General features: G+C 71.1%; 48 protein-coding genes and 3 pseudogenes (2 of these 51 cut by a window edge). 14 read left to right on the top strand and 37 right to left on the bottom strand.

The window, feature by feature from the left end; all coding sequences use genetic code 11:
* On the bottom strand, nucleotides 1–239 hold the 5' portion of the coding sequence (locus ACFYWX_RS19595) for a cold-shock protein (protein WP_389425300.1). The gene continues 151 nt to the left of window position 1, outside the view; only the first 239 of its 390 coding nucleotides appear in the window; its start codon is at nucleotides 237–239; the stop codon falls past the left edge of the window.
* 113 nt (nucleotides 240–352) lie between these two features.
* Here ACFYWX_RS19595 and ACFYWX_RS19590 point away from each other — a divergent pair, with 113 nt between their 5' ends.
* Nucleotides 353–532 carry a hypothetical protein gene (locus ACFYWX_RS19590; protein WP_389425299.1) on the top strand — a complete coding sequence of 60 codons (180 nt, stop codon included), beginning with the start codon at nucleotides 353–355 and terminating at the stop codon, nucleotides 530–532.
* Nucleotides 533–556: 24 nt separating this feature from the next.
* Here the strand turns inward: ACFYWX_RS19590 and ACFYWX_RS19585 are convergent, their stop codons facing one another.
* Nucleotides 557–1,411 carry a LysR family transcriptional regulator gene (locus ACFYWX_RS19585; protein ID WP_389425440.1) on the bottom strand — a complete coding sequence of 285 codons (855 nt, stop codon included), beginning with the start codon at nucleotides 1,409–1,411 and terminating at the stop codon, nucleotides 557–559.
* A gap of 80 nt (nucleotides 1,412–1,491) precedes the next feature.
* Here ACFYWX_RS19585 and ACFYWX_RS19580 point away from each other — a divergent pair, with 80 nt between their 5' ends.
* On the top strand, nucleotides 1,492–2,406 hold the full coding sequence (locus ACFYWX_RS19580) for a DMT family transporter (RefSeq protein ID WP_389425298.1): 915 nt from the start codon (nucleotides 1,492–1,494) through the stop codon (nucleotides 2,404–2,406).
* A gap of 46 nt (nucleotides 2,407–2,452) precedes the next feature.
* On the opposite strand, the gene ACFYWX_RS19575 is transcribed toward ACFYWX_RS19580, so the two are convergent.
* Nucleotides 2,453–2,845, bottom strand: a complete 393-nt coding sequence (locus ACFYWX_RS19575; protein WP_389425297.1) for a DUF5997 family protein — start codon at nucleotides 2,843–2,845, stop codon at nucleotides 2,453–2,455.
* A gap of 58 nt (nucleotides 2,846–2,903) precedes the next feature.
* On the opposite strand from ACFYWX_RS19575, the gene ACFYWX_RS19570 reads away from it, so the two are divergent.
* Nucleotides 2,904–3,686 carry a LysR substrate-binding domain-containing protein gene (locus tag ACFYWX_RS19570; protein WP_389425296.1) on the top strand — a complete coding sequence of 261 codons (783 nt, stop codon included), beginning with the start codon at nucleotides 2,904–2,906 and terminating at the stop codon, nucleotides 3,684–3,686.
* A gap of 26 nt (nucleotides 3,687–3,712) precedes the next feature.
* Here ACFYWX_RS19570 and ACFYWX_RS19565 read toward each other — a convergent pair.
* From ACFYWX_RS19565 to ACFYWX_RS19555, 3 genes and pseudogenes are all read right to left on the bottom strand, one after another.
* A pseudogene (locus tag ACFYWX_RS19565) lies at nucleotides 3,713–4,990 on the bottom strand (beta-L-arabinofuranosidase domain-containing protein); the annotation flags it as partial.
* Between the two features lie 181 nt (nucleotides 4,991–5,171).
* Complete coding sequence (locus ACFYWX_RS19560) at nucleotides 5,172–5,873, bottom strand: HAD family hydrolase (RefSeq protein WP_389425295.1); 702 nt, start codon at nucleotides 5,871–5,873, stop codon at nucleotides 5,172–5,174.
* A 20-nt stretch (nucleotides 5,874–5,893) separates the two neighbouring features.
* The gene (locus tag ACFYWX_RS19555; RefSeq protein WP_389425294.1) at nucleotides 5,894–6,370 is read right to left on the bottom strand and encodes an Lrp/AsnC family transcriptional regulator; all 477 of its coding nucleotides are present in this window, start codon (nucleotides 6,368–6,370) and stop codon (nucleotides 5,894–5,896) included.
* Between the two features lie 270 nt (nucleotides 6,371–6,640).
* Here ACFYWX_RS19555 and ACFYWX_RS19550 point away from each other — a divergent pair, with 270 nt between their 5' ends.
* Entirely contained in the window at nucleotides 6,641–8,134 is a 1,494-nt protein-coding gene (locus ACFYWX_RS19550; protein ID WP_389425293.1) for an FUSC family protein, read from the top strand.
* A 746-nt stretch (nucleotides 8,135–8,880) separates the two neighbouring features.
* Nucleotides 8,881–9,915: a lactonase family protein gene (locus tag ACFYWX_RS19545; protein WP_389425292.1), complete on the top strand. Its 1,035-nt coding sequence runs from the start codon at nucleotides 8,881–8,883 to the stop codon at nucleotides 9,913–9,915.
* 90 nt (nucleotides 9,916–10,005) lie between these two features.
* Here ACFYWX_RS19545 and ACFYWX_RS19540 read toward each other — a convergent pair whose 3' ends face one another.
* Together ACFYWX_RS19540 and ACFYWX_RS19535 are read right to left on the bottom strand one after the other, a co-directional pair.
* Entirely contained in the window at nucleotides 10,006–10,926 is a 921-nt protein-coding gene (locus ACFYWX_RS19540; RefSeq protein WP_389425291.1) for a sirohydrochlorin chelatase, read from the bottom strand.
* A gap of 160 nt (nucleotides 10,927–11,086) precedes the next feature.
* Nucleotides 11,087–12,100, bottom strand: coding sequence for an N-acetylglucosamine kinase (locus ACFYWX_RS19535; protein ID WP_389425290.1), 1,014 nt, complete (start codon nucleotides 12,098–12,100; stop codon nucleotides 11,087–11,089).
* 274 nt (nucleotides 12,101–12,374) lie between these two features.
* On the opposite strand from ACFYWX_RS19535, the gene ACFYWX_RS19530 reads away from it, so the two are divergent.
* Nucleotides 12,375–13,052 carry a uracil-DNA glycosylase gene (locus ACFYWX_RS19530; RefSeq protein ID WP_389425289.1) on the top strand — a complete coding sequence of 226 codons (678 nt, stop codon included), beginning with the start codon at nucleotides 12,375–12,377 and terminating at the stop codon, nucleotides 13,050–13,052.
* 243 nt (nucleotides 13,053–13,295) lie between these two features.
* On the opposite strand, the pseudogene ACFYWX_RS19525 reads toward ACFYWX_RS19530, so the two are convergent.
* Nucleotides 13,296–13,504 (bottom strand): annotated as a pseudogene (locus ACFYWX_RS19525) (IS3 family transposase); the annotation flags it as partial.
* 148 nt (nucleotides 13,505–13,652) lie between these two features.
* Nucleotides 13,653–14,549 carry a transposase gene (locus tag ACFYWX_RS19520; RefSeq protein ID WP_389425439.1) on the bottom strand — a complete coding sequence of 299 codons (897 nt, stop codon included), beginning with the start codon at nucleotides 14,547–14,549 and terminating at the stop codon, nucleotides 13,653–13,655.
* Between the two features lie 158 nt (nucleotides 14,550–14,707).
* Between ACFYWX_RS19520 and ACFYWX_RS19515 the strand changes: the two genes are divergently transcribed.
* Nucleotides 14,708–15,397 (top strand): phosphatase PAP2 family protein, encoded by a 690-nt coding sequence (locus ACFYWX_RS19515; protein WP_389425438.1) that lies wholly within the window; start codon nucleotides 14,708–14,710, stop codon nucleotides 15,395–15,397.
* Between the two features lie 17 nt (nucleotides 15,398–15,414).
* Here ACFYWX_RS19515 and ACFYWX_RS19510 read toward each other — a convergent pair whose 3' ends face one another.
* The 21 genes from ACFYWX_RS19510 to ACFYWX_RS19410 form a co-directional block, all read right to left on the bottom strand.
* On the bottom strand, nucleotides 15,415–16,749 hold the full coding sequence (locus ACFYWX_RS19510; RefSeq protein ID WP_389425288.1) for a glutamate-1-semialdehyde 2,1-aminomutase: 1,335 nt from the start codon (nucleotides 16,747–16,749) through the stop codon (nucleotides 15,415–15,417).
* Nucleotides 16,750–16,756: 7 nt separating this feature from the next.
* The gene (gene rfbC, locus ACFYWX_RS19505; protein WP_389425287.1) at nucleotides 16,757–17,308 is read right to left on the bottom strand and encodes a dTDP-4-dehydrorhamnose 3,5-epimerase; all 552 of its coding nucleotides are present in this window, start codon (nucleotides 17,306–17,308) and stop codon (nucleotides 16,757–16,759) included.
* Nucleotides 17,305–18,528, bottom strand: a complete 1,224-nt coding sequence (locus tag ACFYWX_RS19500) for a polysaccharide pyruvyl transferase family protein (RefSeq protein ID WP_389425286.1) — start codon at nucleotides 18,526–18,528, stop codon at nucleotides 17,305–17,307. The genes rfbC and ACFYWX_RS19500 overlap by 4 nt, the downstream gene beginning before the upstream one ends.
* A complete protein-coding gene (locus tag ACFYWX_RS19495; protein ID WP_389425285.1) occupies nucleotides 18,525–19,481 on the bottom strand; it encodes a glycosyltransferase family 2 protein in 957 nt (318 codons plus the stop codon). Before ACFYWX_RS19495 ends, ACFYWX_RS19500 begins: the two co-directional genes overlap by 4 nt.
* A complete protein-coding gene (locus ACFYWX_RS19490; RefSeq protein ID WP_389425437.1) occupies nucleotides 19,478–20,788 on the bottom strand; it encodes a hypothetical protein in 1,311 nt (436 codons plus the stop codon). The genes ACFYWX_RS19495 and ACFYWX_RS19490 overlap by 4 nt, the downstream gene beginning before the upstream one ends.
* A gap of 5 nt (nucleotides 20,789–20,793) precedes the next feature.
* Entirely contained in the window at nucleotides 20,794–22,077 is a 1,284-nt protein-coding gene (locus ACFYWX_RS19485; protein ID WP_389425284.1) for a DUF4910 domain-containing protein, read from the bottom strand.
* Nucleotides 22,065–23,090: an NAD-dependent epimerase/dehydratase family protein gene (locus ACFYWX_RS19480; protein WP_389425283.1), complete on the bottom strand. Its 1,026-nt coding sequence runs from the start codon at nucleotides 23,088–23,090 to the stop codon at nucleotides 22,065–22,067. Before ACFYWX_RS19480 ends, ACFYWX_RS19485 begins: the two co-directional genes overlap by 13 nt.
* Nucleotides 23,091–23,093: 3 nt before the next feature.
* A complete protein-coding gene (locus ACFYWX_RS19475) occupies nucleotides 23,094–23,741 on the bottom strand; it encodes a PIG-L deacetylase family protein (protein ID WP_389425282.1) in 648 nt (215 codons plus the stop codon).
* Entirely contained in the window at nucleotides 23,738–24,565 is an 828-nt protein-coding gene (locus ACFYWX_RS19470; protein ID WP_389425281.1) for a glucose-1-phosphate cytidylyltransferase, read from the bottom strand. Before ACFYWX_RS19470 ends, ACFYWX_RS19475 begins: the two co-directional genes overlap by 4 nt.
* Complete coding sequence (locus ACFYWX_RS19465) at nucleotides 24,562–25,797, bottom strand: class I SAM-dependent methyltransferase (RefSeq protein ID WP_389425280.1); 1,236 nt, start codon at nucleotides 25,795–25,797, stop codon at nucleotides 24,562–24,564. Before ACFYWX_RS19465 ends, ACFYWX_RS19470 begins: the two co-directional genes overlap by 4 nt.
* The gene (locus ACFYWX_RS19460) at nucleotides 25,794–27,068 is read right to left on the bottom strand and encodes a glycosyltransferase (protein WP_389425279.1); all 1,275 of its coding nucleotides are present in this window, start codon (nucleotides 27,066–27,068) and stop codon (nucleotides 25,794–25,796) included. The genes ACFYWX_RS19465 and ACFYWX_RS19460 overlap by 4 nt, the downstream gene beginning before the upstream one ends.
* Before the next feature lie 2 nt (nucleotides 27,069–27,070).
* Nucleotides 27,071–28,312: an O-antigen ligase domain-containing protein gene (locus tag ACFYWX_RS19455; protein ID WP_389425278.1), complete on the bottom strand. Its 1,242-nt coding sequence runs from the start codon at nucleotides 28,310–28,312 to the stop codon at nucleotides 27,071–27,073.
* Nucleotide 28,313: 1 nt separating this feature from the next.
* Nucleotides 28,314–29,807: a right-handed parallel beta-helix repeat-containing protein gene (locus ACFYWX_RS19450; RefSeq protein WP_389425277.1), complete on the bottom strand. Its 1,494-nt coding sequence runs from the start codon at nucleotides 29,805–29,807 to the stop codon at nucleotides 28,314–28,316.
* A gap of 298 nt (nucleotides 29,808–30,105) precedes the next feature.
* Nucleotides 30,106–32,082, bottom strand: coding sequence for an alginate lyase family protein (locus ACFYWX_RS19445; RefSeq protein ID WP_389425276.1), 1,977 nt, complete (start codon nucleotides 32,080–32,082; stop codon nucleotides 30,106–30,108).
* A complete protein-coding gene (locus ACFYWX_RS19440) occupies nucleotides 32,079–34,274 on the bottom strand; it encodes a bi-domain-containing oxidoreductase (protein WP_389425275.1) in 2,196 nt (731 codons plus the stop codon). Before ACFYWX_RS19440 ends, ACFYWX_RS19445 begins: the two co-directional genes overlap by 4 nt.
* Before the next feature lie 25 nt (nucleotides 34,275–34,299).
* Entirely contained in the window at nucleotides 34,300–36,225 is a 1,926-nt protein-coding gene (asnB, locus tag ACFYWX_RS19435) for an asparagine synthase (glutamine-hydrolyzing) (protein ID WP_389425274.1), read from the bottom strand.
* 3 nt (nucleotides 36,226–36,228) lie between these two features.
* Nucleotides 36,229–37,749 carry a Wzz/FepE/Etk N-terminal domain-containing protein gene (locus ACFYWX_RS19430; protein ID WP_389425273.1) on the bottom strand — a complete coding sequence of 507 codons (1,521 nt, stop codon included), beginning with the start codon at nucleotides 37,747–37,749 and terminating at the stop codon, nucleotides 36,229–36,231.
* Complete coding sequence (locus ACFYWX_RS19425) at nucleotides 37,746–39,113, bottom strand: Wzz/FepE/Etk N-terminal domain-containing protein (RefSeq protein ID WP_389425272.1); 1,368 nt, start codon at nucleotides 39,111–39,113, stop codon at nucleotides 37,746–37,748. The genes ACFYWX_RS19430 and ACFYWX_RS19425 overlap by 4 nt, the downstream gene beginning before the upstream one ends.
* Nucleotides 39,110–40,375, bottom strand: coding sequence for a glycosyltransferase family 4 protein (locus ACFYWX_RS19420; RefSeq protein WP_389425271.1), 1,266 nt, complete (start codon nucleotides 40,373–40,375; stop codon nucleotides 39,110–39,112). The genes ACFYWX_RS19425 and ACFYWX_RS19420 overlap by 4 nt, the downstream gene beginning before the upstream one ends.
* The gene (locus tag ACFYWX_RS19415) at nucleotides 40,365–41,681 is read right to left on the bottom strand and encodes a nucleotide sugar dehydrogenase (RefSeq protein ID WP_389425270.1); all 1,317 of its coding nucleotides are present in this window, start codon (nucleotides 41,679–41,681) and stop codon (nucleotides 40,365–40,367) included. The genes ACFYWX_RS19420 and ACFYWX_RS19415 overlap by 11 nt, the downstream gene beginning before the upstream one ends.
* Nucleotides 41,682–41,763: 82 nt before the next feature.
* The gene (locus tag ACFYWX_RS19410; protein WP_389425269.1) at nucleotides 41,764–43,242 is read right to left on the bottom strand and encodes a sugar transferase; all 1,479 of its coding nucleotides are present in this window, start codon (nucleotides 43,240–43,242) and stop codon (nucleotides 41,764–41,766) included.
* 615 nt (nucleotides 43,243–43,857) lie between these two features.
* Between ACFYWX_RS19410 and ACFYWX_RS19405 the strand changes: the two genes are divergently transcribed.
* Nucleotides 43,858–44,136, top strand: a complete 279-nt coding sequence (locus ACFYWX_RS19405; RefSeq protein WP_389425268.1) for a hypothetical protein — start codon at nucleotides 43,858–43,860, stop codon at nucleotides 44,134–44,136.
* A 283-nt stretch (nucleotides 44,137–44,419) separates the two neighbouring features.
* Here the strand turns inward: ACFYWX_RS19405 and ACFYWX_RS19400 are convergent, their stop codons facing one another.
* A complete protein-coding gene (locus ACFYWX_RS19400) occupies nucleotides 44,420–45,196 on the bottom strand; it encodes an alpha/beta fold hydrolase (protein WP_389425267.1) in 777 nt (258 codons plus the stop codon).
* A gap of 55 nt (nucleotides 45,197–45,251) precedes the next feature.
* On the opposite strand from ACFYWX_RS19400, the gene ACFYWX_RS19395 reads away from it, so the two are divergent.
* A complete protein-coding gene (locus ACFYWX_RS19395; RefSeq protein ID WP_389425266.1) occupies nucleotides 45,252–46,151 on the top strand; it encodes a LysR family transcriptional regulator in 900 nt (299 codons plus the stop codon).
* A gap of 9 nt (nucleotides 46,152–46,160) precedes the next feature.
* On the opposite strand, the gene ACFYWX_RS19390 is transcribed toward ACFYWX_RS19395, so the two are convergent.
* Nucleotides 46,161–46,769, bottom strand: a complete 609-nt coding sequence (locus ACFYWX_RS19390) for an NAD(P)-dependent oxidoreductase (protein ID WP_389425265.1) — start codon at nucleotides 46,767–46,769, stop codon at nucleotides 46,161–46,163.
* Nucleotides 46,770–47,628: 859 nt separating this feature from the next.
* On the opposite strand from ACFYWX_RS19390, the gene ACFYWX_RS19385 reads away from it, so the two are divergent.
* The 3 genes from ACFYWX_RS19385 (at nucleotide 47,629) to ACFYWX_RS19375 (ending at nucleotide 50,225) form a co-directional block, all read left to right on the top strand.
* Entirely contained in the window at nucleotides 47,629–48,735 is a 1,107-nt protein-coding gene (locus ACFYWX_RS19385; protein ID WP_389425264.1) for an FAD-dependent monooxygenase, read from the top strand.
* Between the two features lie 158 nt (nucleotides 48,736–48,893).
* On the top strand, nucleotides 48,894–49,532 hold the full coding sequence (locus tag ACFYWX_RS19380; protein WP_389425263.1) for a DedA family protein: 639 nt from the start codon (nucleotides 48,894–48,896) through the stop codon (nucleotides 49,530–49,532).
* A gap of 186 nt (nucleotides 49,533–49,718) precedes the next feature.
* Nucleotides 49,719–50,225, top strand: coding sequence for a transposase (locus tag ACFYWX_RS19375; RefSeq protein WP_389425436.1), 507 nt, complete (start codon nucleotides 49,719–49,721; stop codon nucleotides 50,223–50,225).
* A 286-nt stretch (nucleotides 50,226–50,511) separates the two neighbouring features.
* Here ACFYWX_RS19375 and ACFYWX_RS19370 read toward each other — a convergent pair.
* Nucleotides 50,512–50,739, bottom strand: a pseudogene (locus ACFYWX_RS19370) (uracil-DNA glycosylase); the annotation flags it as partial.
* 81 nt (nucleotides 50,740–50,820) lie between these two features.
* Nucleotides 50,821–51,906 (bottom strand): WD40/YVTN/BNR-like repeat-containing protein, encoded by a 1,086-nt coding sequence (locus ACFYWX_RS19365; protein ID WP_389425262.1) that lies wholly within the window; start codon nucleotides 51,904–51,906, stop codon nucleotides 50,821–50,823.
* 272 nt (nucleotides 51,907–52,178) lie between these two features.
* Between ACFYWX_RS19365 and ACFYWX_RS19360 the strand changes: the two genes are divergently transcribed.
* A complete protein-coding gene (locus ACFYWX_RS19360; protein WP_389425261.1) occupies nucleotides 52,179–52,763 on the top strand; it encodes a hypothetical protein in 585 nt (194 codons plus the stop codon).
* A gap of 250 nt (nucleotides 52,764–53,013) precedes the next feature.
* Here ACFYWX_RS19360 and ACFYWX_RS19355 read toward each other — a convergent pair whose 3' ends face one another.
* Both ACFYWX_RS19355 and ACFYWX_RS19350 read right to left on the bottom strand, forming a co-directional pair.
* Complete coding sequence (locus ACFYWX_RS19355) at nucleotides 53,014–55,053, bottom strand: HEAT repeat domain-containing protein (RefSeq protein WP_389425260.1); 2,040 nt, start codon at nucleotides 55,051–55,053, stop codon at nucleotides 53,014–53,016.
* Between the two features lie 102 nt (nucleotides 55,054–55,155).
* Nucleotides 55,156–56,811, bottom strand: a complete 1,656-nt coding sequence (locus tag ACFYWX_RS19350) for an acyl-CoA dehydrogenase family protein (protein ID WP_389425259.1) — start codon at nucleotides 56,809–56,811, stop codon at nucleotides 55,156–55,158.
* Nucleotides 56,812–56,884: 73 nt separating this feature from the next.
* Here ACFYWX_RS19350 and ACFYWX_RS19345 point away from each other — a divergent pair, with 73 nt between their 5' ends.
* Nucleotides 56,885–57,312: the 5' portion of a PaaX family transcriptional regulator C-terminal domain-containing protein gene (locus ACFYWX_RS19345; protein WP_389425435.1), read on the top strand. It continues 316 nt past the right edge of the window; the window shows 428 of its 744 coding nt (coding positions 1–428); it begins with the start codon at nucleotides 56,885–56,887; its stop codon lies off the right edge, out of view.

Genomic DNA, 57,312 nt, shown 5'->3' with positions numbered 1-57,312 from the left:
GAGTCGTCGTCCGGAGCCAGCGGCTTGCCGTCCTCACCCCGCGCGAGCCGCACGGCGGACGCCTTCGGCCCGCGCTCACCCTCCTCGATCTCGAACTCCACCACCACACCGCGGTGCACCGACGACTCGGGCATCAGCATGTCGTTCACATGCAGGAACACGTCCTCGCCACCGTCGTCGGGCGCGATGAACCCGTATCCCCGCTGACTGTCGAAACGCACCACACGACCAGCAACCATGACAACCCCCAACAGACCGGGCCCTTTGCCCGGGGAACCATGGCCTGATCGTAGTGGTCGCCGGGGGCGGCACTTTTCCGCGGGGTGCGGCGTTCAGTGGTCGGGAGGCTGAGATGACACGAGAAGAGACGACGCCCACCGACGCGGCCGAGGCCCTGCGTCACGCGCGGTTCGGCGCGCTGCCGGAGCGGATCCGCCCGGAGGACACGGTCGAGGAGAAGCCGGCCACGCTGCCCGATCCCGCGAATGACGCCTACAACCCCGACGAGTGGCTCATCCGGTACTGCCTGTGAGACGGGCCCGCGGCACGGCGGGCGTCAGGTGCTGTACAGCTCCGTGAGCAGTTCCCGCACGGCCTGGGTGGCGGGGTGGGGATCGTCCCGCCACCAGGCGAGGCACACGGGGATCGGCTCGGCGTCACGCACCGGCCGGTAGACGACGCCGGGCCGCCGGTACTGGTTGGCTGTCGACTCGGCGGTCACGCCGATGGACCGGCCGGTGGAGATCACGGCGAGCCAGTCGTCGACGTCGTGGGTCTCCTCGACGGCCGGACGGGTCTCGGGCGGCCACAGCTCGGGGGTCGTGGTGCCGGTACGGCGGTCGACGAGGAGCGTGCGAGCGCTCAGGTCGGCGAGCCGGACGGAGCGGCGCCGGGCCAGCGGATCGTCGGCGGCCAGGGCGCACAGGCGTCGCTCCAGGCCCACGATGGCGGAGTCGAACCGCCGGTCGTCGTGCAGCGGCCTGCGCACCACCGCGATGTCGCAGACGCCCTCCGCCAGCCCCGCGGTGGCGGAGTTGACCCGCACCAACTGGACGTCCGTTGCCGGGTTCCGCTCGGCCCACCGGCGCTGGAAGGACAGGGTGTGGCGGCCCAGCGCCGACCAGGCGTAGCCGACCCGCAGCCGGGTGAGCCCCGAGGTCACCTCCTGGACCAGCGTGTCCACCTCGCCGAGCACCCGCCGGGCGTGCGCCGCCACCCGCAGCCCGGTCGCCGTCGGGGTCACCTCGCGGGAGGTGCGCCGCAGCAGCCGTACGCCGAGGGCGCGTTCGAGGGATGCCAGGGTGCGGGAGACCGCGGCCTGGGAGACGTCGAGGGCGATGGCCGCGTCGGTGAAGGTGCCCTCGTCGAGGATCGCGACGAGACAGCGCAGCTGCCGCAGTTCCACACCCATGGCTTCATCCATGACCTCAGCGTATAGATCCCCTGGCAGATGCATTTTGTGCAAGTGCTTCCCGGGTGCACGATCCCCCCATGTGTGCAGCGCCCAGCCCCGCAGAGGCGTCCCTCGAACCCGCTCTTCCGGCGTTTCCGGCACCGTCCGCCCCCGAGTCCGGTGCGCTGCGCCCCTCCGGTGTCGCCACCATGGTCGGCAGCGGTCTGGCCAACCAGACCGGGGCCGCGATCGGTTCCCTCGCCTTCCCCGTCCTCGGCCCCGCCGGTGTCGTCGCGGTGCGCCAGTACGTCGCCGCGCTCGTCCTGCTCGCCGTCGACCGCCCCCGGCTGCGGTCGTTCACCCGGCGGCAGTGGGTGCCCGTCCTGCTGCTGGCGCTGGTCTTCGGGACGATGAACCTCTCCCTGTACAGCGCCATCGACCGCATCGGCCTCGGTCTCGCGGTGACCCTGGAGTTCCTGGGCCCGCTGAGCATCGCCCTGGCCGCCGCGCGCCGCAGCGTCGACGCGGTGTGCGCGGTGATCGCCGCGGCGGGCGCCGTCACGCTGATGCGCCCGCAGCCCTCCACCGACTACGTGGGGATGGGCCTCGGCCTCCTGGCCGCCGCCTGCTGGGCGTCGTACATCCTGCTCAACCGCACTGTGGGCCGCCGCGTCCCCGGCGCGCAGGGCTCGGCGGCGGCCGCCGCGATCTCCGCGCTGCTGTTCCTGCCGGTCGGGGTCGTCCTCGCACTGCGCCATCCGCCCACCGCGCAGGCCCTGGGCTACGCCGTGGCGGCCGGTGTCCTGTCCTCCGCCGTGCCGTACCTGGCGGATCTGTTCACGCTGCGCCGCGTGCCGGCCGCGGCCTTCGGGCTGTTCATGAGCGTCAACCCCGTCCTCGCCGCGGTGGTCGGGTGGGTCGTGCTGGGGCAGAACCTGGGCCTCGTCGAGTGGGCCGCCGTCGCCGCGGTCGTGTCGGCCAACGCGCTGTGCATCCTGGCGCCGCGCAGGTAGCCGCGCCGAGCGTCACGGCTCCGCGCGGGTGGCTGAGCCGGGCGTCTCAGGAATCCTGCTGGGCGCGCTCGGCGTCCCGCTGCTTGAGGCGGGCCGTCTCCTTGCGGACGTCGGCCTGGGTGGCGCGCTCCTTCTCCAGCCACTCGGGCTTCTCGTCCTTGAGCGCGTCGATCTGCTCGGTGGTGAGCGCCTCGGTGACCCCGCCCCGGGCGAGGCCGGCGATGGAGACGCCCAGCTTCGCGGCGACCACCGGGCGAGGGTGCGGGCCGGTGCGTCGCAGCTCCTGCAGCCACTCGGGCGGGGTGGCCTGGAGCTCGTTCAGCTCGGCGCGCGAGACGACACCCTCCTGGAACTCGGTGGGGGTGGCGGGGAGGTACACACCCAGCTTCTTCGCCGCGGTCGCGGGCTTCATGGTCTGGGCGGTCTGGTGCGACTTCATGCTGTCCAGACTATCGGCCGCGAACGAGACCCCCGACCACAGCCGGTAACCTGGCGGGGTGACCGGCTCGCCAGACTCCCCCTCCTTCCGGCTCGCTTACGTCCCCGGAGTGACGCCCGCCAAGTGGGCGCGGACCTGGAACGAGCGCCTGCCCGACGTCCCCCTGACCCTCCTCCAGGTGACGGCCGCCGAGGCATTCGAGGTGTTGCGCGACGGCACCGCCGACGCGGGCTTCGTACGGCTCCCCGTCGACCGTACGGTGTTCAGCGCGATCCCCCTCTACACCGAGACGACGGTGGTCGTGGTGCCGAAGGACCACGTCGTGACCGCGGCGGAGGAGGTGTCCCTCGACGATCTCGCCGACGACATCGTCCTCCACCCCCTCGACGACGTCCTCGGCTGGGAACAACCGCCCGGACAGCCCGCCTTCGAACGCCCCGCCACCACCGCGGACGCCGTCGAACTCGTGGCGGCCGGCGTGGGCGTCCTGATCGTCCCCCAGTCGCTGGCCCGCCTCCACCACCGCAGGGATCTCACCTACCGGCCGGTCGTGGACGCCCCTGAGTCGAGCGTCGCCCTGTCCTGGCCCGAGGATGCGACCACCGACCTCGTCGAGGACTTCATCGGCATCGTCCGCGGCCGCACGGTCAACAGCACGCGCGGCCGCACGCAGCCGCAGACGGAGCAGAAGCGAGAAGGCCGCAAGCCCGCGTCAGGCAAGTCGACGGGCGGCGGCGCTCAACCGAAGGCGAAGTCGGCCGGCGGCACCGCGCGGAGCCGCTCCGCCGCCCCGAAGGGCGGCGGACGGCGCGGCACCGGAAAGCCGCGCCGCCGGTCGTAGCCCGAACCACTCGCACCCGGCCGACGTCAGCGCACGTACGTCGCGCTCCGCGCCGTGCCCACCACCTTCTCCCCGTCGGCCTGCCCCAGCAGCCCCACGGACACCCACGCGTCCACCGTCGCCCGCACCCGTGCCACCAGCGCACCCTTGCCGCTGAACGGCGCCCCGGCCCACACCTCGTCGAGCAGGGTCGTGCCGTCGGCCTTCGCCGGGTTGGCGACACCGGAGTCGGTGTTCCCGAAGACCACGCGGGGCTCGGCCCGCCGCACGTAGGCGTGGGTGGGGTCTTCCGTCCCCTCGAAGAAGGGGGCGAACTCGGTGCCGTCGAGCGTGTAGTGCAGGGGCTTTCCGGTGACGGGGGTGAGGGAGGGCAGCAGGTCGCCGGAGAGCGCCGCGTTGCGGTACAGGCCGAACGGCAGGTGGTCCGTCGCGGCGTTGCGGCCGACGAGGTTGACCGGACCGTAGAACAGGGTCTGCAGTGACGGGTCGTCGAGGGCCTTCTCGACGCGCAGCCGGAACGGCACGGCGACGCGGACGGTGTCGCCGTGACGCCAGGTCCGGGACACGGTGAAGTAGCTGCCGGGCTTCGGAGTACCGCCGACCGCGCGCCCATTGACGGTCACCCGGAACCCGGCGGTCGCCCAGGACGGCACCCGCAGCCGCAGCGCGAAGGCGCCGGTGCGACCGCGCACGGTGAGCTTCGTGCCCTGCTCGCGCGGATAGTCGGTGGTCTGGGTGACGGTGACGCCCTTCTCGGCCCAGGTCAGTGTGGACGGGCTGTACAGGTTGACGTAGAGGGCGCTGCCGTCGGCGGCCTTGAAGTACACCGAGTCCTGGTACTTGGTGGCGCTCTCCATGCCGGTGCCCTCGCCACAGGTGGTGCCCCGCTTGGGCGTGTAGTCGCGCACATGGCCGGGGGTGAGGCCGATGAAGTACGTGACGAGCGGCTTCTCCGCGTCCGCCTTGTCCTGCTGGGAGCCGAGCACCTGGTTGTACAGGGCCCGCTCGTAGTAGTCCATGTACGTCGGGTTCTGATCGTGGAAGAACAGCATCCGGCTCAGCTTCAGCAGGTTGTACGCGCAGCACGTCTCGGCCGTGGTCGTGCTGATCGCCCCCGCGATGACGTCCCGCGCCTTCCAGAACTCCGCGGTGCTGGTGCCGCCGATGCCGTACATGCGGTGCGGTACGACCATGCCCCAGAAGTTCTTCGCGGCGGTCAGGTAGCGCTCCTGACCCGTCGCGTCGTACAGCCGCACGAGCCCGGTGAAGATCGGGATGTGCTGGTTGGCGTGCAGCCCGTCGAGCTTCTGGAGAGGGGCGGGGCCATGTTGCTCCTCCACGGTCCACGTCGCTGGAATTGTTCGAAATAACGGACGGTGTGCGGTTGATCGACCAGACGCTATGCGTGAGGTGAGGGAGCGTCAACGGTGCGGGCGAGATCAGTCGCGGCGGGGCACGCGGACCGCGCACGGCCCGGATGCCGCTTCACCCGATCGGTGTCCGCCTCGACCGCGCGAGCCACTCATACGCCGCCCGCGCCGTGAACTCCCCCTGCCCACCCCGCACCAGCAGACCCGCAGAGCCGAACTCCGGCGCGTCCGCCTGCGATGCGACATAGGGCACCGCGATGCACCGCATCCCCGCCGCCCGAGCCGCGGCCGCTCCCGGAGCCGCGTCCTCGACGACCACGCAGTCGGCCGGGGACGCGCCGAGACGGCGTGCCGCCTCCAGGAAGACGTCGGGGGCGGGCTTGCCGCGGGGGACCTCTTCGGCCGAGACGGTGGTCCGCAGGTGGGCGTCGAGGCCTGTGCCGGCCAGGACCGCTTCGATGGCCTCCGGTGCCGAGCCCGAGGCCACGGCCATGGAGACGCCCTCGCCCGCCAGCAGTTCCACGAATGTGCGCATCTGGGGGTAGGCGGGGGTGGAGGCGCGGGCGAGTTCGAGGTAGCGGCGGTTGGTGTCGGCGAGCAGTTCGTCCGCGGGCGCCTGGATCCCGTACCGCTCCTTCCAGATGTCGACCGACTCCTGTGTGCTGATGCCGACGTAGCCCTCGTGGTCCGCCCAGGTGAACTCCGGAACGCCGTGCTCGGCCAGAGTGTGGCGACTCGCCTCGTAGTAGTTCGGCTCGCTGTCCACGAGCGTTCCGTCGAGATCGAATATGACCGAAGTGCTGCCGAAGTTGCTCATGTGATCCAGCATGCCAAGCGTCACCGGGCGGCTGTGCGGCCGATCGACTCCACCAGCGGCAGCAGCCGGTACGGGACGCGTTCGCGCAGGGCGACCTCGGTCCGTGTGCGCACGACGCCAGGCAGGCTGATGAGCTTCTGGATGACGTCTTCGAGGTGGAGGTTGTCGCGCGCCACGACCCGGGTGAGCAGATCCCCGCCGCCCGTGATCGAGAAGGCCTCGACGATCTCCGGTACGGCGGCCAGCGCGTCACCCACGTCGTCGAGGTGGCCCTGGGTGACCTCGATGTGCACGAACGCGAGCACCGGGTGGTCCAGCGCGGCGGGGGAGAGCGTCGGGCCCGTGCCGGTGATCACGCCGTCGCGCTCCAGGCGGTCGAGGCGGGCCTGGAGGGTGCCCCGGGCGACGCCGAGGATGCGGGCGTACTCGCGCACACTCGTGCGCGATTGTTCGAGCAGTAGTCGCAGGATGCGCGTGTCGAGCTCGTCCACGGCCATGGTGCCCGGTCTCCTTGTCCGTCCTTGATCGGCGTCGACTGTACCAATGGCCCGGCTGCAAGAGGCGAGGGTGGACCACCTCTCATGGTCCGTTGGCCCTGAGTGGCCTGACCTCACCCCTCTATCGGTGAGCCAATGGCACAGTCATCAAGCCGACACTTGAGCCAGTGGTGGTACAGGTGCTCTCATGGGTGTGTCGATGGCGCTGCGGATCTCCGCGGCGCCTTTTTCGTGCCGGTGAACCAGCCGGTGAACCAAGGGCGGGAAGCAGTGCTGAAGAGGGTGTTCATGGCTCCGGACCCGGGGCGGACGCGACTGCGTTTCGCCGCGCGGGCCGTCCTCGGCATCGGGGCGGCGGTCGTCGTCTGCGGTCTCGCCGGACACTCCCTCGCCGGTGCCGTCACCGGCGGGCTCGCCGCGCTCCTCGCCCTGTTCACCGTCACCGACGCCACGGTCTGCGGCCAGGCCGTCACCACCGCCCTGCTGCCCGCCGTCGGCCTGCCCGTGCTTGTCGCCGCGGCGGAGCTGCACGACCACCCCGTGGCACGTGACCTCGCCTTCCTGGCCGTCATCGGCGCGGGCGTGTACGCGCGTCGCTGGGGACCGCGCGGGCACAGCCTCGGCGTGTTCGCGTTCATGACCTTCTTCGTGGCCCAGTTCCTCCACGCCACCACGGACCAGCTGCCCGAGCTGTACGCCGCCGTCCTGCTGTCGGTCCTGACGGCGTCGGCAGTCCGCTTCGGGCTGTGGTGCTACGAGCGGCGCCTGCCCCCGGCCGCCGTACCCGCCCCGCCGGGCGGCACGGGGTTGGCCCGCGTGACCACGCGCCAGGCGATCCAGGCGACCGCCGGTGCGGGCTTCGCGCTCGTCGTGGGCCAGTTGGTGTCAGGGCAGCGCTGGTACTGGGCCGTCGGCGCCACCTGGTGGATCTTCGTGAACACCACCTCGCGGGGCGAGACCCTGGTCCGCGGCTTCCGCCGGGTCCTCGGCACCGTGATCGGCATCGGCCTCGGCCTGCTCGTCGCCGTCCCGGTGAACGGAGCCGCCGCCCCCACGGCTGTGCTCGTCGCCGTGTGCGTCTTCGGCATCTTCTACACGGCCGCCGTCTCCTACACCTGGATGATGCTCTGCGTGACCCTGCTCGCCGAGCTCCTGTACGGACTCCTCGGTGTCCTCGACCCGGGTCTGCTCGCCCTGCGTCTGGCGGAGACCGGCGTCGGCGCGATCGGCGCGGTCCTGGCCGTCCTCTTCGTCCTGCCCGTCACCACCCACGCCATCACCGACGCCTGGATCCGGCGCGCCCTGCGCCGCGTCCACGCCTGCACCGCCGAGGCCGCGGCCCGGCTAGCGGGCGACCCCGGCGCCGATCCGGCCCGCCGCGTGGCCGAGCTGGAGCAGCTGCTCGGCCGGGTACGGCTCTCCGTCGCCCCGCTCGTGCACCCGCTCAACCCGATGCTCGGGCGCAAGCGCCGTGCCCGCCAGGTCCTCGCCCTGCTCGACGACTGCGCCTGGGAGATCCGAGGCCTCGTCGCCGTCGCCGCCGACCCCGAGGCATCCCACGACGCCCGCCTCGCCGCCGCCTGCTGGCGCGTACAGGCCACGGTCGAGGCACTCACGGAGGGCGGCCCCGAACAGACCCCCGCAGCCGCGGCGCCGCCCGCCGAGGGCACCGCCCTGGCCCACCTGCACGGCCTGGAGCGCGCCCTGACCGAACTGGCCCACCCGCTGCGCACACCCTCCGGCTCGCCGTCGGTGGGCGCCTGAGCCCCGGCTCCGGGCCTGCTCGGCGGGGCACCTGACCGCGGTTCCGCACGACACCTGCGAACCTCTTGCGGCCACGCGGGCCGCGGGCCCCGGTGACCGCGTCAGCTGCGGGCCTTGCGCCCCCGACCGCCGCGCCGGCCGCGTCGGCTGCGGGCCGTCCCCCTCGACCGCCGCTTCGGCCGTGTCCGCCCAACCGCCCCAGCCGCAGACTGCGTACGCCGGGCAATGGCTCCAGCCGCGGGTTGCGTGCCCCCGAGCGCCGCCTCGGCCGTGCCCGCCGGGCGGGGTCAGCCTGCCCGCTTCGCCGCACCTGCCGGAGGCCGTGTGCGCCGGGTGGTCGCGCAGCTGGGGGTGGTGTGGTTTGGGTGGCCGCGCCAGGTCGCGGGCCGCGTGCCCCCTGGCCGCGGGCACGGCCGTGCCCGTCCAGCTGGACCAGCCCGCCTCGCCCTACCACCGCAGGTCGCGGGACGTGGGCAGTCGCGCAGCTGGGGCCCGCGTGCCTCGGGCCGCCGCGCCAGGCCTCGGGCCGCGGGCCCCGGGCCGCTCCCGCCCAGCCGCGCCCTTCGGCCCACCCGCGCAGCCGCGCCAGCCCGTCACGCCGAAGCTCACCCCGCGGCGCACCCCTCCCCGCGGCGCACCCCTCGCCGGGCCCCGTGCTCGGCACGCCATCGTCGAATCTTGGTCTAGACCTTGCGTGATCTCCTGCTACCGTCCCCCTGAACAGCACCCAACGAGAGGGGACCGCGGTGACAAGCGAGGGCACGCGGCTACGGCGGGCGTTCATCGGGTCGTTCACGGCGGCCGGCGGTCCCGGTCTCGTCACGGCCGCCGTGGATCCGGACAGCGGCACGCTGAGCGTCCTGAGCAGCGTGGACGGCGTGCCGGACCCCTCGTATCTGACCCTGGCGCCGGGCGGGGACATGCTCTACGCGGTCAGCGAGACGGCCGAGGGTGCCGTGGCCGCGTACCGGCTGGCGGGCGACACGCCGGAGCTCGCAGGGCCGCCCGTCGCGGTCGGCGGCAACGGGCCCACGCACCTCGGCCTGTACGACGGGCACGTCCTGACCGCCAACTACGGCTCCGGCAGCGTCACCGCCGTCCCGGTCCGCGCCGACGGCACCCTCGCCCCCGCCGCGTCCGGCGTGCTCCCGCATGCCGGCGGCGGACCGCACACGCTGCGCCAGCAAGGACCGCACGCCCACCAGGTGCTGAGCGACCCCAGCGGCCGGTGGGCCGTCAGCGTCGACCTCGGCACCGACTCGGTGCGGGTGTGCACGCTGGCCGACGGCAACCCCGTCCTGCACCGGGAGACCGCCCTACGGCCCGGCTCAGGACCGCGCCACCTGGCGTTCCACCCGGACGGCGAGCGCGTGTACGTCGTCAACGAACTCACCCCGAGCGTCACCGTCTGCCGCTGGGAGCCCGCAGACGGCCTGCTGAAGCCGCTGGACGAGACGCCGGTGCTGCCCGGCGCCCCGGCCGGTGACGCCTACCCGTCGGGCATCGTCGTGTCCCCGGACGGCCGCTTCGTGTGGACCGCGACCCGGGGCGAGGACGTGCTGTCCGTGTTCGTCGTCGAGGGGGAGGGGCTGCGCCTGGTCGGCACGGTGCCCTGCGGGGGTCACTGGCCACGCGCCCTCGCCGAGTCGAACGGCTTTCTGTACTCCGCCAACGAACGTTCCGGAGACGTGACCTGGTTCCGCCTCGACCCGGCCACGGGCCTGCCGCGCCGCGCCGGCGCGATCGAGGTCCAGGCCGCGTCCTGCGTGGTCTTCGACTGACCACTGGCGGCGAAGGGCCCGCTCCTCGTCGAGGAGCGGGCCCTTCGCCGTACGACCGGCGCACAGCGGTCGTACGACCGTTCGCACCGTTCAGCGCACCGGAGCGCCCTGCGGCTGCGGCGGGGCGATACCCAGGGCCGTCGTGTACTTGGCCAGGGCGAGCTTGCCGATGGCCGGGTACGGGCCGAGCGCGTCGGCGGCCGCGCAGCCCGCCTCCTTGGCCGCCTCCTCGATCAGGGTGGCGTCGATCTCGGGGCCGATCAGGTACGGCGCGAGCGCCAGCTGCTGGGAGCCCGAGGAGCGGAGCTGGTCGGCGACGGACGCGATCGAGCCCTCCTGGTCCAGGGCCGCCGCCATCACCGGCACGGCGAGACGCGCGGCGAGCAGCATGCCGGTGATCCCGGCAGCCTGCACCGCCTCGTCACCGCCGACGGAGGCCAGGATGATGCCGTCCGCCGCGGTCGCCACGGTGAACAGGCGGGCGCGGTCGGCGCGGGCCAGGCCCGCTTCGGACAGGCGCACGTGCAGGGCCTCGGCGAGCAGCGGGTGCGGGCCGAGCACATCGGTGAGGTCGGCGGCGACGCGGCTCTCCATCACGGCCTGGCGGACCTGGCGCAGCAGCGCGCTGTCCGGGCCGGCCAGCAGGGGCACGACGACGGCGACCGGGCCGTCGGGCTGCTTGACGTCGAGACCGGCGGCACGGGCCTGCTCGTAGCGGGCGGTGCGCTCGTCGGCCGCGCGCACGAGCACGGACTGGAGTGTGGGGTACTCCGTGTCGTCCCCGTCGAGGTAGCCGATGCGGGCGTCGAGACCGGGGAGCTCGGAGCGGGCGATGCTCACGACCTCCTCGGCGAGGCCGCGGGTCGCGGCGCTGGGCGGGCCCGGAACCGCGAGGACGAGCGCGGGCGCGCCCTCGGGAGCCGCCAGGGGCTCGGGTCGGCGGTGCCGACCGGGCTGGCGGGGGCGCGGCATTCGTACTGGTAGGCCGGCGGGCCCAGTGGGGGAGCTCATGGCGCCGCATGTTACTGGCTTCTTGGGCTCCCCTGTTCGGGGAGGGTGCAGGTGAGCGGTATCCGTCCGGTTTTGTCTGATGAGTTACGTACGGATCAGAAGTGATCAGCGTGTTTTCCGGGCGGTTTGTGCCCGCGGTGCGGGAACGGTCACCGCCCGTTCATTCCCTTTTCGTGGTCACCACGTGCATCATCGTGTCATCACCCGGCAGAGTGAGCGCGCCCGTGGCGAGTTCGGTGGCGACGCGTACGGCGCCGTGCAGCGGATCGCCGTCGGCGGGAACGCGCCGCGCGTGCGGCAGCCGCTGCCCCAACTCCTCCTCCAGCGGTACGACGAGCGGGGCGCCCATCTTGAACAGACCACCGGTGAGCGCGACCTGAGGGTCTCCCGAGCCGGGGCAGACCGCGGCCGCCGACTCGGCCATGTGCCGGGCCGCCGACCGCAGGACGCCCGCGGCGACCGGGTCGATGGGTGCGCAGGCGGCCACCTCGGGAGCGAAGGAGGCGAGGACGGCGGCGCGGTCCGGACGCGGATAGAGCAGGCCGGGCAGTCCCGGCATCGGGCCGAACACCTCCTCGGCGCGGGTCAACAGCACGGCAGAGCCGCCGGGCCGGCCGTCGTGGGCGCGCAGCGCGGCCTCCAGACCGGCGCGGCCGATCCACGCGCCGCTTCCGCAGTCGCCGAGCAGGTGGCCCCAGCCGTCGGCTCGCCGCCACCCCGTCAGGTCCGTGCCGATCGCGATCAGTCCCGTCCCGGCGGCGACCACGGCACCGGGACGGAACCCGAGGGCGCCCACGTAGGCGGTGACGGCGTCGGCGACCAGGGCGACCGTCCGGGCGCCGAACTCGCGGCGCAGGGCTGCCGGGAGTTCCGCGCGCAGGCCCTCGCCCAGGGTGGTGAGCCCGGCGGCGCCGACCACGGCCGTGGCAGACTCCGCGATCCCGGTCTCGGCGGTCAGCGCCCGCACCATGGGCACCAGTTGCTCCAGGAGGTGCCCCGGGTCGATTCCCCGGTCACCCGTGCGCACCGGCTGCCGGGACTCCCGTACGCCCAGCACACCGCGGTCCGCAGTCCCGACGGCCACCCGGAGACCGGAGCCTCCCGAGTCGACGGCGAGGATGCCGGACGCGGCCGCCGCCCGGCCCGCCTCATGGGCGGGACCGGCAGCGGTCACGGCAGACGCCGGTCCACCGGCTGCCCTCCCTGCCGCTCCAGAAGGTCGTTGGCGTATCCGGTACGAGGGGTTGACCAGGCATGACGGCCATGGCCGAGTGGCTTGATCACTGGACGCGACAAGCTCCCCTCCTTCCCGGTGACCGGCTGCACGATGTGCTCGACCGGCTCGCGGACCTGGACGAGGAAGAAGACTAGCGCCTTGGGGACGGCTCCTGTGTGGAGGCTTCCCTGCGTACGCAGGGCGCCTGCGTGTGCCAGTAGAGTGACGCGTCGTGGCACCACGACCTTTGCATGAACTAATTGAGGCAGGCTGGGCGAAGGCTCTTGAGCCTGTGGCCGAACGCATTGCCGCCATGGGCGACTTCCTCCGGGCCGAGATAGCGGCCGGCCGGACCTACCTTCCGGCGGGGGCGAATGTCCTGCGCGCCTTCCAACAGCCCTTCGATGACGTTCGCGTCCTGATTGTCGGCCAGGATCCTTATCCCACGCCGGGGATGGCGATCGGGTTGAGTTTCGCGGTCTCGCCGGAGGTGCGTTCGTTGCCGGGCAGTCTGGAGAACATATTCCGGGAGCTCCATACGGACTTGGGGCTGCCCAGGCCGTCGAACGGTGATCTGACGCCGTGGACCCAGCAGGGCGTGCTGTTGCTCAACAGGGCGCTGACCACGGCTCCGCGCAAGCCCGCGGCGCACCGGGGCAAGGGCTGGGAGGAGGTCACCGAGCAGGCGATCCGGGCGCTGGCCGAGCGCGGTACGCCGCTGGTGTCGGTGCTGTGGGGCCGGGATGCCCGCAATCTGCGTCCGCTGCTCGGGGAGCTTCCTGCGATCGAGTCCGCGCACCCGTCTCCGATGTCGGCGGACCGGGGTTTCTTCGGGTCGCGGCCGTTCAGCCGGGCCAACGACCTACTCGTCAAACAGGGTGCCCAGCCGGTCGACTGGCAACTGCCGTAGGTCATCGCCGTCGTAACGGCCGAGCCTCTTTGCCGGCATGCCAGCAGGCTCCTCGTCGCATGGTGGTGCACGAGTCCGCAGTCGGCAGTGGACGGCGACCTGGTCTGGAAATGTCCCCTGTCTTGATCTCTGACACCAGGTCCGGACCATCCTCGGGTCTTCTGCGGCTCAACGAGGAACTCGCCGACAGGCCCTCTGGGGTGACGGCGCGCCGCGCTGCGGTGGGGCGAAGAAACGAGCCACGTTCGCCCGCCACAGCTCGGCGTTCTCGGCTTTGAGCCGCTTGATCTCCGCGGCCTCCTCAGAGGTGACGCCAGGCCGCTGGCAGGCGTCGACCTGGGATTTGCGGACCCACACCGCCCCGTTTCCGCGGTGCCGATGCCCGGCTTCGCGGCGACCGCCTTCATCGCGGCCCACTCGGTCGGGTAGTTGGGGCGCATCTTCGCGACCATGCGCACTGCACGCTCACGAAGCTCAGCAGGGTAGGGGACGGACGTGCCATGACTCCATCAGAGCCGGGGCATATCAGAGCCTCCATCAGACCCGGAGCGGTTCACCCGTGGACTTTCCGAGGGCGGCTTGCCGCGACCGCATTGTTGGTTAGGGTGGCAGGTGGAGACTGATTCCGATGCCCTTGCCAAGGGTGATGGACAGGCTGGCGAGTTCGGGGCTGCACAGGCTGATGGCTCCCGCGCGGGCCAAGTCAGACACGACGGGGGGCTCGTTGGTGGGGAGTTGGCACCAGCAGAACCGAAGGCCACGTCGACCAGCGTCAGTGGCGTTGGATCGCGTGGCCGGAGCGCGTCTGGAAGTCGGCCCAGCCCAGTTCGCGCTCGACGTGTTTGCAGTCTTGCTCGGTCCAGCCGTGCGCAGCCCGTACATCTGACGATCCCGGCCATGTCGGCGAGCGGGGAGGGCAGTTCTCGGGGGCACGGCATCGCGGTAGCGGCGGGTGGCATGGCGTCGGCCGCGACGGGAGGGGGAGGTGCATCGCATCTGCCGGATGGTCTGCGACGGTGTGCGGGCTTTCCCCGTCTCGGTCATGAGCGGGGTGTTCGGCTCCACCGCCACCAAGTGGGGGGTCGCGGCGCGGGCCCGGACCACCAGGTGGGCGGCCAGTTGGCCCTTGGTGCGAAACGCCGGATCGGCGGGCCCTTGAGGCAGGGTGGGAGCCGGCTGGTAGGGCACGGTGTGCGGCGGGTGGTGCACGCGCTCATCGGCCCGGGCGGTGGTGGCCGCGACAATGCCGTTTCCGACCCGTCCGCGGGAGCCGAGGTACTGACGGGACACGTAGGCCGTGGCGTGCCCGGACTTGCGGTCACCGTAGTCGTCCGGAGACAACACCCCGCCGTCGTGGGGCGCGGTCGGCGGCGCGGGCATCAGCAGGTCGATCCGCCGGTCGTCGACCGGCTCGTGGTCCCACGGGGACCGGGACATGAACCAATGCTGTGCATGGCAGGCAAGAAGGTCACCGGAAGCAGGCCGGGTCGTCTTCAACAGGGCCTGGAGCAGGGGAAACAGGAAGGCGCTGATCCATGGCTGCCCACCGGTCCGATGAAGAGCCGCACCCTCACCCCGCCTCAAGGAGTCAAGATCCGGAACACCATCTACCGATCATGGCAGAGCACCGCAGGCCGACCGGACGCGGTGGGCGTGTGACCGGCCGGTCGGCGCCCGCGGTGCTGCCCCCGTCGCTGCGCGTGCGGCTCGGGCTGATTGCGGCCCTCGCCGCGCTGGTGGTCGTCGTGCTCGGGGTCCTGTATGCCGGCGACGACAAGCCCGGCACGGTGGACGCGCGGATCTGGGCGGCGGTGGACGGTGTGGGGCCGCAGTGGCGGCACGTCGCTCTGGCCACTGACTTCTTGGGGGAGCCCGTGGGAGCGGCGACGCTGGTCGTGGCCACCGTGACGGGCTGCCTGCTGCTTCGGCGTCCTCGCGCAGCGGTGCTCGTCGTTGCCGGCGCCGGCATGACCGTGGGGACGGCGACGCTGCTCAAGTCCCTGGTGGGACGCACCATCCACGGCGACGACAACCTGTCCTACCCGAGCGGGCACACCGCCTTCCTCACCGCGCTCGCCCTCGTGGTGGCGCTGCTGGCGACCGGCAGGCTCGGCCTCGGCCTCGGCAGGACGGCCGGCACGTCACTCGTGCTCGCCGCGGCGCTGGTTGCCGGTGCCGCCATGGGCTGGGCGCAGGTCGCCCTGGGCGCGCACTACCCGACCGACGTCCTCGGCGGCTGGTGCACCGCGCTGGCGGTGATACCGGCGACCGCGTGGCTGGTCGACCGGATGGCTGACCGGCTGGCCGATCGGATGACCGACGCCGGTCGGCGGGAGCATCGCTGACGTCACGTCACGTCACGTCACGCCAAGCGGCGGAACACGGGCTTCACAGGTCGTCCGGCCAGCCAGGGGGTGGGGTCGGCGGCGTCCAGTGCCTTCCGGTACACCGCACATGCCTGGGCCACCACGTCGACGGTGTGATCGATGTCGGCGTCGCCGAGCGCGCTGCTCACCACGAACGACGGGGCCAGCACCCCGCCCGCGAGGAGCCGGCGCAGGAACAGGGTGCGGTACTGCTGCGACGGTTGCCGGTTCTCGTCGAGGGTGGCGAAGACCAGGTTGCTGGCCCGGCCCCGGACGACGACGTGGTCGCCGACGCCCATGGCGGCCGCGGCGTCGCGGACACCGGCGGCCAACCGCTCGCCGAGGGCGTGCAGTTGTGCAGTGATGCCCTCCTCGACGTAGGTGGTCTGCACGGCCATCGCGGCTGCCAGGGAGTGCGTTTCGGCACCGTGCGTGGTGGACAGCAGGAACACCCGGTCGCCGGAGTGACGCAGCCCGCCCTGCTCCATCAGATCGCGGCGCCCGGCCAGCGCGGAGACGGCGAATCCGTTGCCCAGCGCCTTGCCGAACGTGGAGAGGTCGGGGACGACGCCGTACAGGCCCTGGGCGCCCGCCTCGGACCAGCGGAAGCCGGTGATCATCTCATCGAAGATCAGTACGCAGCCGTGCCGGTCGGCCAGCGCGCGCAGGCCGGCGAGGTACCCGGGGGGCGGCTCGGTGTGGGTGGCGGGTTCGAGGATCAGGCAGGCGACCTCGTCCTGGTACCGGGTCAGCAGCTCCTCCGTGGCGGCCAGGTCCCCGTAAGGGAACGCCACGGTGAGCTCGTCGGTCGCCGCCGGAACACCGGCGGACATCGGCGTGGTGCCGATGAACCAGTCGTCGACGGAGAAGAACGGATGGTCGGCGCAGATGGCCACCCGCGGGCGCCCGGTGGCGGCGCGGGCGAGGCGCACCGCGGCGGTGGTGGCGTCGGAGCCGTTCTTCGCGAACTTCACCATCTCGGCGGTCGGCACCGTGGCCAGGAAGCGTTCCGCGGCTTCGACCTCCACGATGGACGGCCGGACGAAGTTGCTGCCGCGGTCGAGTTCCCGCCGCACCGCCTCGATCACGCGTGGGTGGGCGTGGCCGAGGCTGACCGACCGCAGGCCGGAGCCGTACTCGACGTAGCGGTTGCCGTCGATGTCCCACACGTGGGCACCGTGGCCGTGGCTGATGACCGGGGCCAGGTTCTCGGGGTACTGGTCGTCGCCCTTGGCGTAGGTGTGGGCGCCCCCGGGGATCAGGGCGTGCAGCCGCTCGTTCGCCAGCCGCGACCGGGGGAGGAGGAGCTCTTCGGCGTCTTCGGCGTCCACGCCGACCTCAACTCTCTGTTTGCTTCAGGACTTCGGCGAGACTCGGCGCCTCCCGGTCCCGCAGGGACATCGATGTGACCGGGAGCGGCCAGGGAATGGCGAGCTCCGGGTCGTCGAAGGCGATCGTCACGTCCTCGGCAGGATCGTGCGGTCGGTCGATGCGGTACGAGGTGTCGGCGGTTTCGGTCAGAGCCTGGAAGCCGTGCGCGCACCCCGCCGGGATGTACAGGGTCACCTGCGTCTCGTCGGACAGCTCGAAGAAGGCCCGGTTGCGGTATGTCGGCGAGTCCGTCCGCAAATCCACGACGACGTCGAAGATCCTCCCGTACGAGCACCGCACCAGCTTGGCCTCGCCGGCGCCGGAGCGCAGGTGCAGGCCGCGCAGCACGCCCCGGACCGAGCGGGACAGGCTGTCCTGAACGAAGGCGTCCGGGTCGAGGCCCACCGAGCGGACCACGTCGGCGTCGAAGGTGCGGCAGAAGAAGCCGCGCTCGTCGGCGTACGGCGTCGGCTCGAACAGGTACGCGCCGGCGATCGCCGGGACTTCGGTCGCCTTCATGGAGCCTCCCGCATGGTGTGGGCGTGGGTGTGGTCGGTCGCCGGGAACAGGGCCGCTGTCAAGGCGGTGAACTGGTGCTGGAGGTGCTGGGCGGCGGCCTGGTTTCGCTCGGTGAGGGTCCGCCGCAGCTCGGCCGATCGCTGCTCCAGTGCCCGGAACTGCTCGAGCAGCCGGTCGGCGTCGACCTCGCGCGCCGGGTGGCAGTACGCGGCAAGGCCCATCTGCGCCATGAGCGCGTCGCTCTTCGCCGCATAGCTGAGTGCGAGCACCGGCGTGCCGGTCTTCAGCGCGCAGATCAGGTTGTGGTAACGGATCGCCACCACGGTGTCGGCAGCCGCCATCTCCTTCATCAGGTCGGCCAGTGAGGACGTCTCGGCAGCGGTGACCAGCGGCGAGTCCACTGCGTCGAGGATCGCGGCGACCACCGAGGCATCGCATTCGTCGCCGGTGAGCAGCCTGACCGGCCTGCCCTCCTCGACCAGCGTGCGGACGAACCGGATCGTCCCGTCGAGGTAGCGCCCGTATATCTCATCGGCCCGGGCGCGGTCGTCGTTGCCGCCGTGGAAGTCCATGACACCGACGCAGACTTGGCTCGGGGGCCCTGAGGGCGCGCTCGTCCGCGGCGCCGGCAGGGAGAACGCGAGGTCCGGGTAGACCTCGTCGCGCGCGGTGTCCACGCCCATCGCCCGCATCGCGTCGCGGGACTGGGCGTCCCGGTACGAGCGGTACGCGGCCAGCCGCGCCGACCAGCGCACCAGGGCCCGGGTCGGCCGGTTGCCGATCGTGGCGGCGCCCACGCTGACCAGCGCGACCCGGGTGCCGAACAGCCGGCCACTCGCGCAGAGCAGGAACAGCGAGTACGGGAAGCCCCACGGCCGCAGCGGCAACGTCGCCTCCAGGACGCCCATGCCCGGCACGATCACCACGTCGTGCCGGCGCACCCAGGCGGCGGTGCGGAAGACGTCGACGACTTTGCCCAGACCCTTCGCCGCGATCGCGCCCGCACGTGACGCGGTCCGGTACTCCGCGCGGTTCCAGTGCAGCCGCGTGGCGGGGATCCCGAACCGGGTCGTCACGGTCTCGGGCCCGCCGCACAGGGCGTCCACGACCGCCGCCGGGTGCTCGGCGCGGAGGTACCCGAGCACGGCCTCCAGCGACCCGTCGTTGCCGAGGTTGCCGGAGCCGAGCAGGCCGAACACCCCGACGCGCACAGGCGTCATGCCTGCCTCCCTTCACGACCTTCACGGCCGGCGACGAGGGCGTCGACGGAGACGGTGAGCAGGCTCGGGTCGACCGGGGCGCGGTCCTCGACCCGCTCACCGGCGCCCGGCCGGGCCCGGCTGGTCATCCACGCGGCCAGGTGGCGGTGGCACGCGCGCCGGTCGGCAGGGGACAGCGGTGCCCGCCGGATCGCCGAGGCGAAGCCCCAGACGTACTCGGCGAGCAGCCGGGGTGTCGGGTGCAGCGGGCCTGCCCGGCGCGGGTCCAGGTTGACGCACCGGGCGCGCTTGGAAGGGTTCGCCCGCTCGGCGCGGGTGGGGTGGTCGCGGCGGAAGTACAGCAGCTCCGGCACCTGGTGGAAGGGCCCGTGCAGGGTGATCTCGGCGACGAAGGTGCGGTCCGCGTGGTGGTAGCTGTCCATCGGTTTCACCCGGCGCAGCATGTCGGCCCGCATCACCCCGTAGAAGTCGTCGCCACCCGGCTCGAACAGCAGACTGCGGAAGCGCTCCGGCGCGTGCGGCGAGTCGGTGGTGAGCCCGTACTCGTAGGGGACCTTCACCTGGCCGTCGCCGTCGATGACCGCCTGGCCGGTGTGCGCGAGGATCATGTCCGGCCGCTCGTCCAGCGCCTGAACGCAGCGCCGCAGCAGGTCTCGGCCGTACAGGTCGTCGTGCGAGGCCCACTTGAACAGCTCGCCGCGGGACTCGGCGAACACACGGTTGTGGTTCGGGGTGGCGCCGATGTTCCGGGGCAGGCGGAGGTACCGGATGCGTGAGTCCTGCGCGGCGTACTTGCGGCAGATGTCCTGGGTCCCGTCGGTCGAGGCGTTGTCTGAGATGACCAGTTCGAAGTCCTCGTAGGTCTGCCCGAGCAGGGCGTCGAGCGACTGGGCCAGGTATTCCTCGCCGTTGTACACGGGCAGGCCGATGCTCAGCCTGGGTCGGTCGGTCATGAGGTCCTCACTTCGGGAACGGGGTTGTGGTGGCGCTCGCGCAGGGCGGACCGCAGCTGCAGCCACCAGACGGCCGAGCCGCTGACGGTCGCGGCGGCGACGCCCCAGGCCGAGCCGACCGTGCCGGCCACGACCGCCCCGCCGAGCCCGCCGCTGACATAGCAGGCGGAGGCGAACAGCTGGCAGCGCAGGCTGCGCCGGGCCGCGCCGAGCGCGCGCAGCCCGGCCGCCGCGCCGGTGCCGAGGCCGGCGCCCGCGACGCCGAGGGTGATCGGCACGATGAGCTCCGCGGCGGAGTGCCAGACGCCGCCGAGCACGAACTCGCCGAGCCGGTCCGGCATCAGCAGCAGCGCCCCGCCCCAGAGCAGCGCGGCGGCGGCCTGCCCGCCGCCAAGGAGGAGGCAGAACTTCCCCAGCCGCTGCGGGGCCTGCCGCAGCACCCGTGCCGCCTCCGGGACGGTGACCAGCGACAGCCCCATCAGCACAGCGAGGAACGGGCCGAGCAGCAGCTCGGCGCCCCGCACCGCACCCACCGCGCCGACCCCGACGATCGCGCCGAGCCCGTACGCCCGCAGCTGGCTCGCGCCGCTGAGGCTGACGTTCTCGACCAGGTACCGGTAGCCGAGATCGCGCTGCTCGCGAAGCCACCCGCGCGCCTCGGTCAGCCGGGGCCGGATGCCGGACTGGAGGTAGCCGTACCCCGCCGCCACCGTGGCGGACGCGCCCCAGGCGAGCACGAAAGCGGCCACGCTGTCCACGCGAGCCGCCACCACCATGGCCGGGACGAGCGCGACACCCCACACGACGTCGTTGACGAACGCCTTCCGCCCGGCGCCGGCGGTGAAGAACGAGAACCGCCAGGCGTCCTGGAGCAGCAGCCCCGGCAGCATGACGCCGAGGCAGGCGAACGCGGGCCCCACACGGCCGCCGAGGCCCAGTCCGACCAGCAGACACACCGCGCCGAGGGCGGCACCGACGCCGAGCGCGGTACCCGACGACCGGGCCACCGCCCCGCGCCAGGACGTGTCCGACACGCCGCTGAAGCGCACCACGAGCGGGTCGGTGGCCAGCCCGCGGGAGACGTTGAGCACCACGCCGTAGGTCACCCAGGCCAGGCTGAACACGCCGAACGCGGTCACCCCCAGCGAGCGCGCCACGTAGATGCCCACCACGAAGTTGCTCACGCTGGAGGCCGCCTGGTCGGCCAGTCCCCAGGAGAGCCGGCCGACGAGGGCCCGCTTGGCGGTCCGCCGGGCCTGTCCGGCCGGGGCCGCCGGTGTCGTCGTCTTCTCCTCCTCGGTGGTCATCGGCGTCATGCCTTGATCAGCCCGGCGCCGTGCAGGGCGCCGGCCGCGGCGGCGACGGTGTCGAACGGCAGCCCGGACCGCTCGGTGACGTCCAGCAGACTGTGCTCGCCGTCGGACAGATTGAGCACCCAGAGCATGGCCATCTGGGCCTGCTTGGTGTCGCTGCGGCCGCCGAGCGCGTCGTACAACCCGCGTCGGCCCAGCTGTGGTTCGCCGTAGGGGCTGAGGTTGAGGTACCGCCGGTTGCGGTCGAGGACGGCGAACGCCTCGCGGCAGACGGCGAGCGTGTCCGCCATCGCCGCTGGCGAGACGAAGTCCAGGTTGTCCGCCGAGGTGTGGTATTCGGGGTAGCCGGCGTACGGGGTCCGGGTGAGCGAGCCCACGCCGAGATCGAACCCGGGCGAGCAGAACTGTCGCTCGTCGTAGCCGTACGGAGTGAACTCGTTCACGTGGTGCGGGCGTTCGGACGCGGCCAGCACGTGCCGCATCACCCGGTCGATCTCCGCGTCGCCGCGTCTGCTCTGCTTGTACGTCAGTTGACCCGAGTCGCCTGCGCATGCCAGCACAAGGCCGTGCTTGACCCGTTCCACCCGCTCCGCGTTGCGGGCCAGCCAGGTGATCGCCCCGATGGTGCCGGGCGCGAACAGGAACCGGTAGGTGTAGTACGGCGTTTTCTTCGCCAGCTCCTGGGCCAGGAACGTCGCCACCGCGATGCCGGCCAGGTTGTCGTTGGCCAGCGACGGGTGGCAGACGTGGCAGGAGACGATCACCTCGTCGGCGACCTGCCCGGGGACCACGTGCTCGGCGTAGGTGAGGTGGCCGTCGGCGAGCGTGGAGTCGATGCGTACCTCGTACTCGCCGTCCGGCAGCGCGTCCAAGGTCTCCTGGGCCAGACAGAACCCCCAGTCCGGCTTGTAGTAGCTGGTGCGGTACGGCACCCAGGCCGGGTGGTCCGGCAGGGTGTGCAGGTGTTCACGCAGTTCGGCCAGCGGCACGGTCGCCGACACCGGCACGCTGTAGCCGAGCACATGCAGGCTGGACGCGGCGAAGTCGACGACCCGATTGCCGGCGGAGTCGGCGACGTACGCGTCCCGGATGTTCCACTCCTGCGGCACCGTCCAGTCGAGCACCTGAGTCCCGGTCGGCACCTCGTGCACCTGCAGCGGGACGTACTCGCCGACGATCTCCAGGGTGGCGCGCACACCGTCGCCGGTGATGCTCCGGCAGAGCGGGTACAACCGCTCCACCAGCGCGTGCATCTGTTCGCCGGACGAGGTCATCGGCGCCACCGCAGGGTGTCGTCGACGGCGCCGGCGTCGGACGCCGCGCTCAGCACGGCAAGGCGGGTGAAGCGTCGCTCGAAGTCCTCCCGGGTCAGCCCGTGTTTCCGGTAGGCGTCGGCGAGTTCGAGCGCGCCCTGCTTCACCGTCCACTCGCAGTCGAAGCCGGGCAACGCGGCGCGGAACCGGGAGAAGTCCACCCGGTACGACCGCGGATCGGCACCGGTCTCCCCGGTGATCACCACCTTCGCGCCGGACACCGCCTCGGCGACCTGCTCGGCGATCTCGGCGACGGTGACGTTGTTGATCTCGCTGCCGATGTTGAACGCCCGGTCGTGCACCGATTCCCGCGGCGCGACCAGCGCGGCCGCGAAGGCCCGTGCGATGTCGGCGGCGTGCACCAGCGGGCGCCAGGGGGTGCCGTCGGAGAGCACAAGGACCTCGCCGGACAAAAGAGCGTGCCCCACCAGGTTGTTCAGCACGATGTCGGCGCGCAGCCGGGGTGAGTAGCCGAAGGCGGTGGCGTTGCGCATGAACACCGGGCTGAAGTCGCCGTCGGAGAGTGGGTGCAGGTCGTCCTCCACCCGCACCTTGGACTCCGCGTACGGCGTCACCGGGCGCAGCGGGGCGTCCTCGGTCACCAGGTCGCTGCCGCCGGCGGCGCCGTAGACCGAGCAGGTCGACGCGTACAGGAAGCGCCGCACTCCGGCGTCGCGGGCCAGCCGGGCAAGGCGTACGGACGCGTGGTGGTTGATGTCGTAGGTGAGGTCCGGCGCCAGCGATCCCAGCGGGTCGTTGGACAGGGCGGCCAGGTGGATCACGGCGTCCACCCCGGCCACGTGTTCGGCCGTGACGTCGCGCAGGTCCACTTGATGCCCGGACGGGTCCGCGGGCGGCGGGCCAAGGACGCAGTCCGCGAACAGGCCGGCGTCAAGACCGACGACTTCGTGCCCGGCGGCCGCGAGGACCGGGGCCATCACGGTGCCCAGGTAGCCCTGGTGTCCGGTCAGCAGTACGCGCACAGTTCATTCCCCCAGATCGAGAGTGAGTTTGGTGACGGCGAACGCCTCGGCGTAGCGCGCATGGCATTCGATGCCGCGGATCCGCGCAAGACCGAGGAAGGCCTCCCGGTCGTACCAGGGCCGGTGCCGTTGCGAGGGGTAGTGCTCCTGCAGCAGCCGCACCTTTTGTTCGGCGATCTCCGGCGACAGCGGCTGGTAGGCCGCCGGACGGCCGAGATCGCCGTCCCACTTGACGATCTCGTAGCCGAGCACCAGGTGGTCGCGGAACGCCGTGGGCAGCAGCTGCGCCAGGCCGCGGTGATCCTGGTGCGCGTCATCGGTGCGCGGCGCAAGGACCAGATCCGGCTCGCTCCGCTCGCGCAGCTCCTCGACGGCGGCCTTGGCCTCCTCCCAGTGCGCCGGCAGCCGGCCGTCCGGCAGCTTGTGCACGGTCAGCCGCAGGTCGGCGCCCGGGCAGAAGGCGGCGAGCGCGGCCTGCTCCTCCTGCTCCCGCTCGCTGCCACCGCCCGAGAGCACCAGCGCGTCGACACGGATACCCGGCCGCGCGAGACACAGCGTCAGCAGCGTGCCGCCGGCGCCGATGGCGATGTCGTCGCAGTGCGCGCCTACCGCGACGAGCCGGTCCAGGCGCCCGGCCCCGAGCCGGATCACGCCCTCGCTCCGGAGCCGTCCCAGCTGCCGGTCGCGCTCGCCCCCGCGCCGTCCCGTTCCCACACGGCCCACGGACGGTCGCCCCGGGCGTAGGCGTCGTCGAGCGCGGCCCGCTCCTTCACGGTGTCCGTCGGCTTCCAGAAGCCTCGGTGCTGGTGCGCCACCAGACGGCCGCGCTTGGCCAGTTGGGCGCATCCGTCAGCGACCAGGTCCCCGTTCTCCGGGATGTGGTCGAAGACCTCCTGGCGGAGCACGAAGTAGCCGCCGTTCTCCCACAGCGGCATGTCGCTCACCGCCGTGATGCCCCCCACCAGGCCGTCATCGCCCAGGTCCACACAGTGGAACGAGGACTGCGGCGGCACCACCATCATCGACGCACCGGCGTCGCGCCGGGCGAACCGGTCGATCATTTCCGGCAGCGGGGCATCGGTGAGCACGTCGGCGTAGTTGGCGAGGAACATCTCGTCGCCGTCCAGGTGGTGCCGCACCCGGCGCAGCCGTTCCCCGATCGGTGACTCGATGCCGGTCTGCACGAACGTGATCGTCCAGGAGGCGATGTCGGTGGACAGCAGCTCGGTCTGCCCGTTGCGCATCACGAAGTCGTTGGACGTCGTCTCCTCGTAGTTGAGGAAGAAGTCCTTGATGTGGTGAGCCCCGTACCCGAGACACAGGATGAACTCCGTGTGCCCGAAGTACGCGTAGTAGCGCATGACGTGCCAGATCAGCGGCCGCGGGCCGACCATCGCCATCGGCTTGGGCACGTCGTCGGAGGCTCCGTTGCGCATACGCAGCCCATAGCCGCCGCAGAACAGTACGACCTTCACGGCTTGACCTCGACAATGCTCAGTTCCGGTATGGGAAAGACCAGTCGGCCGCCCCAGGCGTGCACGAAGGACAGCTGCTCGACCAGCTCGGCCCGCAGGTTCCACGGGAGGACGAGGACGTAGTCCGGTCTGTCGGCGGCTATCTGCTCGGGCGGCAGGATCGGGATGCGGGTGCCAGGGGTGAACCTGCCGTGCTTGTAGGGGTTGCGGTCGACCGTGTACGGGAGCAGGTCGGGCCGGATGCCGCAGTGGTTGAGCAGGGTGTTGCCCTTGCCCGGGGCGCCGTAGCCGACGACCGTCTCGCCTCGCTCGGCCGCCTCGATGAGGAACCGCAGCAGGTCCCGGCGCACCTGGGCCACCCGGGCGGAGAACTCGGTGTACCCGGACAGCTCCTGCAGCCCGGCGGCCTTCTCCCGGTCCAGCACGTCGGCCACCCGCCGGGTCGGCTCGCCGGCCACCTCGGCCGGCCGGGCCCACAACCGGATGGAGCCGCCGTGCGTGGGCAGCAGCTCGACGTCCACGAGAGCGAGTCCGCCGCTCGCCAGCGCCCGGGCCGCGGACGCGACCGTGTAGTACTGGAAGTGCTCGTGGTAGATCGTGTCGTACTGGTTCTCCTCGATCAGGGTCAGCAGATGCTGCACCTCGATGGAGACCCAGCCGTCGTCGGCGACCAGGGCGCGCAGACCCCGGGTGAAACCGACCACGTCGGGGATGTGCGCGTACACGTTGTTGGCCACGACCAGGTCCGCCGGGCCGTGCTCGGCGCGGACGTCGGCGCCGGTGGCCGGGACAAGGAACTCCGTGAGCGTGGGCACACCCGCGTCCCGCGCCGCGGCGCCGACGTTCACCGAGGGCTCGATGCCGAGGCAGCGGATCCCGCGGTCCACCACATGCCTCAGCAGGTACCCGTCGTTGCTCGCGACCTCGACCACGAAGGCGTCGGTGCCGAGACCCAGCCGCTGTACGGCGTCGGTGACGAACGTGCGCGCGTGCTCCACCCAGGAGGTCGAGTAGGAGGAGAAGTACGCGTACTCCTTGAACGTCTCCTCCGGCGTGATCAGCGGAGGGATCTGCGCGAGCCAGCAGTCGGTGCAGACCCGCAGGTGCAGCGGGTAAGCCGGCTCCGGCTGGTCCAGTTGGTCCGCGGCGAGAAAGCTCTCACACGGCGGGGTCGCCCCGAGATCGACGACGCTGGTCAGCGCCGTCGAGCCGCAGAGTCGGCATCGTGTCATCTACTGCCCCCATCCCGCTCGCGCGGGTGCCCCCGTCGCGAGCCAGTTCTTTTGTCCCCTACCGGCGGCGGGCTGTCCCCGCCGCCGGACCGTCCCGCGATCGCGGTGCGGTACCCGTCCACCAGGCGCTCCAGCCCGACGGCCGGGCTGAAGTCCTGCTCGTAACGGCGCCGGGCCGCCTGGCCCATCTCCCGGTTGCGGGCCGACTCGGCCGTGATCCGGCGCAGGCAGGACGCGAGCGAGGCGGGCTCGCCCGGCCGGTGCAGCAGCCCGGTCACCCCGTCCTCGACGAGTTCGACGAAGGCGCCGTGACCGGCGGCGACGGCCGGGACCCCCGCCGCCATCGCCTCCACGACCACCAGGCCGAAAGCCTCCAGCCATGTGGAGGGAGCCACCACGGCGACCGACCGCGCGATGGCCTGCCGGCACTTGGCCGGGTCGTACAGGCCGACGTATCGCACGTCGTCCCGGCCCGCCGCCCAGGCGGCCACCTCTCGCTCCAGTGGCCCCGCGCCGGCGATCATGAGCGGCACGCCCACACCGCCGTCGGCGGCGATCTCGTCCCACGCGGCCATGAGCAGCCGCACGCCCTTGGCCTCCGCGAGCCGGCCGAGATAGAGCAGATGCTTGCCGGCGCCCGATCGGCAAGTGCCCGGTTCGGGCACGAAGTTGTGCTTCACCGCCAGCAGTTCGGGTGGCATGCCGGCCCGCACCAGGACGTCGCGCTGCGCCGCGGAGATGCAGAAGAACCGCTCCACGCCGGACCACCACCGGCGCCGGTTGACCGAAAGGCTGACCGCGAGCGGCACCGTCGCCAGCCGGGAGTTGCGGTAGCAGCCGTGCCGGACGGCGGGCAGTGGCGTGGACCCGACGCACTCGGTGCACGGCCGACCGTCCCGCTGCAGTGTGCCGGGCGGGCAGACCTGGGTGTAGTTGTGCAGCGTGGCGACGGCGGGCACACCCGCGTCGGCGCAGGCGGCCAGCACCGCCGGCGACAGGAGCGGGAAGACGTTGTGGACGTGCACCACGTCCGGCCGCTCGGTGCGAAGCCGGGCGGCGAGCTCCGCGCGGACCGCCGGGTTCCACGGCACAAGGAGCGGCACCGCGGCCTTGGCAAGGAGGGACCGGGCGGCGATGTCGTCGCTGCGCCGCTCGAACACCTCGACCCGGTGGCCGGCCCCGCGCAGCAGCGCCACCTCCTGGTCCACGACCTTGTTCTCCCCACTCGGCTGCGCCGAGGCGTAGCGGTTGTGCACCACGAGGACGTGCATGCTCAGGTCACCTCCGATCTCTGGGCCCATCGCGGGACGCGTCGGCGAGGGACTCCGGGCGTCGAGAGGGGAGCGGCCGCGGCAGGTGCCGCCACCAGCGAGGCGGCCACGGCCAGATGCAGCAGATACGGCGAGGCGTCGCCCAGCCCGGCCTCGGTGTACGACGCGATCGCGCAGTAGCTGATCAGGAAGATCGCGCAGGCCCTCGACAGCGACGGTGGCCGCAGCAGCGCGACGCCGCCCAACACGATGATGATCGCCGCCACCAGGGTGACGCCGGTCATACCCTGCTCCTGGTAAACGGCCAGCCAGCTGTTGTCGATCGGCAGCCCGCCGAACGACTTGTCGCCCAGGCCCGCGCCGAACAGGTACTCCGAGGTCGTCCGGGGTGCTGACAGCAGGGCGTCCCAGACCTTGGCCCGACCGGTGAGGCTGGTGAAGTTCTCCTGGCTCTGTCCGCGCAGGAACCACGCCTGCAGCACGGAGCCGAACCCCACCGTGGCCACGGCGGCGCACAGCACCGCCCAGGTGAAGAACCGGCGGGCGGCGGCGCTGGTCAGGATGAGCGAGCCGATCGCCAACGCCAGCCCGATGAGCAGGCCGAGCGTGGCCGTCCGGGTGTGGGTCAGCGCCAACAGGACGAGTGCCGGCACGATGACCACCGCCGCGCTGCCCCTGTCGGTCCGGCGGCCCAGAACGAGCAGCACGGTGAGCCCGATGATCACCGCGGCGTACTGTCCGATCTGCGGCGGGGTGAGCGGCCACAACGCGCCGACCAGCCGCCCACCGTAGAGGTCGGGCAGGGCCGCGCCCGGTGAGATGACCAGGCCGGCGGCCACCGACCCGAGCACCGCGAAGTACATCCGGATGTGGTGCCGGACGAACGTCGGGCTGCCGTCCCACCAGCGGCTGAGCAGCCACAGCGTGCCGACGAAGAGTGCCAGCCGGACGCAGCGGAACAGCGCGCCGAACCCCGACTCCAGATCCGCGCTGGAGATCACGCTCGGCACCAGCAGCAGGGTGAGCAGGAACACGAAGGCGCTGGCTCGGATGCGTAGTTGGAGATTGACTGCGAGCGCCAGCGCGAACGCGGCGACCAGCGCGCCCATGGTGACCATCTGGATGAGGGAGCGGGGCAGCGGGATGATGGTCTTCGCCCCGGCGGAGCCGAGCGTGTTGAGGATCAGCAGCCCCCAGACCGTCCCGACGATCTTCGACGTGTGGCCTGCGTGGTCTGGGCTCATCTCAACCACCGTCCCGTGCGCGGAAGGTGCTGCCCGCGTCCTGCTGGTACGGCGTGCCCTGCCACTGCCAGGAGTCGAGTATCCGGCTCGGGTCGTGGGCGACGAATTTCCATGGTCCGAGGTAGACGTTGTCGTGCCAGCGGTTGTGCTGCTTGCGGGTGATCGCCTCGGCCACCCGCTCGCCCTGGTACGGCGACCAGTCCGGATAGGTGCCGTAGTTGGCCAGCACCGCCATGCGGTCGCACTTCACCGTGCAGTCGACGACGGACTTGTCCAGCACGAAGCGGTTGCCGTGGATGTCCACCCGCTGGGTCCTCCACCGGCAGTCGGCGTAGAGCGGTGCGGTGGCGATCGCCGGCCGTGCGCAGCGGTCGGTGTTCTTCACCAGCAACGTGCAGTCACCGGACGAGGTGTTGGCCGGGCTGTTGCAGAACCGGTCGGCGTTTTCCCACAGGGTGATCCCGGACCAGTTGTTCTCCAGCACGTTCCGGTAGATCTCGATCTTGTCCGTGCGGGCTCGGATCCGTGGTTCGCCGCCGGACTCGGACAGGTAGATGGTCGCGAACGGGAAGTTGTCGCCGCGGTCGGCGTACCTGCGGCCCTCGACCCAGTTGTTCCGCCGGATCGTGTTCTTCCGGATGACCGCGTTGTAGCTGGTCTCGTAGATCAGCGCGGCACCGTCGTTGGCCTCGAGCACGTTGTCCTCGATGCGGAAGTCGTTGTTGTTGGTGTCCGCCCACAACCCGGTTCCGCGGTTGTCGTGCACCCAGTTGCCGCGGACGTCGGCGCCGTTGACGGCCCAGAACTTGACGCCTCCGGTGCAGCCGCAGCCCTGCCGCCGCCGCTCCCAGTCGTCCCTGTTGTTGCCCACGATCTCGTTGCCCTCGACCACCAGGCCGCTGATACGGCCGGTGGCCTTGTACGCGTTCATGCCGTACTGACCGTTGCCGCGCAGACAGCTGGCGCGGACCCGCTGGCGGGCACCGGCCATCAACCCGGCGCCGGAGTTGTTCTGGATCGTCGCGTGCTCGATCACCCACCCGTCGGCCGAGTCATGGTTGACCACGCCCTCGTCATGCGGCGCGACGAAACCCTGCACGGTCAGGTAGCGGATGGTGACGTCGCGGGCGGTGCCGCCGAACGCGTACTGGTTGGTCTTCCGGCCGTCGAGCACCGCGCCCGGCGCGCCGAGGTAGCTGTTCCCCTCCTTGGGGATGACCTGGGCGTAGCGGTCCGGCTCGAGCCTGTGCTTGCCCGGTCGAAGCCAGAACGTGGTGTTCGGGGGGCTGCTCTTGGTCTTCGCGGCCAGGTCACCGGCCACCGCGGGGTCGACCGTCACCGCGCCCGTCGGCGCCTTCGCCGGCCCGGCCGCGGGCTTGGCGCACACCCGGGCCACGGACGTGGACGGCGCAGCGGTCGGCTCTGGCCGCGCGCCCGACGTGCTCTCACAGCCGGTCGCCACCAGCAGGGCCGGCGCCAGCAATGCCGCCGGCAACGCCCAGTGCCGCCACTTGATCCCCCCTCGTCCTCCCCCAGGGGACTTCTGACGGATCTCCGCGGCGTCACGACGCCCGGCACGCTCCCCCACTGCCTCAAGGGCGTGGGAGGTACCCCCACTCGCCTTACCAGCCGAAAGCCCAAGTACGCCCGGTCCATCAACGGGGTCTTCCAGCCGGCACGCCGAGAGCACGCACCGGCTGCGGTCTGCCTCCCCCACTCTCTGCTTCGCTCGAGCGGGGGGACCCCCATCGTGGCGGGCGCTCCTTCCTCCAGGGAGATCCATCAGAGGCCCCCTAGCCGCGGAACCTGAGTACGGTGGTGAACCCCTCCGCGCCGTCGGCGAAGCCGGTGCCGACCAGCGTGGTGGTGGGTTCCTTGCGCCCGAAGCCGGCGGAGTACCAGCCCAGCGGTGGGTCACTCTCGCCGCGATGCGCCCGCCAGCACAGCTGTCCGGGCAGGTCGAGCGCCGCGGAGCGGTCCTCGCCGTCCCGGGTCCAGGTGAGCACTGCCCGGTTCCCCACCAGGTCCGCGGCGATCGCCGGGCCGAGGTGGAACGCCAGGTGCACGGCCCGGCGCGGGCTGTGTTGGCCGTGGACCTCGTCAACCACCCTCAGCTCCTGGCTCGCGGCCGTCAGCTCCACCCGGCGGCGGTGCACGGAGCGCTGGTAACCGTCGTGCTCGGCGCACCAGCGGGCCGTCCCCCCGTCGGAGGCGCCGGATGTGTCCGCGACCAGGACTCGGCTGCGGGCATGGCGGGTCCACAGGAACGGGCCGCCGGAGACGGACTGGTCACCGCCGTCCAATTGCAGGGTGTTGTGGCCGAGGGTCGACCGGAAGTACTGCCGCCACTCGGGCTGCCCGTGGTAGCAGAACGTCCCCGGGTCGGCGAGCACGTCGACCCCGTCGTGCCGGACCTCCACGGACAGCGCGTCCGCGTGAGCATGCGCGGCGATGGAGAGGAATCCGTGCGGACCACCGTCGCAGCGGCACCAGATCTCCGCCGGACCACGCAGGATGGTCATGCCCGCGTCGGCGAAATGGGCCGGTCGGCTTGCCGGGCGGGACACGGCCGGTGCGGTTCCATTTTTCGAGTACGGCCGGATGAGCGCGGCCAGCAGCGGGGTGCGTACATCGGTGCCGGTCACCGCCGGCCACCAGGCGAGCCGGCCGAACACGGCGTCCCCGGTGGCCAGCAGCGAGGCCCAGCGGTCGGTGCCCGCGCCGTCCACGACCAGACCGTGCCCGTCGTCCGCGTCCCCCTGACGCGGCGGCCGTAGCCGGCTGTCCACGATGGCAGCGAGCGCGTCGGTCATCCGCAGCAGCGTCAGCCGGATCGGCGCGGGGACCGGCACGTCGGCGGCATCCGCCTCGGCCACCGCGGCCAGGCCGAGCTCCAGCACCAGTCCGTGATACTCGGTGGCCAGCTCGCGGTTGAGGCCGGAGTCGAAGGTGTTGCTTCGCAGCTGCCGCTCCAGCGACCGCAGCGCGTCGGCCCGCCAACGCGCCGAGGAGGGGAACCACCCGAACGCGCAGGCCGCGGCGAACTGCCCGGCGGCCTCGGCGATGACGTGGTTGTTCGCCGAAGACCCCCGGCTGGGGAAGGCGGCCAGCCAGCGCTGGTGGTGCCAGATCTGGTGGAGCGCCACCGGGTTGCCCTCGAACAGATCGGCGGCGCCCGGCCAGCCGTCGAGCAGCCGGCGGATCCACACCCAGGACAGCAGCCGGATCCCCAGCTCGATGCCGCTGGTCCAGTGCACTCCGCGCAGCGGCGCGTTGGCCGCCCACCACGACCGCAGGTGCTCGGCCACTCGCTCGGCGTACCGCTCGTCCCCGGTGATCGCGTAGGCGGCGGCGAGCACGGTCAGGTACTGATGCCGGGACAGCTCCCAGATCTGCTTGATGTCCCCGACCGCGTCCTCGTTCCGGTACGGCACGTCGAAGGCGTAGCCCCACGGAGCCCGGCGCCCGGTTTTCGGGTCGTACCACCAGTCCGGGTCGGCCAAGTCGTCGCGGTCCACCCCGAAGTACTCGACGTGCCCGGCCATCAGCCGGTCCGCCTCGGCGACGAGACGTTTCGTGGCGTCCGGTGGCACCGTGGCGATCGTCGCCGCGGGCAGTACCGCGGTGAACCGGGCGCCGGTCACGCTCGGGCAGTCCGGCCGCGCAGACCGCCACCGTCGCCTGCGCACCGTGTCGCCCAGCCGGCCGCCGACCTCCCGCGGTCCCATCCGGGACAGCCGCCGCAGGTACCAACCCGCGCTCATTGTCATCGCGCTCTCGCCAACGTCACCGGCGCGCCGCTGACCAGGCCGGCCTGCACGGCGAGGCCGGCCGCCGTGGTGGCGACCAGCGACTCCAGCGGCACCGGCATCGGCCCGCCGGTCCGCACGGCCTTGATGAACGCGGCCAGCTCGGCGGACTGGCCCTTGTCCCGGGCCCTGGGCAGCCGCGAGCTGACCCACCGCTTGCGGCGGCCGTCGTAAACAGCGGCACGGACGAAGTCGTCGAGCCGCAGCACCCTGCCGTCTGCGACAAGGTCCAGCGTCTCTTTGGGGAAGCCGGCCGCGCCGGTGGTGACGTAGCTGATGGTGGCGGTGGACCCGTCCGGGTAGCGCAGCACGACCTGCAGGTCCTCGTTGCCGGACGTGGCGACCGCGTACACCGATACCGGGTCGGCCTCGAGCAGCCAGCTCGCCGTGTCGATGAAGTGCCCGCCCTCGCCGGCGAACCGCGAGCCCTCGGTGCCTTGTTGGAGGTACCAGCTGCCGTGCTGCAGCCGGCCCGCGTTGACCAGGTAGCGGAGGCTCGCCGGACCGGTCCGGGCGCCGAACCGCTTCCTGGCCTCCTGCAGCAGCGGCGCGAACCGGCGGTTGAAGCCCACCTGCAGCCGGTCGTTGCCGGACTCCTCCGCCGCAGCGAGCACGCCGGCCAGTTCGTCCTCGGTGAGGGCCAGGGGCTTCTCGACGAACACCGCCTTGCCGGCCAGCAGTGCCTGTCGGGTCAGTTCTGCGTGCGAGCTGTGCCGGGTGACCACGAACACCGCGTCGATGGACTTGTCGCCGAGCACGGCGTCGAGATCGGTGGTCGCCTCGGCGAAGCCGAACTTCCGCTTCGCGTTGGCCGCGGACAGCGCCGTCGTGGTGACGACCGTGGACAACTCGACGCCGTCGCGCTGTGCCAGGTGCGGCAGCAGCATCGACGTCGCGTAGTTTCCGGCGCCGACGAACGCCAGCCGCACCGATGCCTTGGCAGACCGGGCCGGGGTGGACATTCCGCCGCTGCGTCGCACCGCGGGCACGGCCACCGCCGGGGCCCCCGCTTCCTCCGCTTCCCCCGCGTGTTCGGGGTACCGGAACAGCACGGCCACGGCCTTCAGGTCGCCGTCCTTCAGGCGCTGGTACGTCTCGACGGCGTCATCGAAGTCGGCTATGTGGGAGACCAGGGGCTCCACGTCGACGCGGCCGCGGGCGAGGAGATCGAGGAAACACGCCAGGTTGCGGCGCTCGGTCCAGCGCACGTAGCCGATCGGGTAATCCCGCCCCTCGAGCTCGTACTCGGGGTCGTAGCGCCCGGGGCCGTACGAGCGGGAGAACCGGACGTCGAGCTCTTTCTCGTAGTACGCGTTCCACGGCAGGTCCAGGCGGCACTTGCCGATGTCGACGACCCGGCCGCGGTCCCGGCTCATCCGGGCGGCCAGCTCGACGGGCTGGTTGCTGCCGCCACCGGCGGCCAGGTACACCTGGTCCACGCCGTGACCGCCGGTGAGTTCGGCGACGGAGTTCTCCACGGTCGCGGAGGCGGGATCGCCGCAGGCCGCCGCGCCGAGGCGCTCGGCGAGCTCGCAGCGCACCGGGTCGGGGTCGACCCCGATGACGCGGACTCCCGAGGCGGCCAGCAGCTGTACCACCAACTGCCCGATCAGCCCGAGGCCGATGACCAGCGCCACGTCGCCGAGCTGTGGCTCGCCCTGGCGGACGCCCTGCATCGCGATCGACCCGACGGTGCCGAAGGCCGCGTGCCGCGGCGCGAGGCCGTCCGGCACCCGGGCGTAGAGGTTCTTCGGCACCCAGTTCAGCTCGGCATGCAGCGCGTGCTCGTTGCCGGCGCAGGCCACGAGGTCGCCGACCTTCACATCGTCGATCCCGGTGCCGACCTGCTCGACCACCCCGCACAGCGAGTAGCCCAGCGGCGTGTAGGAGTCCAGCTTGCCCATCACCTTGCGGTAGGTGGCGGGCACCCCGTTGGTGGCCACGCTCTGCACGACCTTGGCCACCTGGTCCGGCCGGGAGCGGGCCTTGCCCAGCATCGACATGCCGGCCTCGGACACCTTCATGAGCTCGGTCCCGGTGGATATCAGCGAGTAGGCGCTCCGGACCAGCACACCGTCCGGCTTGCACCCCGGCACCGGCACGTCAAGCAGCGCCAGCTCGCCACTCTTGTAGTTCTGCACGACCTGTTTCACCCGAAGTCCTCTTGTCTCTACGTTGTCAAGGGAGAGTTCTGCTGGACCCGGAGGTCGCGCCGCGATACCAGTACTCAAGGGTCAGCACATGCCACAGATGCTTGGAGAAGTCCCGATGCCCGGCGGCGTCCTCGGCGACCATCCGCGCCAGCGCGTCGCGGCGCAGGAACCCGGAACGGACGAGCACGCCGTCGTTCACCACCTCGCGCACCAGCGGTGCCAGATCCCGGCTCATCCAGGCGCGCAGCGGGGCACTGAACAGGCCCTTGGGCCGGTACACGATCTCCCGGGGCAGGATCGAGGTGGCCGCCTCCTTGAGGACGGCCTTGCCCTGTCGTCCGACGATCTTGCGTTCGCCGGGCACGGCGAACGCCGCCTTGACCACCTCGACGTCCACGTACGGCACCCGCACCTCGGTCGACGCGGCCATGCTCGACCGGTCCGTGTACGTGAGGTTCAGGCCCGGCAGGAACATCCGGGCGTCGCCCAGGCACATGCGGTTGACGAAGTCGTCGAGGTCGTTGTCCTGGTAGACATCCGCATGCTCGGTCAGCACGTCATCGACCGTCCCGGCCAGGTCCGGATCGACCAGGGCGAGCAGCTCGTCCTGGTCGTACATGGTGTAGCTGCGCCGGAACGCGGTCTCCTCCGGCAGATCGGCGAAGGACAGGAACCGCTTCGCGAAGCGCACCGACCGGTACCCCCGGCGGGCCGTGGCGACCGGCAGCCGGTCCACGGCCCTGGACAGGCCGCGCCGCAGGGGCCGCGGGACGCGCTGGTAGCGCAGCGCGATCAGGTTGGCCAGGTGCTTGCGGTAGCCGGCGAACAGCTCGTCGGCACCCATCCCCGAGAGCATCACCTTGACCCCGGCCTCCCGGGCGGCCGAGCAGATCAGGAAAGTGTTGATTGCGGCGGGGTCACCGATCGGCTCGTCCAGGTGGTACGTCATCTGCGGCAGCAGGTCGAGCACGTTCGGAGCGATCTCGATCTCATGCAGGTCGACGCCGAACCGCTCGGCCACCCGCCGGGCATGGCGCAGGTCGTCCGGCATCGCCTCGAACCTGGCGTCCTCGGCGCGGAACCCGATCGTGTAAGCGGAGATCCCGGGTTGGTCGCGGGCCGCCAGCGCGGTCAGGTAGCTGGAGTCCAGTCCGCCGGATAGGAAGGTCGCCACGGGTACGTCGGAGAGCAGGTGGCGCCGAGTCGACTCCTCGACGATGGCAGCGACATCCGGCTGCTCGCCGCTCCGGGCCCGCTCCCGGGCCTCGGCGGCGACGTCCCTCAGGTGCCAGAACCGGCCGCGCTCCACCCGGCCGTCAGGCCGGCACCGGAGCCAGCTCCCCGGCGGCAGCTTCTCCGCTTCGCGGAACGCGCACCGTGAGTCCGGCACCCAGTAGTACAGCAGCGAGGCCACCAGCGCCGCATGGTCCACCTGCAGCGACCCGCCGGTCACGGCGGCGAGCGCCTTGAGCTCGGAGGCGAACACCAGGCCCTCGCCGCGCCGCAGCAGGAACAGCGGCTTGACGCCGAGCTGGTCGCGGGCGAGCACCAGGTCACCGGTTCGCTCGTCGAAGATCCCGAACGCGAACATGCCGCGCAGTCGGGGCAGGCAGTCCGTGCCCCAGCGCCGCCAGGCCTCAAGGAGCACCTCGGTGTCGGAGGTACCGCGGAAGCGCACCCCGGCGGCTGCCAGCTCGGCACGCAGCTCGGGCGCGTTGTACAGCTCGCCGTTGTACGTCAGGACGAGGCCGCCCGAGACCATCGGCTGGGCGCCGGTCTCGGACAGGTCGATGATGGCCAGCCGGCGGTGCCCGAGGTGCACTTCGCCGTCACCGGCGGGGTGGCTGTACCGGCCCGCCCCGTCCGGACCGCGGTGGGCGAGGGTATCGGTGAGCCGGTCGGCCACGACCTTCCCGTCCGGCCATCGGTAAGTGCCTGCGATGCCACACATGTTCTACCGCGCCTCCTGGTCGCTGTCCGGGACCCGTGCCGCCCACATCGGCAGCCGCTCCGTCTGCCGCGGGCCCGTCCCGTTCTGTCGGGCCAGCCGCTCGTTCTGGCCACGCAGCGCGGTGTGCAGCCCGTCCCACAGCGTGCCGTCGGTCCGGTCACGCGGATCGGGGTCGATCAGCACCACACCGATCACCGGAATGCGCTGGTCCGCGAGCTGCCGCGCCACGGTGTGCAGCCAAGCGGCGCTGCCGTGCCCGGCACGCACTACGAGCACGGTCTGAGTGCCGAGGTACTGGAGGTCGGTCCACGCCGCGCCGGGCGCCACCGAGCCGACGCCGAGCCGGCGCTCCTGATGCGACACGGCCGCGGCACGCTCGCCGCTGACCACGGTCGGGTCTCCTGGCTTCGGGCGGCGGCCTGCGAGCTGCAGGCCGGGCAGACCATCGATGATGACCACTGGCCCCTCCGCCGCCAGTGCCCCGGCGAGGTCCAGGGCGATCACGCTCGTGCTGCGCGCACAGCCCAGTTCCAGCAGCGACACCGGTTCCGCGGAGCTGCGCACGGTGCGGGCCAGGGACGCGGTGAGCCGTTCGCGTGCCGCCCGGGTCCGTCGGCGCTGCCACAGCCTGGCCGACCGGCGGGGCAGTTCCGCAATGACCGAGGCGCCGAGGTTCGCCGCGATATCCCGGCGCAGCACGGGGCGGTCCGCCACCACTGTGCCGACCGCGGCCACCACGAGCCCGAGGACGAGCCCGAGGACGAGCCCGATCGCGGCGTTGGTGGCAGCGGTCCTGGGCAGGGAGTGCCGCATCGCGCGTGGGGCGTCCACGATCTGTGTGCCGGCGATGAGCTGGGGCGTGCCGGTGCGCGCATCTGCGGCGCGCTGATCGAAATCGGCTATCCGCGAGGTGAGTTCGGCCCGCCGGGCGAAGAGCGACTCGAAGTCCGCCGAGCCTTCCGGGCTGCTCTCCGGCGATCCGTCTCCGATCGCCTTGTTGACTTGGGCGAGTTCGTCCCGCATTCGGTCACGCTGGTCGAGCAGAGCCTTGGCCTTGGCGTTCGCGGCTTCCTGTATCCGCTTCACATGGTCCGCGACGAACGCATCGGCCAGCGCCTTGGCTCGGGCCACCGCTACCGCGTCGCTGTCACCTGTCACATTGATCTGCAGCAGGTTGTTGGTCAAGCCGATACCCCCGTAGTCCTGCATGAAGTCCTCTGGTTTTTCCGCGGACTCGAGGGACTCCAGGGCCTTACCGGCGATCCGCGTGGTCTGCAGCAGACCGACGTCGGTGCGGATCAGCGTTCCGGGGTCGTTCGGCTGGTCCGCCTCATGCGCGACCAGCACCTTGGTCACCGCGGTCGGCGGCGGCGGCATGAGGACCGCAACCGACGCGCCGACCAGCAGCCCCAGCAGTGCCATGGAACACCAGAGGCGGCGGCGCCTGCGCACCGCGATCACCAGAGCCTGCAGGTCCAGCAGCGGAGCGGCGGCCGACGACTCCGAAGTCGTACTCGTCGTCACCCTGAGCCTCCCGTCGCGTCGACGCCAGCCGCGACCGCCGGCGTGGTGCGATCCGGAGGATGGCCGGCAGACCGCGTCGGACGGGCCCGGACCGTGCCGGCGAGGACGATGCCGACGACCTCGTGCTTGGCGTCCGCACACGCCTCGGCGATGCCGGCGAGCTCCCCTGCGGTCCAGCTGCCCGCGCTGAGCACGACCAGGGCACCGGACTCGTTGTCGCGGTCCGGCACCATTGGCTGGGACACCGAAACCCCCACCACCCGCAGCAGCGGATCGCTCTCGGCCTCGGCGACGAGCTGCCCGGCTGCCCGGCGGGCGATCTCGTCGCCGTCCGGGACGACAACGAGCAGCCGCCGGGGGGCGGGCAGTTGGTCCCGGAGGCGGGCGCACGCCCGCCGGTAGCGGATCTGCCTGCCGGCCTCGTCGCCGGACGTCTGCGGGGTCGGTATGTCCCACGGGACGTCGACGCCCAGCAGCCGGCGGATCCGGGCCCGCGGGCCACGGCCTTCCGGCCGGTGCGCGGGCCGTTCACCAGGTACGTCGACGGTACCCAGCAGCGCCGAGCCCAGCGCCGCGGCGATCTCTGGTTCGGTGCGCAGTCGGCGACTCATCCGTGCGGCGGTGAGATGGCCGATGACCGCGAGCAGGAAGAACAGCAGCGCCCCGGCGACGACGAGCTGCATCCTCGTCGGCGGTGCCTCGCCGGCCGGCCGGGCCGCCGGCCCCATGACGACCATGGTGGCCTTGTTGGCAGCCGGGTCGGCCTGGTCCAGCTTGGTGACGGCCTCCTGCAGCGCGGTGCGCAGCTTCGCGAGCTCGGTGCGGGTCTGCACGCTCTCCACGGTCTGCCCCGGATCGGCCGCCTCGGCCAGATCGGTGATGCGGCGGCTGGTCTGCGCCACCATCTTCCGCAGTGCCTCGGGCCCCGCCGCCGCTTCGGGGTCGGTGTTGTCGCCTGCAATCCGCGCGGCGAATGTGACGTACTGCTGGGCCACCTGGTCGGAGAGTTGCTGTGCGCGCTTGGGGGTGTCGGCCGTGCCCGAGATCTTGATGATGTTCCCGTCGGCGGCCTTGGCGCTCACCCGATCCCGCAGCTCGCTGCCGCTGACACCGGTCCAGCCGAGCGTGGCAGCCGCGCGGTCGACCACCACCGAACTGGTCGCGATCTCCGCCTGAGTCAGCAGCTCGCGCTCCTGCCACGCCCCCGGCAGCAGTACCGATGCCGACGTCGTGTAACGCGGCGGAACCAGCAAGGAGGTGCCGAAGCCGACGAGCGCGCCCACCACGGCGAGGATGGTGAGAAGCCGCCGGCGCCGACGGACGATCCGACCGATCGTGACCAGGCGTATCGTGTCATCGCTCAACGGCGCGGCCTTTTCCCTGCCCGGTCCGGGGCGCCCGCCGACACCGGAGCGTGGTCACGGCAGGCAGCGGCGTAGGCGGCGAGCAGCGATCGCTGGGAGTTCCGCCAGGAGAGCGGCCCGCTGATCCGCTCCTGGCCGATCTTGCCCATCCGGGCCCGCTCCTCCGGATCGTCCAGCAACAGCGCGATGAGCCTGGCGAACTCGGCCTCGTCGTTGGCGGGCGCGTAGACGGCGGCGTCACCGGCAGAGACTCGCGCCTCCCGGAGGTCGAACGAGACGATCGGCCGGCCCATCACCATGTACTCCAGGACCTTGTTCATGGTCGACACGTCGTTGAGCGGATTGCGCGGGTCGGGGGAGAGGCACACGTCCGCGGTGGACAGGTAGCGCACCAGGTCGGCGTCCGGAATGCGCCCGGTGAACTGCACCTGCTCCGAGAGCCCGAGCCGCCGGGACAGCTCCACCATCGCGTCGAAGGTGTCGCCGGCGCCGACGAACACCGCATGCCAGTCGGTCCGCCCGAGCTCGTCGCGCAGCTTCGCGAGGGCCCGCAAGGCGTAGTCGACGCCGTCCTGCGGGCCCATGACGCCGAGGTAACACAGCAGATGAGGCTTGCCGCGCTTCAGCTCCGGCTCGGGCGGTACGGGGTGGAACCGGTCGATGTCGGGTGCGCTGCGCACCACGAAAACGTCCGCCGGCCGCCGACCGCCACGGCGCACCGCGACGTCCCGGTAGCTCTCGTTCGTGGCGAGTACAACGTCCGCGGCCCGGTAGGTCAGCCGTTCCAGCGCGCACACGGCGCGGTAGAGCAGATCTTCGCCGCGGTCGAACCTGGAGAGGTACAGCTCGGGTACCAGGTCGTGCTGGTCGAAGACGAACCGCGCTCCGTGCCGCTTCAGCCACAGTGCCGGCAGGAACAGCAGGTCGGGAGGGTTGCAGGCGTGGACCACGTCGACCGGGCCGACCTTCCGGGCCAGCCGGACCGTATGCCACAACGCCGATCCGTACTCCCGCAGGTAGCCGGCCGGCCCTCCGGTGGCCGCGCGCAACGGGTAGCGGTGGATCCGCACCCCGTCGATCTCCGCCTCCGGCTCCGTGTCCCGCTTGTTCCCCCGGGGACAGATGACGTGCACCTTCCAGCCCGCGTCGCGCAGCGTCGTGCACTCCTGCCACACCCGCCGGTCGAACGGCACCGACAGGTTCTCCACCAGGATCAGCGCGCGCCGGTCCGGCCGGTCGCCGCTTCTCGCGTCACCAAGCAAGGCCCATGTACCCCGGTTCGGCCCGGCGCGCTTCGGCGTCGGGAAGGTGGATGAGGTCGACGATCACCGGGCCGTCGCCATGGGGCAGCGCCGACAGCACGGCTGGATCTTTGGTCCCGACCAGGCACACCTCGGCGTGCTCGAGCACCTCGTCGACGGAATCCGCGAGCAGCTGGGCGAGGTGGGGCAGCCGGGTCTCGATGTACTCCCGGTTCGCGCCGAGCAGCCGGGAGAGGTTCACGTTGGGGTCGTAGATCCGCAGGTCGTAACCCTTGCCGAAGAGCCTCTCCGCCAGCTCGACGAGCGGGCTCTCGCGGAGGTCGTCGGTGCCGGGTTTGAAGGACAACCCGAACAGGCCCACCTGACGCTTGCCGGTGCGCTCGACCAGTTCCACCGCGCGCTGCAGATGGTCGGAGTTGGAGGGCAGCACGTGGGCGAGGATCGGCACCGAGACGTCGGCCCGCCGCGCCGCGTGGACCAGGCTGCGTAAGTCCTTGGGCAGGCAGGAGCCACCGAAGGCGAAGCCGGGCCGCAGGTAGGCGGGGCTGATGTTCAGCTTGCGGTCGGCCAGGAACACGTCCATCACCTGGTGCGAGTCCACCCCGAGCGCCTGGCACACAGCGCCCAGCTCGTTCGCGAAGCCGATCTTGAGGCCGTGGAACGCGTTGTCCGCATACTTGATCGCCTCGGCCGTCGGGACCGGCACCCGGAACACCTCGCCGGGCAAGCCGTCGTACAGCGCCATCACCGCGTCGCCGCTTGCCGGGTCGAGCTCGCCGATGACGGTCTTGGGCGGGTCGAAGAAGTCCCGCACGCTCGTGCCCTCGCGCAGGAACTCCGGGTTGACCGCGACCCCGATGTCCACCCCGGCCGTGCCGCCGACGTACTTCTCCAGGATCGGTACCAGCAGGTTCAGGCACGTGCCCGGGAGCATGGTGCTGCGGAACACGACGGTGTGCCGCCCACCCCGCTCGGCCAGCGCGGCGCCGATCTGCTCTGTGACCCGCTCCAAGTACGTGGTGCACAGGCTGCCGTTGGGCTCCGACGGCGTGCCCACGCAGACCAGCGACACCTCGCTGCCCATGATCGCTTCGCGGACGTCGCCGGCAGCGCGTAACGCTCCGGTCCGCACGACCTCGGCGATGAGCTCGCCGATCCGCTCCTCGACCACCGGGGCCTTGCCGTCGTTGACCAGGTCGACCTTCACCTGGTTCACGTCCACCCCGATGACCTCGTGACCCATGCTCGCCAGACACGCGGCCGACACGCAGCCCACGTAGCCGAGCCCGAAAACGCTGACCCTCATGACCCGTTCCTCCCCCCAGGCAGGCCCTCCCGGCCTGCGGTCCGCGCGCCGGCGGGACCGTTGAGTTGCAGACCCCCGCGCATCAGTAGGCCCCCTGCCCATGGAGCACGGCACGCAGCGTCTTCCACAAGATCACTGTGTCCAGGGCGAGCGACCAGTCCTCCACGTACCGCAGGTCCAGCCGGACCGCCTCCTCCCACGACAGGTCGCTGCGTCCGCTGATCTGCCACAGGCCGGTGAGTCCGGGCTTGACCAGCAGCCGCCGCCGGATGTCCGGGCCGTACGCAGCGCACTCCTCCGGTAACGGCGGCCGCGGACCAACGAGCGACATCGATCCGGTGAGCACGTTGAAAAGCTGCGGGAGCTCGTCGATCGAATACCGGCGCAGCACCGCTCCCACCCGGGTCACCCGCGGATCCCGGCGGAGCTTGAACAGCAGGCCGGCGCCCTCGTTGCGGTCGGCCAGCTCGGCACGTGCCCCGTCAGCCCCGGCGACCATGGTGCGGAACTTGAGAATGGTGAACTCGCGGCCGTCCTTGCCGACCCTGCGCTGGCGGTAGAACGCCCCGCCCCGACTGTCCACCAGCACGAGCAGCCCGACGAACACCATCAGCGGCGCGAACAGCATCAGCAGAATCGTTGCGCCTATCCGGTCGACGGCCCCCTTGACCGCCCGGCGGCCCCCGGTGAAGGTCGGCATGCTGACCCGCAGCAGCGGGATCCCCAGCACCGCGTCGATGTGCAGCCGCGGGCCGGCCACCTCCATCAGCACGGGGGCCACGACCATCTCGGCGTCGCTGCCTTCGAGGTTCCAAGCCAGCCGCTGCAGCCGGTCCGGTGACCAGTGCGGGTCCGGTGTGACCGCGACGACACGGTAGCCGTCGCGGCTGACGTGGCCCGCGACGTCCGACAGCCGGCCGACGACCGGCACTCCGTCCAGTTGGTCATCGTCGAGCCCGAGACCGTCCGTCGTGCACACCGCATCCACCCGCCAGCCCAGGTGCGGGAACTTACGGGTTCGGGTGATCAGGTCGCGCACGGTGGCCAGGCTCCCGGCAGCGAGCACCGGTCGCAGGCACCGTCCTTCCTTCCGCTGTTTGTGCAGCCGGAGGCGCAGCAGATACCGCGCGGTCATGGTGATGAGCGCGATCGCGGGGATCGCGACGAAGATCCAGAGCTTGATGTTGCGCGAGGTGAGGGCGATCCCGCCGAGCGCCAGTACGACGGTCGCAGTGAACAGTGAGCGTCCGAGCCGGCGGAATTCCTCGGCGCCCTGGCCGAGCACGGCCGGAGCCCATGACCGGCTCACCGCAAGCGCCCCCAGCACCAGCAGCTCGGTGCCGAATGCGAGAATTCCCCACTTCTCATGCCAGTTGGCCGCGTCCCGGGCCCCAAAGAAATTGCCGATCGCCGCCACCACGAAGGCGGTGGCCACGGTATCGCTGATGATCACGGTACGGCGGTACCGCTGCTCCCAATCGATCGTGTGCGGGCTGATTGCCCCGTCCGCCAGACGCCCGCGCGCCGACGGAAACGGGCTGAGTAATTCCCCTTGCGGCACAGAACCCCCCAGGTCCCCAGTGGTTCGACGTGTTCGCCTCACACTGTTCCTCCCCCCGGGAGGCCCCCGCCCCCCGCACTGTTCCTCCTCTCGGGAGGCCCCCGCCCCCCCGCGCACGACATCCCGGCTATTTCAGAGCTACTCGAACAACCCACCCTGGCGGCAGCAGACTCGCATGTCCTGCACAGACTCTCGAGGTGCGCGGGACCCGTCGAAACCTCGGATGCTCCCCGCACCCAAGGCCCCCTCTCGGGCTCCAAGAATTGATCATCCCCACGTCTGGTGCCGGGGACGCGACTGCTGGCTTTACGTAGCGCCGGACCTATAGATCATTAATGGTCGCCTCGTGCCCGAACAGCTGAAGCACGGTCAATCTAGACCATCGGGGCCAGATATGAAGAGGGGATGTGTGTAATTTGTGTTCAAGCTTTGAGGCTGGATGCACCGATCAGTGACCGCCTATAGGTGCCTTTTCGCCACCGCGCCCTCCAGCAGCTCCCCCGGGCCCCGGCCCCCCGGCGCCCCCCGGGGCGAAACTTCTTCTACGCGGTAGTGATCGGCGAGCTGTAGCGGGCCTTCTACGGCGCCCACTTCGGCAACGACTTTCCGCCGTTCGTGCACTACGGCCTGCCGCTGTGCGTGCCCGAGGTGGGCGGGGCGATCGACCCGGACAACGAGGCGAACACCTTGATCGTGTCGGTGTTCGGCGGCATGTCCAAGAGTGAGCGCAACCGCCTAAAGGTCCGGGTACATACCGCGATGTCGGCCCAGGCGCTGATGGAGGGGTCGCGGACAAGGACAGCCGGTTTTCGAAGTGCGGGGGCAAGCCTGATGAGAATTTGTGACGCCCATCGACTCGTAGAGCTGGCTGGAAGGCCCGAAAACAGGGAATGAGCTGGGAGTTTACTCCGCAGGGATCAGTTGCGCATCTTCCCGATGACTCACCATGTGGAGTGCGTCGCGACCCTTGAACCGGTCGCAAAGGGCTCCTGACCTGCGATTTTGGTCATGCGAATTTCGTGCGGTGTGGGTGTTGCGGGCAATATCCTGATGCTGGAATGACGCTCATTTGACGGGGCGTCAAGCGCTATGCGTCGATGGCCAGATGGCCAGATGGCCAGATGGCCAGATTGACGGCTTCATAGCGGGCACTGGCCTGGCTCTCGACGAGCCAGCGTCACCCTGACGAGCCGAAGTCCGTAAAGAACTTATGGACGCGGGAGACGAACCATTCGGGTTGTGCCAGGTGCGGATAGTGCGTGCGCTTCGGTGCCTGCTCGGCCACGGCGGCGGGGATGCGGTCGGCGAGCCAGTCGGCGTAGTCACCACCGGGGTCCGTTCCGTGCAAAGACAGGTACGGGACACCAGGCGGGAGACTCGTGGTCCGTCGAGACCACGCTGCCAGGGTGTCAGCGTCCCAATCAAGCAACGGGGTCCAAAAACCGCTGAACACGTCCTGGTCGAGGGTGCGGCGGCGCTCGATGTCGGCCACGAGCACAGGGTCCAGCTCACCGTACAGCGAGGCGAAAACCGTACGAACGAAGTCCGCGAAGCCCTCTCCCCGCACAGCGATGGCTATCTCCGCAGGCAGCGGGCCGACCCGCAGCGACTGGTCGACGTTGACCACACCACGGGTCGGATAACGAGCTGCGTAGGCAGTCGCAATCACCCCACCGAGGGAATGGCCGACGATGAACGGGGACTGGTCCCCAGTCAGATCCTCGCCCAGCGACTCGATCAGATGGTGGATGTCCTCCACCGACTCGTCAATCCCGAACGGCGAGGTCCGAGGGGAGTCCCCGTGGCCGCGCAGGTCGACGCGCAGCACGCGGAAGTGCTGCTGCAGGCAGACAGGGGCCCAGAAGCTTCGGTTCTCGGTGATGCCGTGGACTGCCACGAGTAACGGTCCCGTGCCGTTGAGGTCGTGGGCCAGCTGATGGTGTTCCTGGCTCATGGGATGCTCCTGGAGTTGATCGAAGTGGATCTAAAGCTTGTTAGGATTTACTTTCATGCAACTGGACTTGAATCTGCTGACCGTGCTGGACGCCCTTCTCGAAGAGGGCAGCGTGATGGGCGCAGCCGAGCGGCTGCACCTGTCCTCGCCCGCGGTCAGCCGCACCCTCGGCCGACTTCGCGCCGTCACCGGGGACGACATCCTGGTGCGCACCGGCCACTCGATGACGCCCACCCCGTACGCGCTTTCGGTGCGGGAGGACGTGCACCGGCTGGTCAGGCAGGCGCACGCGGTGCTCTCGCCGATCCGTGAGCTGGACCTGGCCGAGATGGATCGCACCTTCACGATCCAGTGCCACGACGCGGTGGCCGCGTCCCTGGTACCGGTACTGGTCGAGAGGATCCAGCAGCGGGCTCCCGGGGCGCAGTTGCGGGTACTGGCGGAGAACGCCGTCGACACCGACGACCTGCGACACGGCCGCATCGATCTGGAACTCGGTGGCGGCAGGCCGAGTCTGCCCGAGTTCCGGTCCGAGCCGCTCGGCGACGATCGGCTCGTCGTGGCGATGCGCGCGGACCACCCTTGTGCCGCCGGACTCGACCTGGCCTCCTATGCGGCGCAGCCGCATGTGGTGATCTCCCGGCGCGGCCGCCTCACCGCGCCGATCGACGACGCGCTGGCCGCCGAAGGCATGCGGCGCCGAGTGGTCGCGGCGGTGGCGACGGTGTCCACCGCCCTGCAGATCGCCGCCCGTGGCGACGCGCTGGTCACCTGCACGGCGATCCTCGGCCGCCCGCTCATCGAGGCGTTCGGGCTCCTCGCCCGGCCGCTGCCGATCGAGTCCCCGGCGGCGACGATCAACTGCAACTGGCACCAGCGCTACGATTCCGACCCCGCCCACGCCTGGCTCCGCGAGCAGGTCCGGGCGTCTATCGAGGAGATCACCGCCTGCTGACTACTCCGTCTACTCCGCCAATGGCAGGGCCACGGCACCGGGAAAGCCAGGCGTCTCGGCTTCGTCGAGCATCGCCGCGGCGACGGTTTCCCGGCTGACCTTGGCACCGAGGTCGAAGGGGGGTGCGGCCTCCAGGCCGACCGTGCGCCGACGGGGGCTTTCCGGCCCGTCAGCGAGCATCCCGGCGTGGAAGACGGTGCCCCCGGCCGCGAGAACGGTGTTGTCGGCTTCGACCTTGTCCGCGAGCCGGTCGCCCAGCACCCTGGCGAGCACGACCGCGCCCTCCCCCGCCACTTCGGCCGACTTGCCCGTGCCGTAGGCACCGAGCCAGATGACGCGCCGTGGGCCGGCGGCGACGACGGCCCGGGCGCCGGTCAGGAGAATCCCGGCCCGGTCCGTGCCGAGCGCGGAAAGGACCACGGAATCCCCGTCCACGACGGCGGCGATACCGGCCGCGTCGTTCACGTCGCCCGCCACTTTGCGCAGGTTCGGGGAGTCGGGCAGGGCGATCCGCTCGGGATCACGCGCGATGGCGGTCACGGTGTGACCACGTCGCAGCGCCTGTCGAGTGAGGGCGATTCCGGTCTGGCCGGAGGCCGCGAGGACGGTGAGGTTCATGCCGGGAACGTTAGGGAGTCCATCACTTAACATCAAATGCAAGTATCTGACTTGATAAGTTACTCAGACGCAATCAATTCGGGGATGAGGAGCGGAGTGGGCCGCGCGGGAACCTGTGGGGCATTCGGGATGAACACCGGGACCTGCCACGGATATTCACCGTTGCCGAGGTGGACCTGTGGCAGCTTCGGCTCCTCCCAGATGTCAGACATGGGTTCTCGCGGGGTGTGCGACGACCGGCAGTCGAGGCGGTTTTCCGTGGTCCGCCAACCTCTGCGCACAGCAGAGCGGCGGCGGACATCATCTGCCTGCCGTCGCCGCTCGGACGGGTTTCGATCGATTGCCTGCAGAATGCAGTGTTCACGGTGACCAGGACGACGTTGACCACCGAGCCGCCGTCGCCAAAGGCCGCCAGTAGCCCGGTCGCCGAGACGCCGACAAGGCGCGCCACCAGTCGACATGGCGCGTAGCCACGGCAATCCACTGCGGACGGGGTCTGGGTGCGGCAGAGGTGTCGTCGCCATTAACGGCGAGTCCCGGCTGCGCGAGCCCTTCGGGCAAGGTCATTGTCTGTGCGCTGTCACGGACACGCGGCATGCAGCGTGTCGGCGTGCACCGCGAGTCAAATGCGTGCGAGTAAATCACTTATTGACCACATTGTATTTGAAGCAATCGACGGCTGCTCGTAGTGTCGAGACGTGCCTCCGGCCGCACCTCGCTGATGAAGGAAGCCCTTGCCTACCGCATCGGTACTCACTGACGAGCCGGCAACGCAACTCCTGCTATGAGCCTTCAGACACCTGCCCGTCTCGGCGGCGACCCCGGCACCCCGGTCCGTCAACGCGAAGGAGTAAAGAACTTGTCCACGAAATCCACGGTGATCGTCGGCGGCGGCCTCGTAGGGCTCACAACCGCGGCCTCCCTCAAACTCATCGGCCACGACGTCATCGTGCTGGAACAGGCACCGCGCATTCGAGCCGTCGGCGCCGGCATCGGCCTGTGGGCCAACGCGTTACGGGAGTTCGACCACCTCGGCATCGGCCCCGCAATCCGTGACATGGGCATCGAACAGAACACATGGTTCTTCAACCCTGCCGGCGATCCGGTCCGTGCACCTGGTCACACCGACAGCGATCACCGGTTCCTCCTCGTACCGCGCCCCGAGTTGAACAATCTTCTGGCCGACACCATCGGTCGCGACCGAATCCGCCTCGACGCCCACGCGACCGGATATACCGAGACCGCATCGGACGTCGTCGTGCACCTCGCCAACGGCGAGACACTTCGCGCAGATCTACTGATCGGCGCGGACGGCGTCCACTCAAACGTCCGCAAGCAGCTGGTGCCGGGGAGCGACACCGTTACGCACTCCGGCCACTACGCCTGGCGCGCGATCGTGCCGACCGGCAACCAAAAATCAGAGGCCACCGTGCTCACTGTCGGCCACCGCCGAACCCGCGGCGGATACGCGAGGATCGCTCGCGACCGGACCATGTGGATGGTCAACCAGTTCGACGCCGGACCGCTCACCGGAAGCAAGCGCGAACGGGCACTGGAACGCGCGCGGAATCTGGCCGAGGCGGGATGGAACGACGACCTCCTGTCCATGATTGCCGAAACGCCGGAGGAATCCATCCTGGAGAACCAGGTCACGCTGGTCCCGGAACTGCCCCGTTGGACCAGCACGCGCGTCGCTCTGATCGGCGACGCCGCGCACGGCCTGTCCCCCCACATCGCTTCCGGCGGCACCCTCGGCATCGAAGATGTCGGCGTCCTGCGCAGCAGCCTGACAGCCGAGGCCGACCTGGAAAAAGCCCTCACCACCTACGAGCATGCCCGCAGCGCCCGCTTCGATACGGTCCGCGAGCACTCCGCTGCCGTCGAACATGCCGACAACGCAGTCGAATTCGCGCAACGCTACGCCGCGTTCAGCCGCTGGATGCTCACCACGGCACCCGCCACCTGACACCGGCCGACGGGACAACCTGCTCGCTGCAGGGCGGCCGCCACGCCAACCCGAACCCTGCACCAAAACCTTGGGAGACCGAGCATCCGCCACCCCATCAGCGCCTCCAAGAATTAGGGAATCACCCATGAATTTCCATATCCATATGACAGGAGGCGATGCAGATGCCGGACTGGATAAACCTCGCCGAATCTTTGATAGCGTCGCCTGCGCTCTACGCCGTACTCATCGCGGTATCCTTACTCGACTCTTTCCTCCCGTTGATCCCGAGTGAACCCGTCGTGATCCTCGCAGGCGTCGCCGGCGCAACCGGGCAGACGAATATCATGCTTGTCATCGCTGCTACGACGGTCGGCGCCTTTCTCGGCGACCTCGCTCCCTACTCCATCGGCCGGTTGATGGGGGAACGCGCATTAAAGCGCCTGCCAGTTGGCACCAAGCGCCGGAAGGCGTATGACTGGTTCGAGCGCGAAATCGAATCACGCGGCGGTTTTGTACTCGTCTCCACGCGATTCATTCCGGTCGGACGCTATCTCGCCACAGGAACGGCGGGGGTCGTGAGATACCCGCTGCGCAAGTTCATGCTGTATGTTGCCATTTCCACCTCCACATGGAGTACCTATACCGCACTGTCGGGATACCTCGGCGGTGTCTTCTTCCAGGAGAATTCGCTCCTTTCTGTCGCCGTCGGCGTCGGGCTCGCGTTCGCGGTAACCGGTGCGGTGGAGTTCTCGCGATATATGTGGCGCCGCAAGAATCCGATCAAGCCAGATGATGTGGTTTCCGGATATCATTGAGGCGCGGATTCCATACCGAAAGCGCCCAGGAGGGTGGGGCGGGTCGTGCGAGACGTTTGTCGTAGTCTTGGGGAGACACTAGCGAAGACCCGGCTCAAACGGATGCAGTACCGACCCGGTCTCATCGAGGGCCTCATGGCCAAGACCGGACTCGACCTCCAACCGCCGTAACCCCAGCCATCAAAGATCTTTAGCCGCCTGGTCCTCGCCCAGCTGGACGTCGGGGACAAGACGAACGAGATCACCTGCTTCCAACCCCTACTGGACACTCTCGCCGACCTGGCCGACACCGTTGTGACCAGCGACGCCATGCACACCCAGCGCGAGTGCACCGTGAACAACCTGCTCTTCCCCGGCGCCCGCCAGGCCGTTCAGCTCAAGCGGCGCCGCCTGCAGCGCAAGAGCGGCAAGGTCAGCATCAAGACCGTCAACGCGGTCACCAGCCTGAGTGCCGGGCCGGCCACTCCCGCCCAGCTCGCGAACATGATCCGCTCGCACTGGCAGATCGAGGCCCTGCACCACGTGCGGGACACCACCTTCGCCGAGGACGCCTCCCAACTTCGCACCGGCAACGCGCCCCGCACCATGGCCACCTGGCGCAACCTCGCCATCGGCGCCCTACGCATCGCCGGTGCACTCCGCGCCAACTCCCGCGACCCAAAACGCCCACTCGCACTACTCGGCCTCACGTGATCACGAAACGGACATCACGCAACTATGCCGAAGCCCTGGGGTCCGCGTGATCCCCATGGCCGCGGGGGAGAGGAAGTGGATGCGGCGCACAGACGGCCTGCCGCTCGGTTCAGTGGGGCGGGTCCACGGCGGAGCGCGGAGCCCGACCAGGGCTGATGTGGCATGACTGCTTCCGACGCTGGTGATTGCCCGGATGCCGGGGATCGAGGTGATCGTCGACGTTGAGGGTTCCGGACGTTCAAGCGTTTCGGAGGAGACTCTCGACCCGTATCCGACATCCGATTCCTGCGTGACCGGGGGTCGGATGCGGGTCCTGACCGACGATCAGGACCCGCACCTCGTCGAAGGGCTGCTGGAAGGCCCTCAGGACGTTCGCCCCGGCCGGAAGGTAGGTGCGTCCCGCGGCGATCTCCGCGCGCAGGAAGTCGCCCATCTCGGCGATCCGTCCGGCGACGGGTTCCAGGGCGCTCGCCCAGCCCGGTTCGACGATCTCATGCAACGGTCGTGGTGCCACGGGCGTCACCTACTGCCGTGCGGGCGGCGGCGATCAACCGGTGGCCACAGCTCGACAAGTGCCCCGTCGTGGTCCTTCGGCTCATCCGACGACCGCGGCGCGCACGCACAGCACATCGGGCAGGTGCGATGCCAACTGCCGCCAGCTGTCGCCGTCGTCGGCCGACGCGTACACCTCGCCGTTGCGGTTGCCGAAGTACACGCCCGCCGGGTCCGCGTCATCCGTGCACAGCGCGTCCCGCAGGACCGTGCCGTAGTGGTCCTCCTGGGGCAGTCCCGCCGTAAGCGGCTGCCACGTTCTGCCGGCGTCCGCCGTGCGGAAGACGCGACATCGGTGGTCGGCTGGGACGCGGTCCGCGTCGGCGTTGATCGGGAACACGTACGCCGTGTCACCCCGGTGGGGGTGAGTGGCCGCGGCGAAGCCGAACGTGGACGGCAGGCCCTCGCCGATGTCGGTCCAGTGCGCGCCCGCGTCGTCGCTGCGGTACACGCCCCAGTGGTTCTGCAGGTACAGGCGGTCCGGGGTCGCCGCGTCACGGGCGACTTTGTGGACGCATTGCCCGAACTCCGGGTTGGGGTCGGGCAGGAACACGGCGGAGACCCCGCGGTTGGCCGGGGCCCAGCTCGCTCCGCCGTCGGCCGTTCGGAACACGCCGGCCGTCGAGACGGCCACCGTCACCACCTTCGGGTCGCGCCGGTCGGTGAGCACGGTGTGCAGGCCCTCTCCGCCGCCGCCCGGCACCCACTTCGAGCGCGTGGGATGCTCCCACAAGGGGCGGATCAGTTCGAAGCTCTCCCCGCGGTCCTCCGAGCGGTACAGCGCGGCCGGTTCCGTGCCCGCGTACACCACGTCGGGCTCCGCCGCGGCCGGGTGCAGCTGCCACACCCGCTCCAGTGAGGCCTCGGTGTCCTGGGGGAACTTGACGGCGGGCTGGGCCGGTTCGGTCCACGTGCGGCCCAGGTCGTCGGAGTGGAACACGGACGGTCCCCAGTGCGCGCTGTCGCCGCCGGCCAGCAGGCGGGGATCGTCGCCACGCGTGTCGATGGCGACCGAGTACACCGCCTGCGCGTTGAAGTAGGGCGTCTCGTCGAACTCCCATGCGCCACCGCGCCGACGCCCGATGAACAGGCCCTTGCGCGTGCCCACGGCCAGTAGTACCTCGGTCATTCCGCTCACCTCCGCGACGTCTTTGTCCCAGACACCGGCCAGTCTGCACCCCGCCACTGACAGTCACCTCTGGAATCGGCGTCACCGCAGGTCAGAGCGGTCGCGTGAGGTCGGTACACATACGGAACCAGCCACTTTCGCGAGGGTGCCGACGGGGACCGCGGGACGCCTGGCACCGTCGAACCGGTGGACTTGCCGTGAGCATCACGAACGCATCTCCCGTATGGGAGGGCGGTCGGGATGTTCGTGCGCTCGTGAGGAGGAAGCCTTCGATGGCGTTCCGTGGTCCGAAGGTCTGGCTGTGGCGGTGGCGAAGCAACCCTCTCAAACGCCGGGCCGACGCGGTGGAGAGCTGGGTGCTGCTCGCTGCCTGGGCAGTCACCGTTCTTGCCGGGGTGCTCGCCGGTTTCACAGCGGCCCGGTCCGTGGAGCACGGTCTGGCCAGGGAACGCGTCGAGTGGCGCCCCGTCGTGGCCCACCTCACCGAGAAGGCCCCCGGCACGGCCCCCGTGCACCCCGGGGCGGCCGGCGGTGAGCGGGTCTGGGCCAAGGTGAGCTGGACCGCGACGGACGGCTCCGCGCACTCCGGTCAGGCCCGGGTCGAGGCGGGCAGCGCGGCCGGCGCCCCGGTCACCGTCTGGACGGACCCCGAGGGCCGTCTGGTCACCAAGCCCGCCACGGTCTCCCAGGCCCAGCTACGCGCCTCCCTCATCGGCGGCCTCGCCGGGGTCAGCGCCGCCGCCGTCCCCTTCCTCGGCGGCCGCGCCCTCCGCGGCCGCCTCGAACGCCACCGCATGGACCAGTGGGACGCGGAGTGGGCCCTCCTCGGGCCCCTGTGGGGCCGCAAAACGGGCTGACGGCAGCGGGGCGGCCGCACCACCGGGCGCAATGACCGGCCCACGGGGCCTTCGGCAGGCCGACGCGCGGTTCGTGCGGAAAGACCGGTCGTGCGGTGCCTGCCCGCTGCTCGCTGCCCGCTGTCCGGCCACGGGCAGTGGCTCCCCACACCGATGGGCGAAGGCCGAGGTACCCCCTGCCCGCCCCGAACCGCATCACCACCCATGCCCCCAGGCACCCGCATCACGGCCCCCGCCCTCCGCACCCCCATCACGCACCCGCGCCCCCAACCAACCCCTCCCTACAAGCCCGCAACAACCGCTCGTCCGAGTGAATCTCGTAGCTTCCGTACTCTCCGGACTGCGCCAGGTGCCGTCGAGGAGAAGCCAGTTCGGTTTCCAGGAGGTCGCGGGCCGGAGCCGCCGCCGGGCCCATCGCGGCGAGACAGGCGGCGATGGTGGTGCGGGTGTCGGGCTCCTCGGTCCAGGTGGACCGGAGCACGGGGAGGACGGGGCCCGGGCCTTCGGTGATCCGGCACAGTGCGCACGCGGCCCACATCCGTTCCCAGAGTGAGCCGGAGTCCACGATCCGGCGCAGCTCGGGCAGGGCGGGGCGGGCCGGTGGGCCCAGCTGCTCCAGGGCCTCGATGGCCCGTCGCCGACGGTAGCCGTCCTCCCCGGCGACCGCCCGCAGCAGCACCGGCAGTACGGCGGCCGCATCCCCCTCCACCGACCACAGCGCGCCCGCCGCCGCGACCGCCTGCTCGGTGTCCAGCAGCCCGCGCAGCACCGGCACCGCCTCGCCCGCGGCGGGCCCGAACGCGCCGAGTGCGTGAACGCACGCCTCCACGATCGTGTCCCGCAGGCGCGAGCTCTCCGGCACGCCCCGCAGCAGCCGCAGCACCTCCGGCACCGCCCGCGCGTCGCGCAACCCCGCCAGGGCCGACATCAGGGACGCGGCTCGGTCGTACGTGTCGGGCGCGTCCACGGGCACGCCACCGAATCTGTGCAGCAGGGCGGGCGCGAGCGGAGCGGCGGCAGGGCCCAGACAGGGGATCACCTGCCCCAGGTCGTCGGGTACGACCGCCCCCGCCAGCACCTGCGCCAGCACCGGTACCGCCCGCCGATCCCCGCAGCGCGCCAGGGCCTTGAGCGGGTCACCCAGCGTCGGCGACCCGTGCTCCCAGCGCCGTATCCACAGGTCGGGCCGGGACTCCACCAGCGCATGCAGGTCGTCGGCGGCGGGAACGGCCAGCTCGAAGAGGTCGACGAGGACGGACACCGCGGCCTCCCGCAGCCGGTCCTCCTCCGCGTGCAGTTGCGTGCCGATGAGCGCCACGCACTCCGTGTAGTCCGCGCGCCACTCCCGCATCAGCCCGGTCGACATCCACACCGCGTTGCACCGGTCGGTCGGGTCCGGGCTGGTCAACTGCCCACGCAGCAGGGCTATCCGGTCGGTCACCCGGCCGCCGAGCGCGGCGTGCAGGGTCCGCAGCAGCTGCGAGCCCTCCTCGTCCGAGGGCCGCAGCCGTCGCAATCGGCCGACGAGCGTGTTCGTGTCGGGGCGGTCCGGCTCGTCCGGACGGCAGGGCCGCCGCGACCTGTCCCTGAGTAGCTCCACGACCGTGTCCACCAGGTCGGCCGGGAGGCGGTCGGGCGCGCAGCCCGCCAGCTGACCCAGCGCGGCCAGCCGCGGCCCCGGCCCGTACGGGGGCGCGCTCTGTGCCGTCAGCAGGTCCACCGCCTCGGCGGCGAGTGCGGGGTGGCGCCGGGCGAACAGCCCGAGGCTCCCGATCAGCGCGGTCAGGACCTGATCGTCCCGCTCCACCGTGAGTCGCTCCCGCAGCAGTTCCAGCACCCGTCGCGGTGCGTCCAGGAACCGTACGAGCGCCTCGGGCGCCGCCCGCCGCACACCCGCGTCCGGATCGGCGGTCAGCCCGACGAAGGCCTCGGCCCCCGCCCGGACAGCGGCGCGCGCCTTCCCGTAGTTGTCCTCTCCGTCGTCCGCCCCCTCCTCGCCGCCCCCGTCCCCGTCCCCTTCGCCGCCGATGCTGACCAGCAACTCCACGATCCCGCCCCGGTCCCGCACCTCCTCCCGCCCGGCGAGGGCGAACAGGAACGGGACGCAGGCGAGTGTCGAGTCGTACACGTCTCCCTGGTGGTGCACCGCGCCGTACATCCCGTCGAGCGCTGTCTCCCGCTCGGCAGGGTCCGTGGAGGCGAGTCCCCTGAGCAGCCCGGGAACGTCCTCCGCACTGCCGTACGCATGCCGCATCGAGGCCCAGTCGACCCCGTCGATCCCCGTGAACAACCTTGTCCTCCAAAAGGCGAAGTGCAGGCTGATCGCGAGTCTGCACCACGCCACTGACAACGAAGCGGAATCGCGCGGCGACTGTCCGCGAACCGTTGTGTGTCAGTGACCGCCGGGCAGCGCCCGGTCCAGGATCGCGTCGAGGTCGGCGCCGTCCGGGAGTGTGCCGAAGGCATGCCCCCAGTCGCCGCCGAGCCGGGTCGCGCAGAAGGCGTCGGAGACGGCGGCCGGGGCGTACCGGACCAGGAGGGAGCCCTGGAGGGCCAGCGCCATCAGCTCCACCAGTCGCCGGGCGCCCGCCTGCGACCCCTTCGCCAGCAGCCCGTGCAGCCGGGTCACGGCCGCGTCCAGCCGGGCGTCCGCACCGCGCGCCAGGGCCAGTTCGCCGAACAGGGCGTCCGCGGTACCGGGTTCCCGGGTCAACGCCCGCAGCACGTCGAGGGCGTTGACGTTTCCCGACCCCTCCCAGATCGACAGCAGGGGAGCCTCGCGGTAGTGCCGGGGCATCCCGGAGTCCTCCACGTAGCCGTTGCCGCCGAGGCACTCGAGGGCTTCCGCCGTGAAGGCCGGGCCCCGCTTGGTGACCCAGTACTTGCCGACCGCCGTGGCGATCCGACGCAGTGCCCGCTCGCCTGCGTCGCCGCGCACCGCTTGGTCGGCCGCGCCCGCCAGCCGCAGCGTGAGCGTCGTGGCGGCCTCCGACTCCAGCGCCAGATCGGCCAGCACGTTGCGCATCAGCTGCTGGTCGACCAGTCGCGCCCCGAAGGCGCTGCGGTGACGCGCGTGGTGGGCCGCCTCGACGAGCGTCTTGCGCATCAGCGTCGCCGACATCATCACGCAGTCCAGACGGGTGCAGTTGACCATCTCGATGATCGTCTTGACGCCCTGCCCCTCCGGTCCGACCAGCCAGGCGACGGTCCCGTCGAACTCGGGCTCGGAGGAGGCGTTGGAGCGGTTGCCGAGCTTGTCCTTCAGCCGCTGGATGCGGAAGGTGTTGCGGCTCCCGTCGGGCAGCACGCGCGGCACCAGGAAGCAGGACAGCCCGTCCGGTGCCTGGGCGAGCACCAGGAACACGTCGCACATCGGGGCCGACGTGAACCACTTGTGCCCACGCAGGGTGTACACGCCGGGCTCGGCCGTGGGCGTCGCCGCGGTCGTGTTGGTGCGGACGTCGGAGCCGCCCTGCTTCTCGGTCATCCCCATGCCCGCGAGCAGCCCCCGCTTGTCGGTCGGCACACGCAGTCCGGGGTCGTACTCACGGCCGGTGAGCAGCGGCTCGTACACCTTCGCGAGGTCCGGCTGGCGGCGCAGCGCGGGGACGGCGGCGTACGTCATCGACGTCGGACAGCCGTGCCCGGCGTCGGTGTGCCCCCACACGAGCCCGCCCGCCGTACGGGCCACATGGGCGCCGGGCCGGTCGTCGGCCCAGGGCGCGCCGGCCAGGCCCTCGGCGACCGCGACCCGCATCAGCTCGTGCCAGCTGGGATGGAAGTCGACCTCGTCGACGCGGTGGCCGTACCGGTCGTGCGTGCGCAGCTCGGGCTCGTGGCGATTGGCCAGGTCCCCCCACTCCTGCGCCTCCTCGCTCCCGGCCCGCAGGCCGAGCCGCCGGACGTCCCCCTCGGCCCAGCCGGCGCCCTCCCGGCGCAGCCCCTCGAGAAGGGCTGTGTCCTCGGAGGCGTCGTACGGCGTCAGGGGCGGGGCCTGGTTGGTGACGTCGTGAGTGGTGGACCGCTCGTGCGCGAGTGTGGAGACCATACGACCATGTTGCACTCTCGCTGCGGTCGCAGCAATAGTGCAACAGGTGCGGGCGCACGTAAAGTACGTGACCATGCGGATCAACGTGTCAGCGCAGCCCGGCGAGGTCGATCTGCGGCCGTTGTCCGCGCGGTCGGTCGTGCTGAGCCTGCTGCTCGGCACGCATCCGCCCGAGCTGCCGGTGAAGGCCCTCGTCCGCGTGGTGGAGCCCTTCGGAGTCGGCGGGTCCACGCTGCGGGCCGCGCTCAGCCGCATGGTGGCCGCCGGTGACCTGCGGCGCACCGACACCGGCTACCGCCTGAGCGACCGCCTGCTGGAACGCCAGCGCCGCCAGGACGACGCGGTGCGCCCCGGCACGCGCGTGTGGGAGGGCGACTGGGAGATGGTCGTGATCACGGCGACCGGCCGCGGCCCCGCCGAACGCGCCGAACTGCGCGGCCGTCTGACCGCCCTGCGCCTCGCGGAACTGCGCGAGGGCGTCTGGTTGCGGCCCGCCAACCT

The organism is Streptomyces sp. NPDC002888 (assembly GCF_042888465.1).
GTDB lineage: Bacteria > Actinomycetota > Actinomycetes > Streptomycetales > Streptomycetaceae > Streptomyces.
This window is presented reverse-complemented; position numbering and strand designations above follow the sequence as displayed.

Bases quoted from the DNA above. Each gene is read 5' to 3' on its own strand.
- ACFYWX_RS19590 (WP_389425299.1), top strand. From the start codon at position 353: ATGACACGAGAAGAGACGACGCCCACCGACGCGGCCGAGGCCCTGCGT.
- ACFYWX_RS19585 (WP_389425440.1), bottom strand. From the start codon at position 1,411: ATGGGTGTGGAACTGCGGCAGCTGCGCTGTCTCGTCGCGATCCTCGAC.
- ACFYWX_RS19580 (WP_389425298.1), top strand. From the start codon at position 1,492: ATGTGTGCAGCGCCCAGCCCCGCAGAGGCGTCCCTCGAACCCGCTCTT.
- ACFYWX_RS19575 (WP_389425297.1), bottom strand. From the start codon at position 2,845: ATGAAGTCGCACCAGACCGCCCAGACCATGAAGCCCGCGACCGCGGCG.
- ACFYWX_RS19560 (WP_389425295.1), bottom strand. From the start codon at position 5,873: ATGAGCAACTTCGGCAGCACTTCGGTCATATTCGATCTCGACGGAACG.
- ACFYWX_RS19555 (WP_389425294.1), bottom strand. From the start codon at position 6,370: ATGGCCGTGGACGAGCTCGACACGCGCATCCTGCGACTACTGCTCGAA.
- ACFYWX_RS19540 (WP_389425291.1), bottom strand. From the start codon at position 10,926: ATGAGCTCCCCCACTGGGCCCGCCGGCCTACCAGTACGAATGCCGCGC.
- rfbC (WP_389425287.1), bottom strand. From the start codon at position 17,308: ATGAAGGCGACCGAAGTCCCGGCGATCGCCGGCGCGTACCTGTTCGAG.
- ACFYWX_RS19500 (WP_389425286.1), bottom strand. From the start codon at position 18,528: ATGACGCCTGTGCGCGTCGGGGTGTTCGGCCTGCTCGGCTCCGGCAAC.
- ACFYWX_RS19495 (WP_389425285.1), bottom strand. From the start codon at position 19,481: ATGACCGACCGACCCAGGCTGAGCATCGGCCTGCCCGTGTACAACGGC.
- ACFYWX_RS19490 (WP_389425437.1), bottom strand. From the start codon at position 20,788: ATGACCACCGAGGAGGAGAAGACGACGACACCGGCGGCCCCGGCCGGA.
- ACFYWX_RS19465 (WP_389425280.1), bottom strand. From the start codon at position 25,797: ATGACACGATGCCGACTCTGCGGCTCGACGGCGCTGACCAGCGTCGTC.
- ACFYWX_RS19460 (WP_389425279.1), bottom strand. From the start codon at position 27,068: ATGCACGTCCTCGTGGTGCACAACCGCTACGCCTCGGCGCAGCCGAGT.
- ACFYWX_RS19455 (WP_389425278.1), bottom strand. From the start codon at position 28,312: ATGAGCCCAGACCACGCAGGCCACACGTCGAAGATCGTCGGGACGGTC.
- ACFYWX_RS19445 (WP_389425276.1), bottom strand. From the start codon at position 32,082: ATGACAATGAGCGCGGGTTGGTACCTGCGGCGGCTGTCCCGGATGGGA.
- asnB (WP_389425274.1), bottom strand. From the start codon at position 36,225: ATGTGTGGCATCGCAGGCACTTACCGATGGCCGGACGGGAAGGTCGTG.
- ACFYWX_RS19415 (WP_389425270.1), bottom strand. From the start codon at position 41,681: ATGAGGGTCAGCGTTTTCGGGCTCGGCTACGTGGGCTGCGTGTCGGCC.
- ACFYWX_RS19400 (WP_389425267.1), bottom strand. From the start codon at position 45,196: ATGAGCCAGGAACACCATCAGCTGGCCCACGACCTCAACGGCACGGGA.
- ACFYWX_RS19395 (WP_389425266.1), top strand. From the start codon at position 45,252: ATGCAACTGGACTTGAATCTGCTGACCGTGCTGGACGCCCTTCTCGAA.
- ACFYWX_RS19390 (WP_389425265.1), bottom strand. From the start codon at position 46,769: ATGAACCTCACCGTCCTCGCGGCCTCCGGCCAGACCGGAATCGCCCTC.
- ACFYWX_RS19380 (WP_389425263.1), top strand. From the start codon at position 48,894: ATGCAGATGCCGGACTGGATAAACCTCGCCGAATCTTTGATAGCGTCG.
- ACFYWX_RS19365 (WP_389425262.1), bottom strand. From the start codon at position 51,906: ATGACCGAGGTACTACTGGCCGTGGGCACGCGCAAGGGCCTGTTCATC.
- ACFYWX_RS19360 (WP_389425261.1), top strand. From the start codon at position 52,179: ATGGCGTTCCGTGGTCCGAAGGTCTGGCTGTGGCGGTGGCGAAGCAAC.
- ACFYWX_RS19350 (WP_389425259.1), bottom strand. From the start codon at position 56,811: ATGGTCTCCACACTCGCGCACGAGCGGTCCACCACTCACGACGTCACC.